Origin of the sequence: Nocardiopsis sp. N85, assembly GCF_028882275.1 — a bacterium.
GTDB classification, from domain to species: Bacteria; Actinomycetota; Actinomycetes; order Streptosporangiales; family Streptosporangiaceae; genus Nocardiopsis; species Nocardiopsis lambiniae.
Genome location: NZ_JARBUT010000022.1, coordinates 55,932 through 110,228 on the forward strand (window position 1 = coordinate 55,932; position 54,297 = coordinate 110,228).

57 protein-coding genes and 1 tRNA gene (1 of these 58 cut by a window edge) are annotated in these 54,297 nt (G+C 69.4%); 39 read left to right on the plus strand and 19 right to left on the minus strand.

Annotated elements, in window-relative coordinates; translation table 11 throughout:
* Positions 1-317: the 3' portion of a tyrosine-type recombinase/integrase gene (locus PWG71_RS28880; protein WP_446725092.1), read on the plus strand. 31 nt of this gene lie to the left of the window's left edge; 317 of the gene's 348 nt are visible here — the last part of the coding sequence; the start codon falls outside the window, past its left edge; the stop codon is at positions 315-317.
* Between the two features lie 11 nt (positions 318-328).
* Here PWG71_RS28880 and PWG71_RS24145 read toward each other — a convergent pair whose 3' ends face one another.
* Both PWG71_RS24145 and PWG71_RS24150 read right to left on the minus strand, forming a co-directional pair.
* On the minus strand, positions 329-577 hold the full coding sequence (locus PWG71_RS24145; protein ID WP_274812271.1) for a hypothetical protein: 249 nt from the start codon (positions 575-577) through the stop codon (positions 329-331).
* Positions 574-1,023 (minus strand): ATP-binding protein, encoded by a 450-nt coding sequence (locus PWG71_RS24150; RefSeq protein ID WP_274812272.1) that lies wholly within the window; start codon positions 1,021-1,023, stop codon positions 574-576. The genes PWG71_RS24145 and PWG71_RS24150 overlap by 4 nt, the downstream gene beginning before the upstream one ends.
* A 113-nt stretch (positions 1,024-1,136) precedes the next feature.
* Here PWG71_RS24150 and PWG71_RS24155 point away from each other — a divergent pair, with 113 nt between their 5' ends.
* The 4 genes from PWG71_RS24155 to PWG71_RS24170 all read left to right on the plus strand — a co-directional run bounded on the left by PWG71_RS24155 (position 1,137) and on the right by PWG71_RS24170 (position 5,078).
* Positions 1,137-2,279 carry a helix-turn-helix domain-containing protein gene (locus tag PWG71_RS24155; protein ID WP_274812273.1) on the plus strand — a complete coding sequence of 381 codons (1,143 nt, stop codon included), beginning with the start codon at positions 1,137-1,139 and terminating at the stop codon, positions 2,277-2,279.
* A gap of 9 nt (positions 2,280-2,288) precedes the next feature.
* Positions 2,289-2,864 (plus strand): HD domain-containing protein, encoded by a 576-nt coding sequence (locus PWG71_RS24160; protein ID WP_274812274.1) that lies wholly within the window; start codon positions 2,289-2,291, stop codon positions 2,862-2,864.
* Positions 2,865-3,263: 399 nt separating this feature from the next.
* The gene (locus PWG71_RS24165) at positions 3,264-3,473 is read left to right on the plus strand and encodes a DNA-binding protein (protein WP_274812275.1); all 210 of its coding nucleotides are present in this window, start codon (positions 3,264-3,266) and stop codon (positions 3,471-3,473) included.
* Positions 3,474-3,962: 489 nt separating this feature from the next.
* The gene (locus tag PWG71_RS24170; protein ID WP_274812276.1) at positions 3,963-5,078 is read left to right on the plus strand and encodes an MrcB family domain-containing protein; all 1,116 of its coding nucleotides are present in this window, start codon (positions 3,963-3,965) and stop codon (positions 5,076-5,078) included.
* 121 nt (positions 5,079-5,199) lie between these two features.
* Here PWG71_RS24170 and PWG71_RS24175 read toward each other — a convergent pair whose 3' ends face one another.
* The 4 genes from PWG71_RS24175 to PWG71_RS24190 all read right to left on the minus strand — a co-directional run bounded on the left by PWG71_RS24175 (position 5,200) and on the right by PWG71_RS24190 (position 9,472).
* Positions 5,200-6,294: a DNA cytosine methyltransferase gene (locus PWG71_RS24175; protein ID WP_274812277.1), complete on the minus strand. Its 1,095-nt coding sequence runs from the start codon at positions 6,292-6,294 to the stop codon at positions 5,200-5,202.
* Between the two features lie 143 nt (positions 6,295-6,437).
* The gene (locus tag PWG71_RS24180) at positions 6,438-7,481 is read right to left on the minus strand and encodes a NaeI family type II restriction endonuclease (RefSeq protein WP_274812278.1); all 1,044 of its coding nucleotides are present in this window, start codon (positions 7,479-7,481) and stop codon (positions 6,438-6,440) included.
* Positions 7,482-8,264: 783 nt separating this feature from the next.
* Positions 8,265-8,705, minus strand: a complete 441-nt coding sequence (locus tag PWG71_RS24185) for an NUDIX hydrolase (RefSeq protein WP_274812279.1) — start codon at positions 8,703-8,705, stop codon at positions 8,265-8,267.
* Positions 8,702-9,472, minus strand: coding sequence for a GntR family transcriptional regulator (locus PWG71_RS24190; RefSeq protein WP_274812280.1), 771 nt, complete (start codon positions 9,470-9,472; stop codon positions 8,702-8,704). Before PWG71_RS24190 ends, PWG71_RS24185 begins: the two co-directional genes overlap by 4 nt.
* Before the next feature lie 207 nt (positions 9,473-9,679).
* Here PWG71_RS24190 and PWG71_RS24195 point away from each other — a divergent pair, with 207 nt between their 5' ends.
* The 13 genes from PWG71_RS24195 to PWG71_RS24255 all read left to right on the plus strand — a co-directional run bounded on the left by PWG71_RS24195 (position 9,680) and on the right by PWG71_RS24255 (position 19,752).
* Positions 9,680-9,973, plus strand: a complete 294-nt coding sequence (locus PWG71_RS24195; RefSeq protein WP_274812281.1) for a WhiB family transcriptional regulator — start codon at positions 9,680-9,682, stop codon at positions 9,971-9,973.
* Between the two features lies 1 nt (position 9,974).
* A complete protein-coding gene (locus PWG71_RS24200; RefSeq protein ID WP_274812282.1) occupies positions 9,975-10,313 on the plus strand; it encodes a hypothetical protein in 339 nt (112 codons plus the stop codon).
* Positions 10,314-10,315: 2 nt separating this feature from the next.
* Positions 10,316-10,453, plus strand: a complete 138-nt coding sequence (locus PWG71_RS24205; RefSeq protein WP_274812283.1) for a hypothetical protein — start codon at positions 10,316-10,318, stop codon at positions 10,451-10,453.
* 202 nt (positions 10,454-10,655) lie between these two features.
* Positions 10,656-11,795 carry a DUF2637 domain-containing protein gene (locus PWG71_RS24210; RefSeq protein ID WP_274812327.1) on the plus strand — a complete coding sequence of 380 codons (1,140 nt, stop codon included), beginning with the start codon at positions 10,656-10,658 and terminating at the stop codon, positions 11,793-11,795.
* The gene (locus PWG71_RS24215; protein ID WP_274812284.1) at positions 11,792-12,061 is read left to right on the plus strand and encodes a hypothetical protein; all 270 of its coding nucleotides are present in this window, start codon (positions 11,792-11,794) and stop codon (positions 12,059-12,061) included. The genes PWG71_RS24210 and PWG71_RS24215 overlap by 4 nt, the downstream gene beginning before the upstream one ends.
* Entirely contained in the window at positions 12,054-12,443 is a 390-nt protein-coding gene (locus tag PWG71_RS24220; protein ID WP_274812285.1) for a hypothetical protein, read from the plus strand. Before PWG71_RS24215 ends, PWG71_RS24220 begins: the two co-directional genes overlap by 8 nt.
* 58 nt (positions 12,444-12,501) lie before the next feature.
* Positions 12,502-14,526: a hypothetical protein gene (locus tag PWG71_RS24225; protein ID WP_274812286.1), complete on the plus strand. Its 2,025-nt coding sequence runs from the start codon at positions 12,502-12,504 to the stop codon at positions 14,524-14,526.
* Between the two features lie 254 nt (positions 14,527-14,780).
* Positions 14,781-15,194, plus strand: a complete 414-nt coding sequence (locus PWG71_RS24230) for an RRQRL motif-containing zinc-binding protein (RefSeq protein WP_274812287.1) — start codon at positions 14,781-14,783, stop codon at positions 15,192-15,194.
* Positions 15,191-15,868, plus strand: a complete 678-nt coding sequence (locus tag PWG71_RS24235) for a DNA cytosine methyltransferase (RefSeq protein WP_274812288.1) — start codon at positions 15,191-15,193, stop codon at positions 15,866-15,868. The genes PWG71_RS24230 and PWG71_RS24235 overlap by 4 nt, the downstream gene beginning before the upstream one ends.
* A complete protein-coding gene (locus PWG71_RS24240; RefSeq protein ID WP_274812289.1) occupies positions 15,865-16,776 on the plus strand; it encodes a bifunctional DNA primase/polymerase in 912 nt (303 codons plus the stop codon). Before PWG71_RS24235 ends, PWG71_RS24240 begins: the two co-directional genes overlap by 4 nt.
* Entirely contained in the window at positions 16,773-18,278 is a 1,506-nt protein-coding gene (locus tag PWG71_RS24245) for a YfjI family protein (protein WP_274812290.1), read from the plus strand. Before PWG71_RS24240 ends, PWG71_RS24245 begins: the two co-directional genes overlap by 4 nt.
* A gap of 47 nt (positions 18,279-18,325) precedes the next feature.
* On the plus strand, positions 18,326-18,526 hold the full coding sequence (locus PWG71_RS24250) for a hypothetical protein (RefSeq protein ID WP_274812291.1): 201 nt from the start codon (positions 18,326-18,328) through the stop codon (positions 18,524-18,526).
* A 71-nt stretch (positions 18,527-18,597) separates the two neighbouring features.
* Complete coding sequence (locus PWG71_RS24255) at positions 18,598-19,752, plus strand: tyrosine-type recombinase/integrase (RefSeq protein ID WP_274812292.1); 1,155 nt, start codon at positions 18,598-18,600, stop codon at positions 19,750-19,752.
* Positions 19,753-20,577: 825 nt separating this feature from the next.
* Here PWG71_RS24255 and PWG71_RS24260 read toward each other — a convergent pair.
* A tRNA-Pro gene (locus PWG71_RS24260) sits at positions 20,578-20,654 on the minus strand.
* A gap of 64 nt (positions 20,655-20,718) precedes the next feature.
* On the minus strand, positions 20,719-21,648 hold the full coding sequence (locus PWG71_RS24265) for a metallophosphoesterase (RefSeq protein ID WP_274812293.1): 930 nt from the start codon (positions 21,646-21,648) through the stop codon (positions 20,719-20,721).
* 178 nt (positions 21,649-21,826) lie between these two features.
* Between PWG71_RS24265 and PWG71_RS24270 the strand changes: the two genes are divergently transcribed.
* On the plus strand, positions 21,827-22,282 hold the full coding sequence (locus PWG71_RS24270; protein WP_274812294.1) for a GatB/YqeY domain-containing protein: 456 nt from the start codon (positions 21,827-21,829) through the stop codon (positions 22,280-22,282).
* A gap of 58 nt (positions 22,283-22,340) precedes the next feature.
* Here PWG71_RS24270 and PWG71_RS24275 read toward each other — a convergent pair whose 3' ends face one another.
* The gene (locus PWG71_RS24275) at positions 22,341-24,725 is read right to left on the minus strand and encodes a penicillin-binding protein (protein WP_274812328.1); all 2,385 of its coding nucleotides are present in this window, start codon (positions 24,723-24,725) and stop codon (positions 22,341-22,343) included.
* Between the two features lie 428 nt (positions 24,726-25,153).
* Between PWG71_RS24275 and PWG71_RS24280 the strand changes: the two genes are divergently transcribed.
* Complete coding sequence (locus PWG71_RS24280) at positions 25,154-25,483, plus strand: WhiB family transcriptional regulator (protein WP_274812295.1); 330 nt, start codon at positions 25,154-25,156, stop codon at positions 25,481-25,483.
* A 55-nt stretch (positions 25,484-25,538) separates the two neighbouring features.
* Here PWG71_RS24280 and PWG71_RS24285 read toward each other — a convergent pair whose 3' ends face one another.
* Positions 25,539-26,666, minus strand: a complete 1,128-nt coding sequence (locus PWG71_RS24285; RefSeq protein ID WP_274812296.1) for an ArsA family ATPase — start codon at positions 26,664-26,666, stop codon at positions 25,539-25,541.
* Positions 26,663-27,694, minus strand: coding sequence for an ArsA-related P-loop ATPase (locus PWG71_RS24290; protein WP_274812297.1), 1,032 nt, complete (start codon positions 27,692-27,694; stop codon positions 26,663-26,665). Before PWG71_RS24290 ends, PWG71_RS24285 begins: the two co-directional genes overlap by 4 nt.
* A gap of 117 nt (positions 27,695-27,811) precedes the next feature.
* Between PWG71_RS24290 and PWG71_RS24295 the strand changes: the two genes are divergently transcribed.
* From PWG71_RS24295 to PWG71_RS24310, 4 genes are read left to right on the plus strand one after another with little or no spacing between them, the layout of a single operon-like run.
* On the plus strand, positions 27,812-27,985 hold the full coding sequence (locus PWG71_RS24295; protein WP_013156298.1) for a DUF4177 domain-containing protein: 174 nt from the start codon (positions 27,812-27,814) through the stop codon (positions 27,983-27,985).
* Complete coding sequence (locus tag PWG71_RS24300) at positions 27,986-28,447, plus strand: RidA family protein (RefSeq protein ID WP_274812298.1); 462 nt, start codon at positions 27,986-27,988, stop codon at positions 28,445-28,447.
* Positions 28,448-28,464: 17 nt separating this feature from the next.
* Entirely contained in the window at positions 28,465-29,265 is an 801-nt protein-coding gene (locus tag PWG71_RS24305; protein WP_274812299.1) for an NUDIX hydrolase, read from the plus strand.
* A gap of 10 nt (positions 29,266-29,275) precedes the next feature.
* A complete protein-coding gene (locus tag PWG71_RS24310) occupies positions 29,276-30,082 on the plus strand; it encodes an MBL fold metallo-hydrolase (RefSeq protein ID WP_274812300.1) in 807 nt (268 codons plus the stop codon).
* Positions 30,083-30,217: 135 nt separating this feature from the next.
* On the opposite strand, the gene PWG71_RS24315 is transcribed toward PWG71_RS24310, so the two are convergent.
* On the minus strand, positions 30,218-30,904 hold the full coding sequence (locus PWG71_RS24315; RefSeq protein WP_274812301.1) for a Crp/Fnr family transcriptional regulator: 687 nt from the start codon (positions 30,902-30,904) through the stop codon (positions 30,218-30,220).
* A gap of 277 nt (positions 30,905-31,181) precedes the next feature.
* On the opposite strand from PWG71_RS24315, the gene nth reads away from it, so the two are divergent.
* The 3 genes from nth to PWG71_RS24330 all read left to right on the plus strand — a co-directional run bounded on the left by nth (position 31,182) and on the right by PWG71_RS24330 (position 34,358).
* A complete protein-coding gene (nth, locus tag PWG71_RS24320; RefSeq protein ID WP_274812302.1) occupies positions 31,182-31,925 on the plus strand; it encodes an endonuclease III in 744 nt (247 codons plus the stop codon).
* 546 nt (positions 31,926-32,471) lie between these two features.
* Positions 32,472-33,125 carry an NUDIX hydrolase gene (locus tag PWG71_RS24325; RefSeq protein ID WP_274812303.1) on the plus strand — a complete coding sequence of 218 codons (654 nt, stop codon included), beginning with the start codon at positions 32,472-32,474 and terminating at the stop codon, positions 33,123-33,125.
* A gap of 54 nt (positions 33,126-33,179) precedes the next feature.
* On the plus strand, positions 33,180-34,358 hold the full coding sequence (locus PWG71_RS24330) for a MarP family serine protease (RefSeq protein WP_274812304.1): 1,179 nt from the start codon (positions 33,180-33,182) through the stop codon (positions 34,356-34,358).
* Between the two features lie 106 nt (positions 34,359-34,464).
* Here the strand turns inward: PWG71_RS24330 and PWG71_RS24335 are convergent, their stop codons facing one another.
* Together PWG71_RS24335 and PWG71_RS24340 are read right to left on the minus strand one after the other, a co-directional pair.
* Complete coding sequence (locus tag PWG71_RS24335; RefSeq protein ID WP_274812305.1) at positions 34,465-35,007, minus strand: ATP-binding protein; 543 nt, start codon at positions 35,005-35,007, stop codon at positions 34,465-34,467.
* Positions 35,008-35,020: 13 nt separating this feature from the next.
* Positions 35,021-35,368: an STAS domain-containing protein gene (locus PWG71_RS24340; protein ID WP_274812306.1), complete on the minus strand. Its 348-nt coding sequence runs from the start codon at positions 35,366-35,368 to the stop codon at positions 35,021-35,023.
* 184 nt (positions 35,369-35,552) lie between these two features.
* Here PWG71_RS24340 and PWG71_RS24345 point away from each other — a divergent pair, with 184 nt between their 5' ends.
* The 6 genes from PWG71_RS24345 to PWG71_RS24370 all read left to right on the plus strand — a co-directional run bounded on the left by PWG71_RS24345 (position 35,553) and on the right by PWG71_RS24370 (position 40,277).
* On the plus strand, positions 35,553-37,826 hold the full coding sequence (locus PWG71_RS24345) for a DEAD/DEAH box helicase (protein ID WP_274812307.1): 2,274 nt from the start codon (positions 35,553-35,555) through the stop codon (positions 37,824-37,826).
* A 392-nt stretch (positions 37,827-38,218) separates the two neighbouring features.
* Positions 38,219-38,455, plus strand: a complete 237-nt coding sequence (locus PWG71_RS24350; RefSeq protein WP_446725093.1) for a DUF4244 domain-containing protein — start codon at positions 38,219-38,221, stop codon at positions 38,453-38,455.
* Entirely contained in the window at positions 38,433-38,795 is a 363-nt protein-coding gene (locus PWG71_RS24355; protein ID WP_274812308.1) for a TadE family type IV pilus minor pilin, read from the plus strand. Before PWG71_RS24350 ends, PWG71_RS24355 begins: the two co-directional genes overlap by 23 nt.
* The gene (locus PWG71_RS24360) at positions 38,792-39,151 is read left to right on the plus strand and encodes an Rv3654c family TadE-like protein (RefSeq protein ID WP_274812309.1); all 360 of its coding nucleotides are present in this window, start codon (positions 38,792-38,794) and stop codon (positions 39,149-39,151) included. Before PWG71_RS24355 ends, PWG71_RS24360 begins: the two co-directional genes overlap by 4 nt.
* The gene (locus tag PWG71_RS24365) at positions 39,148-39,588 is read left to right on the plus strand and encodes a hypothetical protein (protein ID WP_274812310.1); all 441 of its coding nucleotides are present in this window, start codon (positions 39,148-39,150) and stop codon (positions 39,586-39,588) included. Before PWG71_RS24360 ends, PWG71_RS24365 begins: the two co-directional genes overlap by 4 nt.
* Positions 39,589-39,839: 251 nt before the next feature.
* Positions 39,840-40,277, plus strand: a complete 438-nt coding sequence (locus tag PWG71_RS24370) for a hypothetical protein (RefSeq protein WP_274812311.1) — start codon at positions 39,840-39,842, stop codon at positions 40,275-40,277.
* A 3-nt stretch (positions 40,278-40,280) separates the two neighbouring features.
* On the opposite strand, the gene PWG71_RS24375 is transcribed toward PWG71_RS24370, so the two are convergent.
* From PWG71_RS24375 to PWG71_RS24395, 5 genes are all read right to left on the minus strand, one after another.
* Complete coding sequence (locus PWG71_RS24375; RefSeq protein ID WP_274812330.1) at positions 40,281-40,988, minus strand: type II secretion system F family protein; 708 nt, start codon at positions 40,986-40,988, stop codon at positions 40,281-40,283.
* An 8-nt stretch (positions 40,989-40,996) separates the two neighbouring features.
* On the minus strand, positions 40,997-41,671 hold the full coding sequence (locus PWG71_RS24380; RefSeq protein WP_274812312.1) for a type II secretion system F family protein: 675 nt from the start codon (positions 41,669-41,671) through the stop codon (positions 40,997-40,999).
* A gap of 277 nt (positions 41,672-41,948) precedes the next feature.
* Complete coding sequence (locus PWG71_RS24385; RefSeq protein ID WP_274812331.1) at positions 41,949-43,088, minus strand: TadA family conjugal transfer-associated ATPase; 1,140 nt, start codon at positions 43,086-43,088, stop codon at positions 41,949-41,951.
* Positions 43,089-43,180: 92 nt separating this feature from the next.
* Positions 43,181-44,251 (minus strand): septum site-determining protein Ssd, encoded by a 1,071-nt coding sequence (ssd, locus tag PWG71_RS24390; protein ID WP_274812313.1) that lies wholly within the window; start codon positions 44,249-44,251, stop codon positions 43,181-43,183.
* Positions 44,252-45,200: 949 nt separating this feature from the next.
* Positions 45,201-46,025 carry an oxidoreductase gene (locus PWG71_RS24395; protein WP_274812314.1) on the minus strand — a complete coding sequence of 275 codons (825 nt, stop codon included), beginning with the start codon at positions 46,023-46,025 and terminating at the stop codon, positions 45,201-45,203.
* Positions 46,026-46,238: 213 nt separating this feature from the next.
* Between PWG71_RS24395 and acs the strand changes: the two genes are divergently transcribed.
* The 6 genes from acs (at position 46,239) to PWG71_RS24425 (ending at position 53,937) form a co-directional block, all read left to right on the plus strand.
* Complete coding sequence (acs, locus tag PWG71_RS24400) at positions 46,239-48,209, plus strand: acetate--CoA ligase (protein ID WP_274812315.1); 1,971 nt, start codon at positions 46,239-46,241, stop codon at positions 48,207-48,209.
* 195 nt (positions 48,210-48,404) lie between these two features.
* The gene (locus PWG71_RS24405) at positions 48,405-48,893 is read left to right on the plus strand and encodes a phage holin family protein (protein ID WP_274812316.1); all 489 of its coding nucleotides are present in this window, start codon (positions 48,405-48,407) and stop codon (positions 48,891-48,893) included.
* Positions 48,894-48,903: 10 nt separating this feature from the next.
* Positions 48,904-49,809 (plus strand): alpha/beta fold hydrolase, encoded by a 906-nt coding sequence (locus PWG71_RS24410; RefSeq protein ID WP_274812317.1) that lies wholly within the window; start codon positions 48,904-48,906, stop codon positions 49,807-49,809.
* A gap of 21 nt (positions 49,810-49,830) precedes the next feature.
* Complete coding sequence (locus PWG71_RS24415) at positions 49,831-50,325, plus strand: DUF309 domain-containing protein (RefSeq protein ID WP_274812318.1); 495 nt, start codon at positions 49,831-49,833, stop codon at positions 50,323-50,325.
* 498 nt (positions 50,326-50,823) lie between these two features.
* Positions 50,824-53,250, plus strand: coding sequence for a sodium-translocating pyrophosphatase (locus tag PWG71_RS24420; protein WP_274812319.1), 2,427 nt, complete (start codon positions 50,824-50,826; stop codon positions 53,248-53,250).
* A gap of 195 nt (positions 53,251-53,445) precedes the next feature.
* Positions 53,446-53,937, plus strand: coding sequence for a SixA phosphatase family protein (locus PWG71_RS24425; RefSeq protein ID WP_274812320.1), 492 nt, complete (start codon positions 53,446-53,448; stop codon positions 53,935-53,937).
* Positions 53,938-54,297: the final 360 nt, after the last annotated feature.

Consider the following 54,297-nt stretch of genomic DNA (forward strand, 5'->3'; position numbering starts at 1 on the left):
AGGACGATCCCAGGTCTCCTCGGACCCCTGACACCGATGGGCACATCTCGTCAGACTGGTTCCGCCGCCAGATCTGGAAGCCCACCCTGAAGGCGGCCGACATCGGCGTCAGCCTGCGGATGCACGACCTTCGCCACGCGCACGCCTCGTGGCTGCTCGCGCGGGGCGCGGACCTCCAGATCGTGAAGGAACGCCTCGGCCACGCCGACATCGCCACCACGGCCCGCTACCTGCACACCCTCCCCGACGCTGACGAGACCGCCCTCGACGCCCTCTCCCGCATCCGCAACCGTTCCAGTCGTGAAGCGCGGGAGTGACGAGCATTCCGTTACCCTCGCGCCCGGTGCTCGGAACGACGAGGGAGGCGGGGCGGTCCTTGCGCACGAAGGACCGCGCGCAACTCGTCCACGTCACCAGCGCACACCAACACTGCGTGTCCGGTGTGGAGCGCGTTCGGCTTGAGCACGGCGATGTACTCGGGGGAGCCCGAGGAGTCGTGCACCTTCATCAGTTCGTAGTGGGTGAACTCGCGCCGTGCCCGGTACAGGGCGGCGCTGGGGTTGAGTTCGTAGGTCATCGCCGTGAGCCCTCCGTCCACGTGAGCTGGAAGAAGACACCGCATTCGGGCCAGGGCAACGCTCCCCACTCGTCGGCCAACGTGTCCACCAGGGCCAGTCCTCTCCCGGACTCCGCGAGAGGGGACGCCTGGTGTACTACAGGAGCCCGGGTGGGATCACGTGGTTCCCCGGTACGGACGGTGACCCGCACAAGCCCCGGTTCGGCGATGACCACCACGACGAAGCTCTCCCCGTCGTCTCCACTGCACGTGTGCCGGATCGCGTTCGTCGTCAGCTCGGAGACGAGGAGTTCCGCCCGCTCCACCACATCCTCGGGAACGTCGGCCTTCGCTTCTCTCAGGGCCGTGACGGTGAAGCGTCGGGCCTCGGCCACGTTCTCCCCGGTGCCCGGGAGCCGTACGGAGCAAGTGGGTACCAAGGCGGTCTGTCGGGGGTTCTGGGTCATCAACCTCACCCTGTGTCCCAGTCGGCTGTTCTATCGTGGTGGTGACGTTACGGAGCGGTCATGCCTGGTCGAAGTGACTGCCAGTACGAGTCCGAACCCCCTTCGAGGCCCCCATGCCGAAGAACAGCCGACCAACACTGACCACGGGTCAGGGTTTCTCCGCCGCGCCCGACTCCGAACGCGAGGGGCGGGTGTCCGGCCACGTCCTCAAGGCCCTCCGGAGGGCGGTCGGGCACACGCAGGAGTCCCTTGCCGAACGGATCGGCGTGGACGTGAGCACCCTTCAGGGATGGGAGTCCGGACGGCGCCCGCTGATGGCGGTCAGCACTGGCCAGTACTTCCGGCTGCGGCACCTCCTGCACCGGCTCGGGGCCGCTCCCCGCCTGCTCACGCAACTCGACACGGCACTGGAAGCCGACCGCTTCCTGGGATACGTGCTCGGAGCAGGGCGCACGGTCGACCTTGAGAGCCATCCGCTCGCCACGTGGGTGATCACGAGGCCGTTCACCGACCTGGTGGCCTGGCCGTTCATCGGGGTCGCTCCGGCAGTTCTCGCGGAGACGGGTTCATCCGTCAGGCGTGGGCCGACGGGCAGCGGTCCCGAACTGGCGGCGGATGAGCGCCAGCACATAAGCGCGCACTTGAGGGCTGCGGCCGAACAGGCGTCACGCGACACGGTGAAGGGGTCTCTCCTCCGTCGGCAGGCGCACTACGTGACGGGGTTCGACACCTCTGCGGAGACCGCCGAATGGCTAGCTGTGATGCAGGGAGCGGAGAAGCGCCGTCTTCGCGCCGCCGCGGAGTGGTCGCCCTCATGGGCGGTCGTGCGCTCCGGTGCCCACTCACTGGCCCGGAAGGGGGATACGGAGGCGCTTCCCGAGTTCATCGACGCGCACGTGTCCACCGATGCGTGTGAGAACGCCAACCTGAACTACTGGGCGTACTGGCTGGGCGAGGTGGCCGATCCACAGTTGGCCGACACGTTCATGGTCGAGTTGGACGTGGACGCCTGGCGGGGCGATCGCATGCTCAATCACCTCACGGGCAAGCTCGACCCCGCGAATCCCTATGTCGACATCGTCGTCCACAGCCTGTGGGCACTCATCATCCGCAAGCCGGGCCTCCTGGATGACAGGAACGCGGCGAGCACGACCCCGATCGTGCTCCGCCTTCTGGACGAGGGGACGGTTTCACAGCGATCCCGACGCGAACTGGAGGCCGTCCTCTACGCTCTTCGGATGGCACAGCGGAGGTAGAGGAGCCCCATGGCAGACGAGCAGGACACCAGCACCGTCGACTTCCTGTACGAGATCGGCCTGCTGAAGCGCTACAAGCGCACGGGCTGGCAGATCGCCGGGGTGACGGACCCCGAGTCCATCGCGGACCACTCGCACCGCACGGCCGTCGTCGCGGCGGTGATCGCCTCGCTCGAAGGAGCGGACCCGGAGCGCGCGGCGTTCCTTGCGCTGTTCCACGACACCCAGGAAACCCGGGTGATGGACATCCCCTACGTTGGCAAGCGCTACCTCAAGGCCGCACCCAACACCGAGGTGACCGCAGACCAGACGGCCGGTCTTCCGGAACCGCTGGCGGAGGTGATCGGCTCTGTGGTCGGGGAGTACGAGGCCAAGGAGTCGTTGGAGGCCCGCTGCGCACGCGACGCGGACAAGTTCGAATGTCTGTTGCAGGCCGTGGAGTACCGAGAGCAGGGCAACACGCACACGCAGGCGTGGATCGACACGTCCCTGGCCGCTCTCAAGACCGCCTCCGCGAAGCGCCTCGCGGAGGAAGCTCTGGCGCGTGGTCCCCTGGAGTGGATGCACGAGGCCCGAGACCGGTAGCTGGCGTCCGACCCCATCAGCCACACGAAGCTCAGTCGTGCACACGGATGGGTCTTTTCCTGTGCCAGTGAGCCGAGAAGTCCGTCTCGATCGCAACAAGTGGGCAGGAGCGCTCGCACGGGACGGACGGGACGTGATGGCAACGGAGGGCACGGGGCGACACTGCGCATGGCGGTCTCAGCGATTGCCCACCTACGTCAACCGGGTGGCCGTTGAACCGGTCGTTGCCCCCGTCCCTATGAGGGGCTACCCCTGCGTATGTGGCCTCCCAGATCAGTATGGGTGCAGGGGTGGACCATGGGCCCCCGACACGTGTCGCTCGCGACCGCTGTCAAATGTGGGGCGGCGTCGTGGCAGTGAGCTTTCCGAAGTCGACAGATCGACTTCTCTGGAGGCCTTGTGGCTCTGACCCTGGATGAACTCAGACAACTTCCACCCACCATCGACCTGATGACCGCCGCCAGCATCCTCGGCATCGGTCGTACGAAGGCGTACGAGCCGGCGCGCTGCGATGACTTCCCATGCCGGGTAGTCAGGATCGGTGGCCTCTACCGTGTCCCCACGGCGGATCTGCTGCGCGTGATCGGGGCGGCGGACGTCGATCATTGAGGATCGCGCGGTGTCGGGGGTGGCCGGTCGCGGCCATCTCGTGACGTTCAATCTCACGGTCGAACCACGGTCAAACAAGAAGAGGCCCGATCGCGGATGTCCGCGATCAAGCCTCTCGCCTGCTACTTCACAGTCGGGGTGGCGGGATTTGAACCCACGACCTCTTCGTCCCGAACTCGAATCAGTGGGGGAGCTTGCTGTGGGAACCGCTCGTGAGCTGCCCAGAGGGCATCGACAGAGTTCGTCTCGGTCCGTATGCGTACGCTTCCTGTGGCCCCCCATATGGCCCCCTCAGACAGTCCCTGAGCGGGAAGTTCAGGGCCACGATGGATCACCTTCGGCCGGTGGAGTTCGCCCGATGGAAGCGATCTCAGGAGGTCGGTTCTCGGGCCCGCGCGCACGAATTCTCGAGAACCACGCTCCCCGGTATCGGCACATCGAAGTGATCTCCCCTGGCCCGTGTTGGAGGGCTTGCCTAGGCTCGGTCTCGTGGACGAGACCCTGATCAAGATCCTTGACCTTCAGAAGCAGTGGAGCGCGAAGAACACCGAGGCCATGAAGAGCCGCGGGGTTCTGGTCCGCAACACGCTTCCGAATCAACTCCGGCAGCACACGGCGGTCTTGGCAGCAGCCCTGGGTGTGCCCGAGCTCGAGGTAGGGGTGGAAGGACGTGACGGGACGGGACTCAAGACGGAAGTTCCCTGGACCCGTGTCTACCTTCCACAACGTTCCTCCAGCGCGACGGACGGTTGGTACCTGGTCTACCTCTTCAGTGCGCAGGGGGATCGGGTCTATCTCTCCCTGATCCAGGGCACCAGTCGATGGACAGGGGCCGACTTCGCACCGCGAAGCCCGGAGGAGCTCGCTAAACGGGTGGCGTGGGCGCGACCTCTGCTGAAGGAGATGCTCTCCGAACGCAATGACCTCGTCGAGGACATCGACCTCCAAGCCACGAAGTCGAAGGTGGCACGTCGATACGCGGCCGGCAGCGTGGTCGCGATCGATTACGACCGCCACGCCATGCCGGACGAGACCACCCTCGTTGAGGACCTGCTATTCATGGCTCGCCTGCTCTATGCGGTTCACCAGGGCGAGGACACCGCCCCTCACGTCCCGGGTGACGCACCTCCTGAGGTGCTGGACGCCACCGACGCCGCTGCCAAGACGGCTGGACGGCGCACGAAGGCCGCCAAGGGCCAAGGGTTCCGACTGAGCGCACCCGATCGACGCGCGCTGGAACTGCACAGCGTCGGCATGGCCACCGCCTACTTCGAGAACCAGGGGTGGGAGGTCAAGGACGTCGGGGCCACGGAGTCCTACGACCTGCTGCTGAAGCGGGGGGACGAACGCCTGCACGTTGAGGTGAAGGGGACCACCTCCGAGGGCACCCAGGTGATCCTTACACGTGCTGAGGTCGAGAAGCAGCGCGAGCTCGCGCCTGAGAATGCTCTGGTGGTCGTGCACTCGATCCAACTGGATCGGAGCGTGTCACCACCTATGGCGAGTGGAGGCGTCCTGCACTGCACTTCGCCTTGGGTGATTGAGGAGGAAGACCTCACTGTCGTCTCCTACATTTACCGATCCGGAGTTGAACAGGTCATTTAACTACCCCTCTGAGCTTCTAACCTGGCAGGCAGGAGTTCGCCAGTGGCTGGCGCTGTCCTATTAGGTTTAGGCCTGGGTAGGCTGCTTCAAATGGCGATAAATAAAGCTAATTGCCAAGGGTCTAGACGTAGAAGAGTTGAGTGCTTGATTCATTGTGGTCGCTGCTTCTGTGTGCCTTGGTGGAGCCCCACTTTTTAATCCTATCAAGGGTTTCTTCGGAGGGGGTGTTCCAGTCAAGGGCGGCACTAATGATGTGCATTCCAAGTCGTGGGGGCACGGCGTTGCCGATTTGTTGGCTTATGTCGCGCCCTGACCATGGGTAGTCGGATGGAAACGTTTGAAGGCGACCCGCCTCTGAAAATGTGAACCGGGGCATCTCGGATCCATTTTCGGAAACAACACGGTTTCGAGATATTTTTCCAGTGACTGTAGCTGACGGCTCAGAGGAAGACCTCTGTCCGCGGGCTTTGGGGTCTCCTCCAGTTCCATAATTGGAAATCACAAAGAACTTTGAGTCTCGATCAAGGACATCTGCCATGGTCCTCCACGGGGCCAGCCCTGCATCCCCTTCCTCTCGAGGTACACCCTTGCGGTAGGTTCGATGAGTAGGAGAAGGAAGAGAGACTTTCTCGTTTCCGAATCGGGCAATTAGTACAGCCCTTTTTCGCGTCTGAGGGACGCCGTATGCTTCCGTGCGAAGAATGCCACAGGCCACGGAGTATCCTTCGCCTTTTAGTGCTTCGGCGTAGGCTTCCCATACCGGTAGCACTGCGGGGACCTGCTCGAGAACTATCGCTCGATAAGGAATTCCTTGTTCGTCGATTGCTTCGAGCGCCCAGCGGAGGGGTTCTAGTACCAAACCCGTGCGTTCATCTTCCATTGTCGAGAGATCTTTTTTTATCTCTCGGATATTTTCTCGCGCTACCATGCGCTTGACGAAGCTCAGAACATCATCGAGTGCTCTGCGGCCAGCTCCGCTGCCAGCAACAGTAAAGGTCTGGCAGGGGGGCCCTCCGGCAAGGACGTCAGCTCTGGGAAATTGTTTAGGTCCGAAGTCGCGCACATCGCCTTCAACTGTTTCGAGTCCGGCCGCGCGGCGTGTTTCGCAAGCTGAGGTATCCCATTCCACACCTACTGTTGGGATGCCAAGTTTCTCCGCTGCTACGTCTAGGCCGCCAGGGCCAGCGAATAGGTCCACAATCTGGACGGGGCGCACTTGGTCTCCAGGGTTTTTATGGGGTCACTCGTTCCGTGCTTCACGTACTTGGTGACCCTCATCACTATTGGTTGGTGGCGACCACCGAGCTTACCGTGTGCCGGGGGCGTAGGGTGACAATGCCTAAGGTTAAAGGGTTTTGATCAGAGTCCATCTTTGATGATGGGCGCTTCGCCTGGAGTGTCACCATCTCTCCAAAGTCCGTAGCGGATACCGTTGATCAGCGTTGTGGGACGGAGATCGCTGTCGGAGACACGAGCAAGTTTGGCGGAAACCCAGAACCCATTGCTAGGAACAGGTAGTCCTAGGTCCTTGGCAATTTGGGGTGCAGGTTTCATGTGGCCCAAAACTACGATGCCCTCTGGCCTTAGGTGTTTGCGCGCGTCGCGTGCTCGTTTTGGCCCGTCATGCTGTGTTGCCACGGTTACAACCGTTGTTCGATCTACGAGTTGTCCGAGCATTTGCCGGAAGAGCTCATTCACTCGAAGCTGACCCCCGTTTCCTCCTCCTTTGTATCCTTCTGATGCTCGGAAGATTGATTTGACTTTTTCGGGATCGCTTTTCTTTAGGTTGAGTAGGATATTTTCTGGGAGCTCCCCCCTCTCGACGATCCATCTAATTTTCCCTCGCGCCGCTGCCGAGATGGTTCTTTTCTTGTCGCCGTTCAATCCGCTGTTTAGGTTGTCCTCTGATATGCGAATTAGGCCTACCTGGAAGGTGCCTTGTTGGTCGTTGGCGCGCATTAGTAGGCAGATGTGCCCCATTGCCTCTCGTGGGATTGTCCATGTGCTTCCGATGGTAAACTTTGCGTCAACCTGGTGGCCATCGATATTGTAGTCCATGGGGTGGCCGTAGCCTAGGTCAAATTCTGCTCGAGCTACGATTTCAACCTTTGTTCCCAGGTATGTCTTTTCTGTTTTCTCTACCCGCTCTTTGCCTTTTTGTATATAGAGGTCGTATCGTCCTGTTCGTTGTCCGTCTAGTACTTCGTCGATGGATTTTCTGAATACTTGGGCGAAGCGTTCGATATAACCCTTCTGGTTTATAAACCAGGTGTGAACACTATCGATGCCTGCATCGTGCTCTGGGTTGGATGAGGGAGAAGTGGGGTGTTCTTCATCTATTTTTGAGGGGGATACGCTTGGTTGAAGGGATTCCACAGAGAAGAGGGAAGGGTCTTGAGTCACGGTCTGACTCTACGACCGGGCGCCGGCCTGCCGCTAGAGGAACCTCGACGCTGTGGATGACACCGGTCCTGTTCCGCGGCATGGCCGTCTAGAGCGCTCTGCGGAGCCGGACCGCGATATCAAGGGAAGGCGAGGTGTAGCAGTCGCCTGGCAGCTCGTCAGTGGCGTGTGAGGAGCAGCTGCGTATCCGCCGCCCTGTGAGTCTGGAGCGGGCTTCACCGGAGTAGAGTCCTCATCCGCCTTCAGGCGAGCGGTGACCGCTCCGGTGGTCAGCCGCAGGGCGTAGGAGCTTTCCAGCAGCATGGCCGGCTACCACGTTCACCAGCGCCAACGGCTTGAACGAGAGGCTCATCCGACTGGATTCCCCAGGTTCACCATGGTCGGTCGCTCATTGGGCGCCCCAGGTCGCCTGTGAGAGCCCGGTTTTCGGCCACGATGGATCACCCCAGGGTGAGCGAGTTCGCGTCGCTGCGCTGATCTCAGACGGCCGGATTTCGACCGCACACATGCAAGTTCTGGCCTGCCCCTCTGGGGAGCCCTACGGCACCCGCCGCAGAACCCGCACAACCCACAGAACCCCCGTATGTGCGGGTCAGCGCCCCGCGCCCCGGGGTCGCATTACCTCGCAGAACCTCCGCAGAACCGCAGAACCCCCTTGCGCGTAGGCTTCTGCGGTTCTGCGGAGGTATCGCGGCGTTCTGCGGTTCCGCTCTCCTGCATCCTGGCCTCGCACAACCCTGGTTTTGGAGGTTCTGTGAGTTCTGTGGCGCTCCCCAGGGGGAGTCAGCTCCCGGGAAGCAGGGACGTGCCGTCGTGCGCTCGAACATGGGGGCCGTCGTCGGCCAGAGCATCCCTGATGCGCACCCCTCGCGCTTCGGGGCAGCGCTCGATCGCTTCCTCCGGTGTGAGCCAGGTGGCCACGCTCGATTCGTCGCTGGTGCGCAGTTCACCGCCCACCGGTTCGCAGAGGAAAGCCAGGGAGACCACGGCGAGATCCATGTTCTTGTACACGCCGACCAGGCGGACCGGCTTGGCCTCGATCCCGGTCTCCTCGCGGACTTCCCGCACCACGCACTGTTCCGGGGTCTCGTTCAACTCCAAGACGCCGCCGGGCGGGACCCAGCGGCCGTCATCCGCGCGCTTGATCACGAGGACTTTGCTGTCCGTCTGTCGTACGACCACGCCGGTGACGCTGACGCTGTGTCGGGGTGTCTTGCCGGTCATGACCTCACGTCCTGTTCCCATGCGTAGGTGAGCTTCCATTGGAGAGCCGCCAGGACGTTCAGGCAGGTCTCTACCGGGCGGTTGTCCTTGTCGAAGGCGGTTCGGAGGATGGCGAACACCGGCTGTCCGGGTGAGATGTTCAGGAAGACCGCTTCATCCTCTTGGGCGCCGCGGACCTCGATGTCCTCGGTGAACCTCACCGGACCGAAGCCCCGTTCCGCGATACGGGCGTACATGCCGCTGGGACCGGTGTCCGGCATGGCGATGTCGACGCTCCCGGCCACGCTCATAGGGATGTACGAGGCCGCGATCTGTACCGGCTTGTCCTCTGCGTACATGTGGCGCTTGCGCAGCAGGGCCTGTTCGGACTCACCCAGCCGGAGGACTTCCGCGATGTCGGCCGGCGCATCCACGGAATCGCAGACGACCAGCTCCGTGCGGGAGGTGCGCCCGGCCTTGTTCAGCTCCTCTGCGAAGCTGCTGCCCGTCGGGCGGGTGCGGTAGTCCCGGTCAATGCGCCGGACCCGCTTGACCGTGGGCACTTCCAGGACGACGGAGCCCTTCCCGTGCTCCGTCCGGATCAGCCCTTCGGCTCGGAGCATGGCCATGGCCCGACTGATCGAGCTCTGGTTCAGGTCGTACTCCCGGGCAAGCTCCGGCTGGCTGGGCAGCGACGAACCTGCCGGGTACTCACCACGCTTGATGGCATCCCGCAACAGGTCCGCCACCTGCTTGTATCTGGCCTTCGGCGCTTCGAGGCTGCCCATCGGACCTCCGTCTTCTGACATATGTGGGGTGTTATTAAAGTAAGCGATCGGCCCCTCGGTCTCATCCCACGGCGATCCCCACAAGAACTTATTGCATATGTCTTGACGCCTATGACATAAGTCCGTACCGTCGAAGACACAGCAGCCCGAGGCCCTGCTTCATAGCCGCCAGCAGGGACCGGGCTTCCCACTCACACAGGAGGTTCCGTGAGCCCCGACCCCAAGGGCCTGACCACGGCGCAGCTCCGCGCCGAACTGGCCGACAACCGTCTCCCCTGCACCGCGCAGCCGGAGCTGTTCTTCGAGCCCGACACCAGTGACCGCTTCGGTGAGACGCCCGCCGCCCGCACCCTGCGCGAGCGCGCCGCCAAGGTCCTGTGCGACACCTGCCCCGTCCGCGCGATCTGCCTGGAGCTGGCCACGCGCGACCTGCCGCCTGCGGGCATCTGGGGTGGCCTCACCCACGATGAGATCCGCCGACTTTCCCGAGAGGCCGCCTGACATGGTCGACCGCATCCAGACCCCCGACACCCGCCCCATGTCCGCCCCGGAGCTGTTGGTTCTCGCTTCGGTCGTCGTCGGACAGCTCTCCGGCGACTACCCCGAACTGATGGTCAAGGTTGACCACCACGACGGCCCCCACGTCGACCTGTGGCTCTGCCCCAGCAGGAGCACCGTCAAGGAGCGCCGTCAGCTCGTCACCGACATTTCCCGCACCTTCGACGCCCCGGTCAACGGGTGGGAGACGCCCGTCGCGTCGGTCTACGCCCGGGACTGGAACGGGACCGGTGTCCGGGTCTCCTGCCTCTGCAAGATCGCTGACGACCTGACGGAGGAGTAGCCATGGCCACCCTGATCTCCCTGTTCGCGCTGTTCGCCGTCGTCGGCCTCACCTGGTGGCTCACCGGCAAGCAGCTGCCCAGCCCGCGCGCCGACCGCGACACCATCCGTCGCCTGTCCAAGCTGGGGGACCGTCGATGAACACCGCTCCCTGGCTGGACACGGTGACGGCCTGGGCCGTGACCCGCCCTGGTGGCTGGTCACGGCCCTGACCCTCGCCCTGGTCGTTCTCGCGGTCCGCTGGATCAAGCGGCGCCTGCCCCAGGTCGCCGCCGACCGCGCGAGCATCACGTCGACCCACCTGGTCATCACGGCCCTGGTCGGCACCGCCGCGACCGTCCTCATCGGGTTCGCGTTCGCCATGAGCTACGCCTCCCTGTACGAGGCCGCGACCTGGCTGGAGGACACCCCCTTCGGGGACCTGCGGTGGATGTTCCCCATCGGTATCGACGCCGTGATCGTGTTCTTCCTGGTCTTGGACCTGGTCATGGAATGGCAGGGCCGACGTCACCCTCTGGCGCGGTGGGCGGCCTACACCCTGTCCGCTGCCACCGTCGCGCTGAACATCGGGCAGACCGGCTCTGGTGAGGGTCTGGTCGGTCTGCTCGGTCACGCCGGACCGCCGGTGGTGATCATCCTGATCTCCGAAGCCGTCGCCGCGTGGGTGCGCCACATGGCCGGAATGATCCACGGGGAGCTGCCTGACCGTATCCCCGCCGGGCGGTGGATCGCACAGCCCTGGTCGACCTTCTTGGTCGCGCGGCTCATGCTCGGATGGGGCATCACCTCCTACGAGGCCGCCTTGCGGCTGGAGTCGGCACGCCAGTACGCCCGCAGCGTGCTGCGGCAGGAGTACGGCCGTGCCTGGCGCAAGCACACTCCCCGCCACGTGGTGTGGATGCTGGCGAACGGGCGCGACCTGCCCCAGGCCCTGCGGCTGGTGGACGCGCTCACCCCGTCCGTCCCCAAGACCCCGGAGCAGGCGGCGCGGATGCGCGCGTCCCAAGGGGCTGTCCCCTCCCCTGGGGAGGGTGTCCCCTCGACTGTTCGGGAAGGCGGGAGCGCCGCCCCAGAGCAGTCCGAGGAGACGCCTTTCGCGGACGCGATCGAGGCGTTCATGCGCGACAGGGGGGACGGTGACGGGACGGGTGTCCCCTCGGGGGACGGACCGGTCCCGACGCTGGACTCCGGCACCGGCCTCGGGCACTCGAACGGTCTGTCCCTGCCGGGTTGGGGTGACCTTCCCAGGGGGGATGAGACGGCCCCTGAGCAGGGACACGACGGCGGTGGGACGGTCGATGAGACCGAGCGGGACGGTGGGGACACCCTGATGGGACAGGCCCGCCGCGCCCTGTCCCGCCACCCCCGGATGAGTGCTCGCAAGCTCGCTGCGGAGCTGGGGTGCTCGAAGTCGCACGCCGCCCGTCTGCTCCAGCGCTACCGCGGTGAGACCCGCCAGAGCACGGAGGGGGACAGCGCATGAGACCCCCCACGTGGCGCACCCGGTTGCAGGCGGCACTGACCTTCGCCGACCACCTCCTGTTGCAGGCAGACACGCTGATCTCCGCCTGCCTGGACATCCGCCCCCTGCACAGGTCCGGAACCGAGTTCCTGCGCTGGCTGGGGCAGACCTGGCGCACCCATCTGGCCACCGCCCACGCCCGCCGCTACGGCCCCGGCCGCGGCGTGATCGCCGTGATCATCACCCGCCCGACCCAGAGCACCGAGGAGGACGAAACCCATGGCTGACGACGCCCCCAAGCCCCCGACCGAACGCTCCGAGCTCAAGCGCATCATGGCCGACCTGGAGATGATCCAGTTCGAGACCGGCTCGGACATCCGCCGCTACACCGAGACCGTCCGCAAGCTCTCCCGCGCGCTCGCTGTCGAGCTGGAGTTCTCCGCCCAGGAGCTGGAAGGCGCCCTGCGAGAGCTGCCGCCCGGCGACGGTGGTTCCCGCCTGGCGACCCGGCGCAAGGCCCGGTCCGTGGCCCGTCACCTGCGCCGTGCCGCCGAAGGACAGCGGGTCGTGGGGGTGGAGGCCGTGCGGACGTGGGGGTCGATGCTCAAGCACTTCGACTACCTGGTCAAGCGCAAGAAGGCCCGCAAGCCCATCGACCTGTCCGCCTGACCCACCCCAGCGGGGGCCGCACGGTGCGGCCCCCGCCCACCACACGGAGGAGAAGCTGATGGCTCGCACTGAGCTGGTCTACCGGGGTCGGGACGAGGACCCCGAGAAGAAGCGCCGCCCTCGCGCGACCTGGGGCGATTACGTTCGCCCCTGGTTGGCCGCCCCCGCTCTGATCCCGGGCGGGTACTTCACGCACTGGATGTGGGGCGACGCCGGCGTCTACACCGGCCTGGCCGCCGCCGCGATCGCCGCGGCCGGCGGGGTCGTCACCTACGCCGCCCACCGGCTCACTGGGGCGCGCACCTGGTACGCCCACCACATCGCCACCGCCATGACCGGCGGCGCCGGAGCCTGGCTCGCACTGGCCACCGTGTTCGGGCCGGAGCGTCCTCTCATGGACGCGCTGTTGATCGGCGGGGCGGCTGCGGCCGCGGTGTCCAACGTCCACCTGTGGGCGCGCGGGCAGGGCACCAACGAGGCAGCCCCGGCCAAGGGGCGGGTGCTGCCCTCCTTCGAGGAGATCGCTGCCAAGCTCCGGCTGCGCGACGTGCGCGCCCGCCTGGTCTCGGACACCGACATGCAGCAGCGCCACGAACTGACCTTGGAGAACGGGGAGACCGCCGAGTCGATCCAGGGCCGGGCGAAGGAGCTGGCGTCGGCCTACGGGGTGGCGCCGGGGGCAATCCGGGTGATCGAGGACCAGTCCCGCGCGGACCGGGCGGAGCTGGTCATCACCAAGAAGGACGTGATGGGCAAGCTCATCCCCTGGCAGGGGCTTCCCCCCGCGCACGTCGGGGCGGGCATCGCGGACCACCCCTTGCACCTGGGGACCTACGAGGACGGGGAGCCTTTCTTCAACCAGATCACCAACCGGCACAGCCTCACGGTCGGCATGGCGGGTGCTGGGAAGTCGGTGTACGGCAAGGTCAAGATGGTGCAGGTCGCCGCCCGAGCCGACACGTTCACTCTCGCGATCGACCTGGCGAAGGGTCGGCAGACCCTCGGGCCGATCGAGGGCGCGATCGGGTGGCCCGCCTACACCAAGGCCGCCGCGCGCGCCCAGCTCGCCGCCGTCAAGCGCGCGATCAAGGCCCGCGCCAACCACCTCGCGGACCAGGGCCACGCCCAGTGGGTGCCCGGGTGCGGGCTGACCTTCCTTCACCTGCTGGTGGAAGAGGCCGCCGAAGTCGTCGACTTCGAGGAGATCGTGGAGGTCGCCCGGGTGGCCCGGTCCACCGGCATCCACCTCGACCTGTCCTTGCAGCGGGCGACGTGGGGCAACCTCGACACTGACACCCGCGCCAACCTCGGTGACGGCATCTGCTTCGGCGTGCGCGACTTCGCCGACGCCTCCTTCGTCCTGCCCGACTACGTGACCGAAGCGGGCTGCGACCCGTCCCGGTGGCGCAAGTCCAAGCCGGGCGCCGCCTACGCCGCGATCGAGCACACCGACCCCGACCGGCACGTGGTCGCGGTCAAGATGTTCGGCCCGCCCACCACCGACCCCAAGGACGAGAACCGCGACCTGAAGGCCGCCGCAGACGCGCTCCCGAACCAGGACGAGAAGCTCGACCCCGTCACCCGCGCCGCCTTCGGCAAGGAGTACGCCGACTTCTTGGAGAGCCGCGGCCGCACCGCCACCGCCGCTCCGGTTCTCTCGGTGCCCGTCGTGGAGACCGGCCCGGCCGACGACGTGGACGACGAGGAGCTGATCGTGGACGCCGACATGGAGCCCATCGTGTTGACAACCCCCGACGACGACCCCGAGATCAGTGGCGACCTGGACACCTCGATACCCGACGACCTTGAGCAGGACTTCACGCTCCCGGTCCGCAAGAAGGGCACCAAGGCCAGTGCCGAAGAGGCTCGCGCCGCAGTCGACGCCCTCTTGGAGGACTGGGGCGCCGGCCACCAGTTCAAGGCCACCGACTTCAAGTCCGCTCTGGCGGACCTGGGAGTCGAGCGCGGCCGGAGCTGGTTCTACACCCAGCTCTCCGCTCTGGCCGACGACGGACGGGTCCGCTACGACGACGCCAGCGGCGTGTGGACCGTCCAGGAAGCACACGCGCTCGCTGCGGCCTGACACCCCCGGAACGGTCGTCCAAACCCTGTCCAAACCGCCGTCCAAACCGGGTGTCCAGACCCCGTCCAAACCCGGTTTGGACACCCGCTGACCTGTAACACCGCGCCGGGGCGTCCAACCCGGCCCCACACACGAAAGCGGCTCCGGTGCATAGCCGCCAAGCAACCACCGGAGCCGCGCTCCCAAAGAAGCACTCCTGACATCACTGCGAGGAGCACTCCCATGATGCAGCACCCCGGGGCGGGGGTCACGCCGTGACCGCCAACACCCGCTTCCTTGACACGACCGGCGGCCGGTACGGGATGCCGACCTACTCATGGGGCTACGCCTGGGTCTCCGCCCCGGGACTGGCCACCCGCAAACAGTTGGACGCCATGGGCCTGCGACCCGCCACCTCCCACGCCGACGCACAGCTCATGTGGCGCTCCCGCCGCGCCAAGAAGGGCCGGGTGCGCACCGCCGCCCTGTACCGGATCGACCAGGCCCGCCCCAAGCAGGAGTTCACCCCGGCCCGCCGCAAGGCGCTCGAAGCCGCGATGCGCGCCCGCCGCACCTGCCCGACCTGCCGTCAGGTGTTCGTCTACGTCATCCCCACCTCCCTCGGGCAGTGCCCTGCCTGCCACGAAGGCGGCACCCCGCAGGCGTGGGAACTGGAGGCCGCGGCATGAAGCGACAACTGCGCATCCTGGACCTGTTCTCCTGCGCCGGCGGGGCCGCGATGGGCTACCACCAGGCCGGGTTTGAGGTCGTCGGGGTCGACATCAACCCTCAGCCCCGATACCCGTTCGAGCACCACGTGGGCGACGCGATCGCCTTCGCTCTCGCGCACGGCAGCGAGTTCGACGCCATCCACGCCTCCCCGCCCTGCCAGGGAGAGGGCGCACCGGCCAAGGGCACCAACCCCGCCCGCGGACACGTCCACCCGCGGCTGATCACCCCGACCCGCACCGCCCTGGACAGCCTCGGTGTGCCGTACGTGATCGAGAACGTCGCCGGGTCCACGGTCCGCAAGGACCTGATGCTGTGCGGCGAAATGTTCGGCCTCGGAGTCCTCCAACACCGCTACTTCGAACTCTCCGGCACCCACATCCCCCAGCCCGTCCACCCGCGCCACCGGGGGCGGGTCCGCGGCTGGCGACACGGGGTGTTCTACGACGGCCCCTATGTGGCCGCCTACGGCAACGGCGGTGGCAAGGCCACCATCGCTGAGATGCAGCAGGCCAAGGGCATCACGTGGACCGACGACCACCGGGAACTTCGTGAAGCGATCCCGCCGGCCTGCACCGAGTGGATCGGAACCCACCTGGTGGCCGCCCTGACCGGACGGGAGGCCGCAGCATGAGTGCCCCGACCAGTGTCCTGCCCTACGCGATCGCCGCCGTCCGTCGCGGCTGGTACGTGTTCCCGCTGCGCACCCGCTCCAAGAAGCCCATCCGCGGGTTCACCGACTGGGAGCGGTACGCCACCCGCGAGGAGTCCGCCGTGGCCACCCACTGGGGAGCCCACCCCACCCACAACGTGGCCGTCGCGTGCGGCCCCTCCGGCCTGGTCGTGATCGACCTGGACACCCCCAAGGACGGCGAGACCCCGCCGCCGGAATGGGCGCGCCCCCGGATCACCAACGGCGCCGATGTGCTGGCCGCCCTCGCAGAGGAGCACGCCGACGGCGACACCCGTTGGATGGAGACGTTCACCGTGACCACGCGCCGGGGCGGCACCCACCTCTACTACGCCGCCCCCGCCAACGCCGCCTACCGCAACACCGCCGGGCGGCTCGGATGGCTCATCGACACCCGCGCGACCGGTGGATACGTCGTCGGCCCCGGCTCGTTCGTGGCCGACCCGGACGGTCGCGGACCCTACACCGTGGCCGACCCCTCTCCCGTGGCGCCGCTCCCCGGATGGTTGGCCACCCTGCTGGAGCCCGCCCGCCGGCGGCCGGTCACCGGAGGGCAGGTCTACCAGGCGCTCGCGAACAGCCCCGGCCTGGCCACCTACGTGACCCGCGCCCTGCGCGGGGAGGTCGACCGGGTGCTGGCCGCCAAGGAGGGCCGCCGCAACCACACCCTGAACACAGCCGCGTTCGCCGTGGGCACCCTCGTGGGCGCCGGGATGCTCCCCAAGCACTTGGCCGAAGACCAGCTCACCGAAGCCGCCCTTCGCATCGGGCTGGGAGACGACGAAGCCGAGGCCACCGTGCGCAGCGGCATGCAGGCCGGAATCCGCCGCCCCCGAGGAGCCGCCGCGTGAACCCCGAAACTGGGGCACCGGAAGCCGGGCAGGGGTGGGAGCACCCCACCCCGCTCGGTTCCCGCGGCGCGCTCCCCGCCTTCCCGGCCGACCGCCTGCCCGACTGGGTAGGAGCCTTCGTCACCGCCGTGGCGGAGGAGACACAGACGCCGGTGGACGCCGCCGGGTGCATCGCTCTGGCCGCCCTGTCCACCGCCGCCGGGGGCCGCGCCATCGTGCGGGTGCGCGGCACCTACACCGAGCCCGTGAACCTGTTCACCGTCGTAGCCCTGCCCCCGGGCTCGCGCAAGTCCGCGGTGTTCCGCGCTCTCACCTCGCCGATCCTCAAAGTCGAGAAGGAGCTTGCCGACCGCATCCGACCGCAGATCGTGGAAGCCGAACTCGCCCGGGAGATCGCCTCCGGGGTGGCGGAGAAGGCCAAGTCCAAGGCCGTCACCTCCAAGGGCGCACCCGACGCGCTCGCGGACGCCTCGGATGCCGCCGCCGCGATCGAAGAGATCAAGGTCCCGGTGCTGCCCCAACTGGTCGCCGACGACGTCACCCCGGAAGAAGCCGCCTCGATCCTGTCCGACCAGGGAGGACGCCTGTCCGTGCTGTCGGCCGAAGGCGGCATCTTCCAGATTCTCGCGGGCCGCTACTCCGGCGCGCCCAACTTCGACCTGTTCCTGAAAGGGCATGCGGGGGACATGCTCCGAGTCAACCGGCGCGGCCGTTACGAACACGTCGACTCCGCAGTCCTCACCCTGGGTCTGTCCGTACAGCCCGAGGTCATCCGAGAGATCGCCACCGGCCCCGGGTTCCGCGGCAAGGGCCTGCTCGGGCGGTTCCTGTACGCCCTGCCGGAGTCCAACATCGGCACCCGCGACGTCGACCCCGACACGGTCCCGCCCGAGGTGGCCGCCACCTATGAGGAGCGGCTGATGCGGATGGTGACGCACCTGTTCGACTGGACCGATCCGCAGGTGCTCCAGCTCTCCCCAGAGGCCGACGTCCTCCGGCTCGACTACGCGCGCGCCTTGGAGCCGCGGTTGCACCCCAAGCTCGGAGACCTCGGGCACATGTCCGATTGGGCGGGCAAGTCCGTGGGCGCGATCATCCGTATCGCCGCCCTGCTGCACCTGGCTGCGAACCCCGTCGACGGCTACCGGACGCCGATCGGTGCCGACACCATGGCCGACGCGATCGAGATCGGCCGGTACTTCACCCGCCACGCCGAAGCCGCCTTCGACCACATGGGCGCCGATCCCGAGACCGAGCGCGCCCGCCTGGTCCTGGAATGGATCGAGCGCAAGAAGCCCGCCCGGTTCACCGTCCGGGAGGCGTTCTCCGGCCTGCCGCGCGGCACCTTCCCCAAGGTCGCCGACGTCCTCCCCGCCTTGGAACTGCTGGAGGGTTACGGCTGGATCGCCGCAGAGCCCCCACCCCCGCGCAACCCGAAGGGAGGACGATCGCCCTCACCCGCCTACCAGGTTCACCCGCAGATCAGCGGCCCCGGCGCATAGCCGCCAAGCAACCGCCGGAGCCGTTCTCCCAGGAAGGAAGCACGATTATGACCGTTCACGAACTGCCCAAGCGGCTGTTCACCCTCACCGAGGCCGCGCACGTCCTGTCGATGGGACGCACCCGCCTGTTCGCCGAGATCCGCGCCGGCCGACTCGCCACCGTCGGCACCGGCAAGAACCGGCGCGTGACCGCCGACGCCATCGACGCCTATGTCGACCTGCTCAAGTCCGAGGCCACCGCCGCCTGACGACTCCCCGGCCGCTCCCCGCGGGGAGCGGCCGCCCCACCCTCTGACACAGAACAGGAGCGCTACAGCACATGGGGAGCAAGGAACCCGCGCCGAAGAAGCCTCGGGCGCACGCCGGGCAGGGCACGGTCTACTGGGACGAACAGAAGGGCTGCTACCGGGGAGAGATCTCGCTCGGCTTCACCCCGGCGGGCAAGCGCCGCCGCCCCAAGGTCTACGGCCGCACCAAGACCGAGGTCCGGGAAAAGCTCAAGGCGCTGGCGCAGGAAGCCAAGACCGGTGTGAAGTCTTCGGCGTCCTACACGGTCGCCGACTGCGTGGACGACTTCCTCAAGCGCGGGCTCAAGGGCCGCGCCCAAGGGACTGTCGACAAGTGCCGCATCCTGGCGAACAAGCACATCGTTCCGGAGCTGGGCAAGGCCAAGCTCAAGGACTTGACCGCCGACGACGTTGACGACTGGCTCGATTCCAAGGCGGGCGAACTCGCTACGCGAACGCTTCGTGAACTTCACGCTGTGCTGCGCAGGGCTATCCAGTTCGCCCAACGCCGGGACAAGGTGCTCCGCAACGTCGCCGAACTGGTCACCACTCCGGAAGGGAAAGAAGGGCGTCCGAGCAAGGCCCTCACGCTCTCTCAAGCCCGGGACGTACTCGCCGCGGCCAAGGGAACCCGGCTGTTCGCCTACGTGGTGCTGTCACTGATGATCGGAGTCCGGACCGAGGAAGCCCGCGCGCTCCGCTGGGAGCACGTCCACCTCGCCCCGCCCGGTGACATCCCTCCCCATGTGGAGGTCTGGCGTTCGGTGCGCGAGGACGGCGACACCAAGACGAAGAAGAGCCGTCGTACTCTGGCCCTGCCCGTCCCGGTAGTCGATGCTCTGAGGGCGCACCAGGCCGCACAGGAGGACGACCGGAAGGTCGCGGGCAAGGCATGGCAGGACAACCGCCTCGTGTTCGCCACGACGGTCGGGACCGAGTTGGACGCGGCCAACGTCCGGCGTGCCTTCCGAGCGATCGTGAAGGAGTCCGGGATCGGTGGGAGCTGGACACCGCGCGAGCTGCGGCACAGCTTCGTCTCCCTGATGTCGGAGAAGGGCGTGCCCCTCGAAGCCATCGCGCGCCTGGTGGGCCACAGCAGCACCGCCACGACGGAGACGGTCTACCGGAAGGAGCTCCGGCCGGTCATCACCGAGGGGGCCGAAGTGATGGAAGATCTCTTCCGCTGAGAGTCACTAGCCGAAAGCTGGCAAAGAAACGGTCTTTTAGGAACATAATGGTCTTGCCTTAGTGTGACCTGCATCACTTCTGATCTCCAGGTCCGTGGCTCCATGTAAGCGCAGTGGAAAATAACCGCAGGTCATGGGTATGTCGAAATTCTACATAGGGGGTGTTGCGATCCTTTGACCTGCGAGTTTCTGTTTCAGAAATTCCAAGCTGCCGCTGGAGGCGATAAGTTTGGGTGTGCAGACGCTCTGGGTCTCTCCTTGCTGTGACCGGCGGGGGCTAGCGCCGACGGTCACAGCAGATCGCTGCAAGTCACAGTAGGCGTGCTAGGAGGAACTGTGGAGCCGATGCGCAGGTACCGCAACTGGGAGAGTCCGAACTTCTGGCGCTTCCTTGAGGTCCTGTTCCGTCTTTTGGTGGAGATCACCAAGGGCAGCTAGGCTAGCCCCCTTTTGGGGGCCAGCCTTTGGTTGGGTGGGGCCCTGGCGTTGCTTTGCGGGCGGTGTCGGGGCTCCCACTCATCTCTTACTGCGTGATTCTGTATATACACTTTACCCCATGTTCCGCATGTGCGGAATCAGGCGCGCGATGTGGGATGGCGAGTCTTGCCTGCTGGTCAAGTAGCGGATCTCAGTAGAAGATCGGGATAATTCGCATGTGCGGAAACCTGAGTGTTTCGTATATACGAAACCGGGTCCAGAGGCAGGCCAGGTGATCCTGGAGCGGGGCTTAGAAGCTCTCTGCGGGGAGGCTGCAGGCGATGCCGCTGGCCCCCTATTTGGCCCCCAGCACGACGAAGGCCGGTCCCGTAGGACCGGCCTTCGTGCTGGTCGGGGTGGCGGGATTTGAACCCACGACCTCTTCGTCCCGAACGAAGCGCGCTGCCAAGCTGCGCTACACCCCGAAGCAACGAGCCCAAGTCTAGCGGACATGGGGAGTGCTCGGGTAATCGATATCGGTGACGTCGCTCAACCGCCCCCGGGGCAGGCCACGAGGTCCAGCAGTGATGCCTCCGGGCGGCAGCAGAACCGCACCGGCGCGTACGGCGAGGTGCCCAGGCCGCCGGACACGTGCAACCACGCCCCCGCGTACTCGTTCAGCCCCCACGCCCGCGGTCGGTCGATCCCGCAGTTGGTGACCAGTGTCCCGTAGAACGGCAGGCACAGCTGGCCGCCGTGGGTGTGACCCGCGAGCATCAGCTGGTATCCGTCGGCCGCGAACCGGTCCAGGTTGGCCGGCTCCGGCGAGTGCAGCACGCCCAGCCGCAGGTCCGCGGTCGGGTCGGCCGCTCCCGCGATCTCGTCGTAGCGGTCCAGCTTGATGTGCGAGTCGTGCACACCCGCCAGCGCCACACCGAGTCCGCCGGCCTTCAGCGACCCCTTCCGGTTGTTCAGGTCCAGCCACCCCGACCCGGACATCGCCGCGCCCAGTTCGCGCCAGGGCAGGTCCGGCACCCGGCGCTTGCGGTAGTCGTCCTTGCTGGTCCGCCACAGGTAGCGGGCCGGGTTCTTGAACTGGGGGGAGAACAGGTCGTTGGACCCGTACACGAACGCGCCCGGCCGGTCCAGGAGCGGCCCCAGGGCGTCGATGAACGGCTCCACCGCCTCCGGGTGCGCCAGCGAGTCGCCGGTGTTGATCACCAGGTCCGGTTCGTACCTCTCCAGGCCCCGGATCCAGTCGATGAGCATCCGGCGTCCCGGCGTCAGGTGCGCGTCCGACAGGTGCAGGACGCGCAGTCGCGGGCTGCCCGGGGGCAGCAGGGGAAGCTCGTACCGGCGCAACCGGAACCAGTTGCGCTCGATGACCGAGGCGTAGGTCAGCCCCGCCACCCCGACGGCCCCCGTGATCGCCGCCGTACGGCCCACGTCGCGCAGGAGTCGTCCCTTGTCGATGCCCATGCCGCCTTCTTCCTCATCGGGCCCGGCTCAGGGATGCGGTGCCATCCGTCGGCGTGCCCCGTGCGGGACGGAGCGGTCGCGGATCGGCGTCCCCGCACCCCCGCTGATCGTCTCAGATCCGCGTCGCCCGTGCACAAAACGTTGGTGGGTCCGCCCGCCGCCACCGTAGGATCGGCCCATGTCCGAACTCAAAGACCGTCTCAAGAGCGACCTGACCACCGCCATCAAGGCGCGTGACAAGGTGCGCACCGGCACCCTTCGCATGGTCCTGGCCGCGATCTCCACCGAGGAGGCCGCCGGTTCCACTCAGCGCGTCCTCGGTGACGACGAGGTCGTCACGCTGCTGACCCGCGAGGCCAAGAAGCGCCGGGAGGCCGCCGAGGCGTTCGAGAAGGGCGGTCGTCCGGAGCAGGCGCAGGCCGAGCGGGCCGAGAGCGCGGTCATCTCCGACTACCTGCCGGCGCAGCTCACCGACGAGGAGCTGGCCACCATGATCTCCGACGCGATCCGGGAGACGGGCGCGGAGGGACCCAGGGGCATGGGCCAGGTCATGAAGGTCGTCAACCCGAAGATCGCCGGCCGGGCCGAGGGCTCCCGGGTGGCCGCCGAGGTCAAGCGGCAGCTGGCGGGCTGACACCCCGCGCACACGAGGGGGCCGCGGCGTGCGCCGCGGCCCCCTCGTCGTGCTCCGGTCAGTCCCGTGGTCCGGTCGTCGGCGTGTGCGCCGGTCGCACCCGGAACCATCCGTCGTCGTCATCGGTGGTTCCCGCGGTCCCGCCGCCCTGGCTCAGGAACACGTTGACCGTGGCCCCGCGCGGCAGGCGCGTTCCGGGATCGGGGTTGACCGCGGCCACCGCGCCCTCGGGCTCGGACGAGTTGAGGCGGGTGGCGGACACGTTCACCTCGTAGCCGGCCGCCTCCAGGAGCCTCACGGCCTCGGACTCGGTCTGGCCGACCACGTCGGGCACACCGCCGTCGTCGGACGCCGGGCTGGGGTCGTCGTCCGGCTCGGGCGAGGCAGGCCTGGGCACCGACGTCGAACCGAACCGGCCCGGCGCGGACGGCAGCTGCTTCACCTCCAGTCCCTCGTGCGCGCCCTGGAAGGTCTCCTTCCAGATCTGCCCGGAGATCGTCGCCCCGTACACCACCGGGAAGTAGCGATCGCCGATGGTGACGTTGGTCAGCGGGTACTGCTGCGGACCGCGCGGGTCGGCGACGAACACCGCCGCCGCCATCTGAGGCGTGAACCCGGCGAACCAGGCCGCCGCGGAACCGTCGGTGGTACCGGTCTTGCCCGCCGCCGGGCGGCCGATGCCCAGGGCGCTCGCGGTACCGCCGTTGAACGTCTGCGACAGCAGGTAGGAGACGCCGTGGGCGACGTCCTCGTCCAGCGCCCGCTCGCACTCGGGCTCGATCTCGATCGTGGTGTCGGACTGCTTGTCCTCGATCGTGGTGATGGCCTGCGGCTCGCAGTACATGCCACCCGAGGCGAACGTGGCGTAGGCGTTGGCGACCCGCAGCGGGGACACCTCCTCGCTGCCCAGGGTGAAGCTGCTGTTGGCCAGCGAGTTCTCGTTCTCGGTGAACAGGGTGCCGTCGGCGCGCTTGAGGCCCAGCTTCTCGGCCATCTCCATGACGTCGCAGATGCCGACCTTGGCCTGCAACTGCGCGAAGTAGGTGTTGGACGACGCCTTGGTGCCCGACACCATGTTGTGCGTGGTGCCCGAGGCGGTGTCACCGGCGTTGCTCGGTTCCCAGGTGGACAGGGATCCGCCGTTGCAGCTGCGCTGCCCCGACACGGACACCTTGGTGGGCGAGTTGAACGCCGTGCTGAACGGCATCCCCTCCTCCAGCGCCGCGGCCAGGGTGATCGCCTTGAAGGTCGACCCTGCCTGGAACCCGCTGCTGCCGCCCCGGTCGGCGTCGGTGGCGAAGTTGATGGAGGTCTCGCCGAGCTTGCTCTCGTCGGGGCCGTAGTTGCGCCCCTGCGCCATGCCGAGGATGCGGCCGGTCCCCGGTTGGATGACGACCTCGGCCGCGACCTTGCGGGACTCGTTCTTGCGCGGCACCCACTTGTCCACCGCCTCCTGCGCGGACTTCTGGGTCTGCGGCACCAGGGTGGTGTGGATCTCCAGGCCGGCGGTGCGCAGCCAGCGCGCCCGCTCGGTCTCGTTGGGGCCGAAGCGATCGTCCTTCTCGATCTCCTGGACCACGTAGTCGCAGAAGAACGGCTGCTTGCTGGGCACGCACCCGTTGGGCGGGGTGTCCAGGTCCACTTCCAGCGGCTCGGCCTTGGCCTCCTCGGCCTCGGCCTCGGTGATGGCCCCGGAGGCGACCATGCGGTCGAGCACCACGTTGCGGCGTTCGACGGTCTGCTCGGGGAAGAACCGCGGGTTGTACAGGTACGGGTAGCGGACCAGACCGGCGATGGTCGCGGCCTGGTGCAGCTCCAGCTCGCTGGCGGGGACCTTGAAGTAGTGCTGTGCGGCCGACTCGACGCCGTAGGCGCCATCGCTGAAGTAGGCGATGTTGAGGTAGCCCTCAAGGATCTCGTCCTTGGTCATCCGCTTCTCCAGGGCGATGGCGTAGCGCAGCTCCCGGATCTTGCGGGCGATCGTCTCCTCGCGGGCGGTCTCCAGCTCCTCCTGGGAGGTGGCCGCCTCGATCTGGACGTTCTTGACGTACTGCTGGGTGATGGACGAGGCGCCCTCGGTGTTGCCGCCGAGGGTGCGCAGGGCCGCGCGCAGCGTGCCCGACACGTCCAGACCGCCGTGCTCGTAGAAGCGGGCGTCCTCGATGGAGAGGATGGCGTCGACCATCACCGGGGAGACGTCGTCGAGGGAGATGAGCTCGCGGTTCTGATCGAAGATCTCCGCGATGACACCGCCCTCGCTGTCATAGATGGTGGAGCGCTGCGGGGGAGGCGGCGTCTCCAGATTGCCGGGCATGTCGAGGAAGCCGGCGGCGACGTTGCGGGCTGTGATGCCGACGCCACCGACGGCGGGCAGTGCCAACGCGGCGACCAGGAGTCCGGCGATGGCACTGACGACGACCAGTTGGCTGATTCTCTGAAGCAATGTCCCCTGACCCACCCCATCAGATTAGGTGACCACATGAGCGCCGAGAGGTGCGCTGTGGAACGGATGGTGCTCGGGCGTACCGAAACGCCCACGGCACCGCGCGGGCTCTGCCCCCAAAACATCTTTTCACGTGTTATCGCAGCCTCTACACCCTTCGGTTCGGTCACGAAGGGGCACCGGGTCATCACAGGTGGAGGGTCGACACCGTCCGCGCAATGGCCCGAGCGGACCATATTCGGTGGGATGGAAAGTGGGTCGAGTGGGTTCTGTCGCGACGGCCCCGGAGTCCGTAACTTTTTGCACAACGGGGCGGATCTCCGTCCGTCCCACTCGTCAGCCGGAGCCTACCCTTTCCCGGCAACCGCTCGGAGCACACGGATCGCCGGGCTCCCGCGGCCGCGGCTCACCACGGGGGAACAGCGCACATGTGGATTGACCAGTGGACGACCCGGGCACGTTGCCGCAGGATCGACCCCGACGCACTGTTCGTCCAGGGGTCGGCGCAGAACCGCGCCAAACTCATCTGCCATGACTGCCCCGTGCGCACCGAATGCCTGGTGGACGCGTTGGACAACCGGGTGGAGTTCGGTGTCTGGGGCGGCATGACCGAACGCGAACGCCGCGCCCTGTTGCGCAAGCACCCCCAGGTCACCGATTGGGCGCCGGTCCTGGACGAGGTCCGGCGCGAGGGTGACGAGGACCTCGTCCGTGATCTGGTCCGCTACGCCGAGACCCACGCGGCCTCCGCGGACTGAGGTCGCCGCGTCGGACGGTGCGGTACGGCCGAGACGCGGCCGCGCCGGCCGGGGTTCACCCGCCGGCCAGGGCCCTCCCGATACCCCGCAGGCCGTCCAGGTCGTGCACGTCCTCGGGCAGCGCGGGCACCTCCACCACCGGGACCTCCCGATGGTCGGCCGTCGACCGGTCCCGCAGTTCCCGCTCGCGCAGGTGGGTGCGGACCAGGTCGGCGTGCAACCGCAGTGCCGCCACGGTCTCCGGGTGCTCTCCGGCGGCGGCCAACGCGTCCGCCGACGCCGACGCCGTGTCCGCGTCCAAAGCGGAGCCCGCCCCCTCCGGTAGCGGATGGGTGCGGTTGATCACCAACCCCGCCAGCGGCATCGCGTCGGTGGCCAGCCGTCGCATGAAGTAGGAGGCCTCCCGCAGTGCGTCGGTCTCGGGCGCCGCCACCACCACGAACGCCGTCCCCGGCGCCTGGAGCAAACGGTAGGTGCGCTCCGCGCGCTCCTGGAACCCCCCGAACACCGTGTCGAACGCCGTCACGAACGCTCGCAGGTCGTTCAACAGCTGCGTCCCCAGGACCTTGCCCAGGATCGACGTCACCAGCCCGACACCGGCGCCCAACAACCGGAAGGCGCCACTGGGCGCGGGGGCGCTCAGGAACCTGACCAGTCGTCCGTCCAGGAACCGTCCCAACCGTTTCGGGGCGTCCAGGAAGTCCAACGCGGACCGGCTGGGCGGGGTGTCCACCACGATCAGGTCCCACTCCCCGGACTGGCGCAGCTGCCCGAGCTTCTCCATCGCCATGTACTCCTGCGTGCCGGAGAAGCTCGTGGAGAGGGTCTGGTAGAAGGGGTTGGCCAGGATCTGCCGGGCCCGCTCCGGATCGGCGTGCTCCTCGACGACCTGGTCGAAGGTCCGCTTCATGTCCAGCATCATCGCGTGCATGCTCCCGGTGGCCCCCTCCGGCAGCGGCACCGGACGCGGGGTGTCGTCCAGCGACGCCAACCCCATCGACTGCGCCAGTCGCCGGGCGGGGTCCACGGTGATGACCACCGTGCGCCGGCCGCGTTCGGCCGCCCGCAGGCCCAGGGCCGCCGCCGTGGTGGTCTTGCCGACCCCGCCCGCGCCGCAGCACACCACGATCCGCGTCGAGGGATCGTCGAGCAGCGCGTCCACGTCCAGACGTTCGGCGCTCACAGGCGCACCCCCTGTTCGATCATGCGGCGGGTCAGCGCCTCCAGCGCGGCCCGTCCCACTCCGCCCTCCACCAGGGGCAGGTCCAGCATCGGCGCGCCCGTGTCCGCGAGTTCCCCGCGCACCCGCCGTTCCAGGCGCACCCGCAGGGCGTGCGCGGTCACCTCACGCGCCAGAGAGACGGAGAGCGCGTCGGCGTCGTCGAGGCGGGCCGCCTTCAACCCGGTGGCCAACGCCTCCAGGTCGATCTCGCCCGCGGCGGCCGCGGCCAGCCCGGCCTCCGAGAGCAGTGACGGGCGCACCATGTTCACGACGACCATGCCGACGCGCAACCCCAGGTCGGAGATCTCGGCGATACCGTCGCGGGTCTCCTGGGCGGGCATCTCCTCCAGCAACGACACGAAGTGCACCCGGGTCCGCTCCGAACGGATCACCTCCATCACCCGGTCGGCGTGATTGCGGATCGGACCGACCCGGGCCAGCCCGGCCACCTCGGAGTTGACGTTGAGGAACCGGCCGATCCGACCGGTGGGCGGCGCGTCCATGACGACCGCGTCGTAACGGAAGGGGCCCTCCGGGCGACGCCGGCCACCCTCCCGGCGGCGCACCGCCTCGGTGGCCTTGCCGGTCAGGAGCACGTCCCGCAGCCCGGGGGCGATGGTGGTGGCGAAGTCGACGGCGCCCAGTCTCGTCAGCGCCTGCCCGGCCCGGCGTATCCCGTAGAACATCTCCAGGTACTCCATGAGCGCGGCCTCGGCGTCCGCGGCCAGCGCGAAGACGCTGCCGCCGCCCGGCACGGAGTCGATCTCGCGCTCCTCGTAGGGCAACGGCGGAACCCCGAACAGCGTCGAGACGCCCTGCCGTCCCTCCACCTCGACCAACAGCACCCGGCCACCGTCGGAGGCCAGGGCCCTGGCCAGCGCCGCCGCCACCGTCGTCTTCCCGGTCCCGCCCTTGCCGGTGACGATGTGCAGTCGGGCCCCGGCGCACGTCCGACCGGGCTCCCGTGGTCCGTGTTCGTGCTCGCTCACCCCACGGAGTCTATGCGGGTGTCCTCGCCTCGCACGGTGGGCGGCCGGGGTGAGTAATGTGGCGGCGTCGACGTGCCCGGACCAGCCGGGCGCACCGCACAGGGGGTAAGTGACCACATGAGCAAGTGGGAGTACCAGACGGTGGCATTGCTGTCGCACGCCACCAAGCAGATCCTCGACAACTGGGGTGCCGACGGCTGGGAACTCGTCTCCGTCGTTCCCGCGCCCCTGCCCGAGGGCACCGACCCGCGCAACCAGCAGTACGTCGCCTACATGAAGCGGGAACTCTAGATGGCCACCCCGGAAGAGCGGATCACCGAACTCGGACTGACCCTGCCGCGGGTGGCGGCCCCCGTGGCCTCCTACGTTCCGGCCGTGCGCAGCGGATCCCACGTGTACGTCTCGGGCCAGCTGCCGTTCGTGGACGGGAAGCTGCCCGCCACCGGCAAGGTCGGCGCGGAGGTCACCCCGGAGACCGCGCGGGAGCTGGCGGCGCTGTGCGCGCTCAACGCGATCGCCGCGGTGCGCGCCGAGGTCGGTGAACTGTCCAACGTCGTCCGCGTCGTCAAGGTGGGGGGCTTCGTGGCGAGCGCACCCGATTTCACCGGACACCCCGGCGTCATCAACGGGGCCAGCGACCTCCTCGCCCAGGTGTTCGGCGAGGCCGGCGTGCACGCCCGCGCGGCGGTCGGTGTGGCGGCCCTGCCGTTGGACTCGCCGGTCGAGGTCGACATGATCGTCGAAGTCGTCTGAGGAGCGAGGAGAGAACGATGTCGAGCGGTTCGGAGCAGGGCGGGGCCCCGGCGCCCCGTCCGGCCGCCACGGTGGTGCTGCTGCGCCGGGCGGGCGAGGGCATGGAGGTCCTGCTCATGCGCAGGGTCCGCTCCATGGGCTTCGCCCCCGGCGCCTACGTCTTCCCCGGTGGCGGGGTGGACGAGCGCGACGCGGCCGGTGACCTGCCCTGGACGGGGCCGTCCCCCGAGGAGTGGGCGGCCGTGCTCGGCGTCGACGTGCCCCGGGCACGGGCCCTGGTCTGCGCGGCGGTCCGCGAGACCTTCGAGGAGACCGGCGTGCTCCTGGCCGGTGGGCCGGGGAGCGACGGCCTCGTCCTCGACACGACGTCGGAGGAGTGGGAACGGGACCGGTTGGGGTTGATCGACCGTTCCCGTTCCTTCACCGAGGTGCTGTCCCGTCGCGGTCTGGTGCTGCGCTCGGAGTGGCTGCGCGCCTGGTCGCGGTGGATCACCCCGATCGGGGAGAAGCGCCGGTTCGACACCTGGTTCTTCGCCGCCGAACTGCCGCGGGGCCAGCTCTCCCGGGACGTCGGCGGGGAGGCCGACCTGACCCGGTGGATCGACCCGGCGCTCGTGGAGGAGGAGTGGTCGCGGGGGCGGATGCCGATGCTGCCGCCGACCCTGGTCACCTGTGGTCAGGTGGCCGAGTGCGGCACCCTGGCCGGGGTGAGGAGCGCGAAACGGGATATCGTCGCCATTGAGCCCGAAGTGCGCGTGGTCGACGGTCGGCTCCGTGTCTTCGCCCCCGACGGGATCGACTATCCCCTTCCCAGTTGAGTGAGGTGCGATGAGGATCGACGGTTCAGGCACACTGCGCGCCGGCTGCGTCCTGTGCCCCAACCCGGGGCCGATGACCCTGGAGGGGACCAACACCTGGATCCTGCGCGAGCCCGGTGCCCGCGGGGTCGTGGTGGTCGATCCGGGCCCGCACGACGAGCGGCACCTCGAACGGGTGGCGCGCACCGTGCAGGAACAGGGCGCCCAGGTGCTCATGGCGATCCTCACCCACCGGCACCCCGATCACTCCGAGGGCGCGCGCTACTTCTCCGAACTCACCGGGGCCCCGGTGCACGCCGTCGACCCGGACCTGCGGGTGGGCGGCCGAGGCCTGACCGACGGTGAGGTGCTGGACGTCGACGGTCTGCGGCTGCGGGTGCTGGCCACCCCCGGGCACACCGACGACTCGATCTGCCTGCTGGTGGAGGCGGACGGCGCGATCCTCACCGGCGACACGGTCCTGGGGCACGGGAGCACCGTCATCGACGGCGACGACGGTCTGGGGCCCTACATGGAGTCGCTGTACCGGCTGCGCGACCTGGTCCGCGAGGAGCAGGTGCGCACCCTGCTGCCGGGGCACGGGCCGATCATCACCACGCCCGCCGCGGCGCTGGACTCCTACATCGACCACCGCGAGTCCCGGCTCGGCCAGGTGTTGGAGGCGGTGGTCGCGGGCGCCGTGCGGGTGGAGGAGATCGTCGACCGGGTGTACCCGGACATCACCGAGCAGATCCGGTTCGCGGCGATGTCGTCGGTCCGCGCTCAGTTGCGCTACCTGGCCGTGAACGGACGCCTGCCCGACGGCGTCGAGGTCTGAGCCGCACCCTCTCGAACCTCCGCCGCGGAAACGGCGACGGGCTCCGGTCCGCGCGATTCCCGACGAGGGGATTCGACGCGGGCCGGAGCCCGCCGGCCCGGGGCTCCCGCCGTGCGGGGCCGGGGTGTCGCCGACCTAACGGGCGCGGCGGCGCATGCGCTCGACGTCCAGCAGGACGACGGCCTTGGCCTCGATCCGCAGCCAGCCGCGCAGCGCGAACTCGGCGAGGGCCTTGTTGACCGTCTCACGGGAGGCGCCGACCAGCTGGGCGAGCTCCTCCTGGGTGAGGTCGTGGTGGACGTGCAGGCCGTCGTCGCCCTCCTTGCCGAACTTCTCGGCGAGTTCGAGCAGGGCCTTGGCCACACGGCCGGGCACGTCGGTGAAGACCAGGTCGGCCATCACGTCGTTGGTCCGGCGCAGACGCTCGGCGAGGGCCTTGAGCAGCTGGAGCGAGACCTGGGAGCGGATGGACAGGAACGGGCGCAGGTCGTCGTGGCCCAGCCCGGCCAGGACGGAGTCGGTCACCGCGACGGCGCTCGCCGTGCGCGGGCGCGGGTCGAACAGCGACAGTTCGCCGAACATCTCGCCGGGGCCGAGCACCCCGAGCAGGTTCTCGCGGCCGTCCACGGCCGTGCGGGTCAGCTTCACCTTCCCGCTGAGGATGACGTACAGGCGGTCGCCCTCGTCGCCCTCGTTGAACAGGGTCTGCCCACGACCCAGGCGCACCTCGTTGACCGAGGAGCGCAGCGCAGCCGTGTCCTCCTCGTCCAAGGCCTCGAACAAGGGGGCCTTGCGCAGAACCTCGTTGATGTCGTCCACCACACGTCCTCCTACTAAAACCTGACCGCCAACAGTGTGACGTATATCGCATCCGGGTGTGAAACCAGGTCGTTACCTCGGCTTGTCCGCCGGGAGACCCGCGCCCACGACTGGCAGACGTCAGCCTCTGCGATCTTAGTCGTGATCGGCTTCCAGCAGGGATCTCCGCGCCGTGCCACCGGGACATTGGTTACATAATCCCGCCGGTCGTCCTCCGTCCCGCGAGCGGGTGGGGTCCCACGGATCCGCGCGGATCCCCACGGCCCCCTACCCTGTGACGATGCCCCGTGACACGACGAACGCGAACATTCCAGAGCGCACCCCCACGGGCGAGAGCCGTCTCGCGCTGGTCCGTCGCGCCCGCAGGACGTACCGGGAACTCACCGAGCTCTACCCGGACGCCCACTGCGAGCTGAACTTCACGACCCCGTTGGAGTTGTTGGTCGCGACGATCCTGTCCGCCCAGTGCACGGACAAGCGGGTCAACCAGGTGACCCCCACCCTGTTCGCGCACTACCCCGACGCCGAGGCCTACGCGTCCGCCGACCGTGACGAACTTGAGGGGATCATCCGACCTCTTGGCTTCTTCAGGGCCAAGGCGAACAGCCTCATGGGCCTCGGGTCCGCGTTGTGCGAGCAGCACGGCGGCGAGGTCCCTGGGAACCTCGCCGACCTGGTCAAACTACCGGGTGTGGGGCGGAAAACCGCAAACGTACTCCTCGGTAACGCCTTCGATGTGCCCGGAATCACCGTCGATACCCACTTCGGGCGTCTCGTCCGTCGATTCGGGTGGACCGACGAAGAGGACCCGGTCAAGGTCGAGCACGCCATCGGCGGCCTGTTCCCGCCCAAGGACTGGACCATGCTCTCCCACCGCGTCGTCTGGCACGGGCGCCGCGTCTGCCACGCCCGCAGACCCGCCTGTGGGGCGTGCGGACTGGCCCGCTGGTGCCCTTCCTTCGGTGAGGGCCCCACCGACCCGGAGACCGCCGCCAAGCTGTTGCGCATGCGCTCCTTCGCCTGACGTCCGCCGCGTCGCCGCCCCGTCGGCATCCGGACGGGTCGACCGGGTGAACGGAGAGCGCGTCCACCGGACAGCCGGTCCCCCATGGCGTCCGCTCGGCGGGCTCCGCCCCGGCCTCGCCGTGCCCCGCACGAGTCCGACTCCGACGGGAGCCGGTCGCCGTACAACGAGATGACCGAGCACCGCACCGCACCCGCCCGGGCCCGACCGCCCCCTCCGACGGGCGGCCCGTCCGCGCACCGTCGAGAACGGGCGGTCGCGCTTTGTACTCTGATGGTGTGAGCGTTGACACCGGAGAGCCGACCCGACCCCTCCAAGAGCGCGATCCGGGCCCGGCCGCGCGCCCTCTGCGTACCGAGGGCGTTCGCGTGGGGCGACGCGGGTCCGCACCCGCCTCGCCCGATGTCGCGATCGGCGATCCGCACGCCCGCCGAGGTCCCATCACATGACGACCGACGGGAACGGCGCGGGGGATCCGCGTCGCGGGCGGGTGTACGCCCGCCCGTGTCCACCGGTCCGCCCCCTCATCGAAGGCAGGTGCCGCCCATGAACCCCGTGCCGCCCTGGCTCGCCGCGCTCGCCGACTCCGCGTCCGGCATGACCGTGCCGCCGCAGATGCGCCCGCCGCGCGACGGCGGCCGCGAGTCCGCCGTCCTCATCCTCTTCGGTGAGGGCCCCCACGGCCCCGACCTGCTGCTCATCCAGCGCAACGCCGGTCTGCGCCGGCACCCGGGACAGCCCGCCTTCCCCGGCGGCCGCATCGAACCCACCGACCCCTCCCCGGAGGCCGCGGCGCTGCGCGAGGCCGCCGAGGAGACCGGTCTGGTGCCCGCCGGGGTGGACGTCCTCGGCCGCCTCCCGGAGCTCTACCTCAGTTTCAGCGACTTCCGGGTGGCCCCCGTGCTCGGTTGGTGGCGCGACCCCAGCGAGGTGCGCCCCACCGACCTGCACGAGGTCGCCGCGGTCTCCCGGGTCCCCGTCTCCGACCTCGCCGACCCCGCGAACCGGGTCATGGTGCGCTACGGGGACGGCCCCCGGTGGGGTCCCGGATTCCGTGTGGACGGCATGCTCGTGTGGGGGTTCACCGGTGCGATCGTCGACCGGCTGCTCGCCCTGGGCGAATGGGAACTTCCCTGGCGTCGTGAGGGTCTCACCGATGTGTTCGAGGCGACACCGAACGGACTGCGCCCCGTCGGCTGAGGCCGGCACCGCTCACCTCGCTTCCGTGGGTAGCGCTCACCTTTGGAGGGCAATGTGCTCGACGTGATCCTGATCGTCCTGTTGCTGCTGTTCGCGGTGACCGGGTACCGACAGGGTTTCATCGTCGGTGTCTTCAGCTTCGCGGGGTTCATCGGCGGCGGCGTGCTCGCCGCCCTGACCGCCCCCGGGTACATCCAGCAGTGGGTGGCCGACCCCGGACGGCAGGCCCTCATAGCCATCGCCGTGGTGTTCCTGTCCGCCGCACTCGGCCAGTTCCTGCTCTCCTACCTGGGCACGATGGTGCGCAACAAGGTGACGTGGGACTCGGCCCGGGTCGTGGACGCCATGGGCGGCGCCGTCGTCAGCGGCTTCTCGGTGCTGCTGGTGGCCTGGTTCATCGGCAGCACGGTCGCCAACTCCGCGCTGCCCTTCGTCGCCGAACAGGTGCGGGGCTCCCGCATCCTCCAATCGGTCGACACGCTCATGCCCGAGTCGGCGCACAGCGGCTTCTCGACCTTCCGTCGTGTGGTCGACCAGAGTGCCTTCCCGCAGGTGTTCAGCGGTCTGGGCACCGGGGAACTGGCCGAGGTCGAACCGCCGGACCCCGACGTGCTCACCACCCCCGAACTCATCGAGGCCAGCCGCAGCGTCGTCAAGGTGCTGGGTACCGCGCCCTCGTGCCAGCGCCGGGTGGAGGGCACCGGGTTCGTCTACTCCGACGGCCGCATCATGACCAACGCGCACGTGGTCGCCGGGGTCACCGACGATCTGCGGGTGGTCACCCGGGAAGGACACCAGCTCGACGCCACCCTGGTGCTGTTCGACGCCCAACAGGACCTGGCCGTGCTGCACGTCCCCGACCTGGAGCTGGCACCCCTGGAGTTCACCCACGACGCGCCCCAGGGAGGGGACGCCGTCGTCGCCGGCTTCCCGCGCAACAGCGGGTTCACCGCGGTCCCGGCCCGGGTGCGGGCCCGCCAGACCGCCCAGGGGCCGGACTTCTACCACTCCCAGCAGGTGAGCCGGGAGATCTACCAGGTGCGCGCCGTGGTGCGGCCGGGCAACTCCGGTGGGCCGCTGCTGGCCCCCGACGGCACCGTCTACGGGGTGGTGTTCGCCGCCGCCACCAACGAGCCCGAGACCGGGTACGTGCTCACCGCCGACGAGGTCGCCGCCAACGCCGAGAGCGGACTCACCGCCACCGCGGAGGTCTCCTCGCGGAACTGCGACTGAACGGGGCCCGGCCGGGTCGGAGAGCGGCCGGCCCGCGAGGCTCGGAGAACGGCGAAGGGCGCCTCCCCCGCGGGGAAGGCACCCTCATCGCACCGTGTCCGGAACCCTAGTTGGCACTCGGGTCCGGCGTGATCGGCCAGCTCATGCGCACGATGGTGCCGTGCTCGCCGGGATCGATCTTCACCTCGTCGGCCAAGCCGGTGATGACCGCCAGCCCCAGCCCCGGGGAGAACCCCGAGATCCCGCCGGGAGGGGTGTCCTCACCGTCGAGGAAGAGCCCGTCGAGGAGGGGCTCGGTGTGGTCGGTCGGCTCCAAGGCCTCCTGGGCGGGAGCCCTGTCGGAGACGACCACCTCGAAGCGTCGCGTCGCGCTCCCGTTGGCGCGCAGGATACGGCTCGCGGTGTCGGTTCGGGAGTCCGACACCGGCTCGGGCCCGCCGTCGTCGATCAGCTGCAACAGGATCGGCTGTGTCGGACAGTGCAGCTTGTGCGCCGCCACCGCCCGGGAGCACGCCTCACCGACCGCCAACCGGATCTCGTCGATCGTGGAGGCGGGGATTCCGGCACGCCGGGCCACGGTCGCGGCCATGAGCCGGGCCGTGCGCACGTGTGCCGGAAGCGCGCTGATCGTGAGCGTGATGGTCGCCATCGCTCGCTCTGTACTACTTCGCGGCACGCTTGTCGATGGCTTCCTGCACGGTGTTGTGGATACCGAAGACCTTGGTCAGACCGGTGATCCGGAAGATCTTGAGGATGCGCTCCTGGGTGCACACCAGATCGAGGGTGCCGTCGTGCGCGCGAACGCGCTTGAGCCCGCCCACGAGCACACCCAGACCCGTCGAGTCCAGGAACTCCACCTTCTCCATGTTGACCACGAGGTGGAAGTTGCCCTTGTTGACCAGGTCGATCAGCAGCTCGCGGAGCCGGGGTGCGGTGTAGACGTCGATCTCACCCTCAACGACGACGATCTCCGTGTCGCCCTCGGTGTAATGATCAAGTTTCAAATCCACTAGTCCTCCAGCGCCGATGATCTCTGCCGGGCGTTACCCCACCAGCACGCATTCAACCACGGGTGTCGTGTTCGTCCTCCCGTGATGCACGGAAAAACCGTGACACCGCGCGACCGTTCCCCCGGATGGCACACTGAAACCAATGTCCATCAGGAAGAACACGCCCGGTGAGGAGGGGTCTCGGATGAGGCGATCGGAGCCCGTGCTCCCCGGTGTGTGGCGTGACGAAACCCGGTACCCGCAGGTGACCCACGTCGAACACGTGGCCCGACATGACGGGGTGAGCGAGCGGTGGCCTGAGTGGGCCCCACCCCACCTGGTCGAACGTCTGGCCGCTCGGGGGATCACGGAGCCGTGGTCCCACCAGGTGGCCGCCGCCGACCTCGCACGCTCGGGCCGTGATGTGATCATAGCCACGGGTACCGCCTCGGGAAAGTCACTTGCCTTCCTTATGCCCGCGGTGGAGGCGGTTGACTCGGGTGGAACGGTGCTCTATCTCTCGCCGACCAAGGCGCTGTCCCGAGATCAGCTCCGCGCCATCGAGGAACTGGGGCTTCCCGGGATGCGGGCGGCCGTCTACGACGGGGACACCCCACCGGAGGAACGCTCCTGGGTGCGCGAGCACGGTGACTATGTGCTCACCAATCCGGACATGCTCCATCACGGCCTGCTGCCCCGCCACGAGGGGTGGCGACGCTTCCTGCGCCGGCTGCGCTACGTCATCGTGGACGAGGCGCACCTGTACCGCGGGGTGTTCGGATCGCACGTCGCGCAGATCCTGCGCCGGCTCCGCCGGGTGTGCGCCCGCCACCGCGCCGAACCGGTGTTCGTGCTCGCCTCCGCGACCTCCGGCAGCCCCGGTGAGAGCGCCACCCGATTGACCGGGATCCCGGTCACCGCCGTCACCGAGGACGGTTCGCCGCGCCCGGGGATGTCGGTGGCGCTGGTGGAGCCCGAACTCACCGACCTGACCGGCGAACACGGTGCGCCGGTGCGCCGGACCGCGCCCTCCCAGGCCGCCGAGATGCTCGCCGACCTGGTACGGCAGGGGGTGCGCACGCTCGTGTTCGTGCGTTCGCGCCAAGGGGCCGAACTGGTGTCGCTCACCGCTCAGCGGATGCTGGAACCGGATCTGGCCCGGCGTGTGGCCGCCTACCGCGGCGGCTACACGCCCTCGGAGCGGCGCAGGCTGGAAGAGGCGTTGCGCTCCGGGGAACTGCTCGGGCTGGCCAGTACGAACGCCCTCGAACTGGGGGTGGACATCACCGGATTGGACGCGGTGATCATCGCCGGTTGGCCGGGGACCCGCGCCTCCCTGTGGCAACAGGCGGGGCGCGCGGGGAGGGGCGACGAGGACGCGCTGGCGGTGTTCGTGGCCCGTGACGACCCGTTGGACACCTATCTGGTGCACCACCCGGAGGCCATTTTCGGTCAGTCCGTGGAAACGGCCGTGCTCGATCCGGAAAACCCGCACATCCTGGGTCCGCACCTGTGCGCGGCCGCTCAGGAGTTCCCGATCACGGAGAGCGACTTCGGCGTCTTCGGGCCGACCATCGAGGAACGGCTGGCCGAACTCGTCGAACGGAAACTTCTCAGGAAACGCCCCAGAGGCTGGTTCTGGACAAGCAATGAAAGGGCAAGTGACCTGGCCGATATCAGGGGATCAGGCGGTTCACCGGTCCAGATCGTCGACGTTTCCACCGGTGGTCTGCTCGGCGAGATCGACGAGGCGGCCGCCCACGGGACCGTGCACCCCGGAGCGGTCTACCTCCACCAGGGGGATACCTACCTGGTCGACGGGTTGGACCTGGACGAGGGGGTGGCGCTGGTCCACCCCGCCGAACCGCCGTACGGCACGTGGGCGCGCGACACCACCGACATCACCGTCCGGTCGGTCATCCGCGAGGAGGAGTGGCCGAGCGGGATCACCCTTCGCTTCGGTGAGGTCGAGGTGACCCGGCAGGTGATCGGCTACCTCAAACGGGATGTGCGCACCGGTTCGGTCCTCGGGGAGCAGTCCCTCGACCTGCCCGCGCGCACCCTCCACACCCGGGCCGTGTGGTGGACGCTGCCGCCCGAGGCCGAACAGCGCCTGCGCAAGGAGGAGGTCGGCCTGCTCGGCGCCGCCCACGCCGCCGAGCACGCCGCGATCGGCATGCTGCCGCTGCTGGCCACCTGCGACCGCTGGGACATCGGCGGGGTGTCCACGGCGACCGGCCGGGTGGAGGTGTACGTCTACGACGGGCACGAAGGCGGAGCGGGGTTCGCCGAACGCGGCTACGCCGCGGCCCGGGAGTGGCTCACCGCGACCCGCGCGGCCATCGCCGACTGCGAGTGCGAGGAGGGGTGCCCGTCCTGCATCCAGTCCCCCAAGTGCGGCAACGGCAACGAACCCCTGAGCAAGTCGGGTGCCCTGCGCCTTCTCGACGAGGTGCTCGCCACACCCTCCTGCCGGTGAGGGCGGTGGCGATCTCCTCCCGGTCGGCGCCGATCGCGGCCTCGGCGGCCACGACCTCCTCCGAGCGGCCGCCCCAGAAGCTGCGGCTCATCGCCAGGACCGTGATGTGGAAGTCCGTGCCACCGGAGGGCGGTGGGATGGAGGAGGTCTCCCGGGTGAAGGGGCGGGTGAGGTCCGCGTCGATCAGGCGGAGGCGTTCGCGCGCGTCGGCGGGTACGGGAGGGAGCGCCATCCCGGCACCCCGGCCGCCTTCGCGGACGCCGCGAGAGGCGGTGTCGGGGCGGCGGGAAAGTTATCCACAGGCTGGGGAAAGCCCTTTCGCTCCGACCCCCAGCGACCGAACCTGGAATCGGGACCGACACCTCTGTCGGTCCTCCTACCAGGGAGGTCCCGTGTTCTCTTCGGCATGCCTTGCCACCCTCGCCCGCTGTCCGTTCCCCCTCCTGCCGGCGGTGTCGCACCGTGCCGCGCCCCCGGAGGCCGAACGGGGGATCACCACCACCGAGTACGCGCTGTGCATCATCACCGCCGTCGCGTTCGCGGGGGTCCTCTACGCGATCGTCAAGAGCCCGGCCGTCAACGACGCCCTCACCGGCATCGTCGTCAATGCGCTCGGCACGGGCTTCTGACCGGGGCGCCGTCACCGTCGAGGCCGCCCTCACCCTGCCCGCCCTCCTCATCGTCCTGGCGGTCGCGGTCGGCGCCGTCACCGCGGCCGACGCCCGGCTCGCGTGCGCCGACGCCGCCCGCGTGGGCGCCCGGGCCCTGGCCCGGGGGGAGAGCGGGGATCTGGCCCGGGAGGCGGCCCTCGACGCGGCTCCCGTGGGGGCCGAGGTCCACCTCGCCCGAGACGGGGGAACGGCCCGCGTCACCGTCACCGCCGAACTCCGCTTCGGCCGTGTCCACGTCCACCCCGTGAGGGTGCGCGGCACGGCCGCCGTCCTCCTCGAACCCGGGATCCCACCATGACCGCGGACTCCGGTGGGGCCACCGTCCACTGGATCACCATGAGCACCCTGTTGTGGACCGTCGCGCTCGCCGCCGTCCTGGCGGCGACCGCCCGGCTCGACCGGGACCGTGCCGGCACCGCCGCCGACCTCGCCGCCCTCGCGGCGGCCTCCGTCGCCGTCCACGGAACGGACGCCGCCTGCGAGCGCGCCCGTCTGACCGCCGAGGCCAACGGGGCCTCCCTCGACACCTGTGAGATCGCCGGCCACACCGCCGAGGTGGTGGTCGCGGTCCCCACCGTCCTGGACCTGACCGTCAACGCGCACTCACGCGCGGGGCCGGTCCACGGAACCGTCCCACACGAGGAAGAACCATGACCCTCACCGTCGTGATGTGCGCCCTGCTCCTGTGCGTCCCACCCCACCCCGAACCCGCGCCGTCCATCTGCCCGCCGCCGTCGGTGGCCCCCGACCGTCCTCACCCGGACCCGGCGAGGACGGCCTGCCCGTCACCACGGGTGGTGCCGGTCGCCGAGCCGGGACCGGAGACCGTCCGGGGAACGGCGGAACGGGGATCCGAGTCCGCGCCCGTCCCACCCGCGGAGCCGACCACGGTCCAGATGGTCCACTACGTCTCCACCACCCCCGCTCCGGCCGAGACCGTCGCCCGCTTCGTCGGCAACGTCTCCACCGTGTTCCTGTTCCTGCTCGCCGCGACGGTGCTCGTCCTGCGCCTCACGGTCGGCTGGCCCCGGTTCCCCACGCCCTACCTCGGGCGCCGCCGCGCCGGCTCCGCTCCGGACGACCCCTGGTGACCTCGGCCTCCGAACGTCCCCGCCCCGGACGGGGAGCGCCCCGGGCCGGATCCGTGTTCCCTCTCCCGGAGGTATGACCGGGCCGTGGACGACTCCGTCCTACGGGCATCCCGGCCATGGGCGGGAACGCGCCGCCCGACGGGGCCTTTCGTCCGGGGCGCGGTCGTGCGACGAGCCCCATGAGGCGGTGCGGGGCGGCGATGCGCGCGGGTCGCGCACACCAGGGCCGCCACGGCCTTACCCTCCGATGTATGGGACACCGACACCCGAGCAAACTCAAGAACACCGAGGTGGGACACGCGCGGGCGCGGTGGTTGTTGCGGGCCGAGCTGGCGGGGTGCGCGGAATGCCGAACCGAGGGCGATCGCGAGGCCTTGGGAGACCTCGCCGAGGAGGGTGTGTTCGACTCCTTCATCACCGGGTTCGTCCTCGCCCGGGTCCCCCAGTGGCGACCCCCGGGCCGCACGCCCCGCTACCCGGCGACGGTGTACCGCCTCGCCCCGGTCGACGAACGCGACTTCTGGCGGGCGCCCACCCAGCACTGCATGCGCCTGTGCACGGTCGAGGGCCCGCGCGGCACCCGGGTGGACACCCTGCCCGCGCTCAAGGAACTGCGCCTGATGTCCCTGCGGGACCGCTCCCTGGTCCTGGGCGACCTCATCGACGGCTTGAGCGAGGACGAGGCCTGACCCTCACCGGCCCAGGGCCCGTGACAACAGGTCCACCACCATCGGCACCACCCCCACCAGCACGAACGCGGGCAGGAAGCACAACCCCAACGGCATCACCACGAGCACGCCCAACCGTTCGATCCGCGCGGCCGCCCGCGCCCGCACATCCCGGCGCAGGTCGGACACGTGCCGGTCCAACAGGTCGGCCACCGGTGCCCCGGTGTCGGCGGCCCGGGCCAGATCGCGACCGGCGGCCGCCAACGGTTCGGGCAGCACCCCGGGCTCGTCGGCCCAGGCCAGGGCCGGGTCGGCGCCGAGCCGCAGCCGTTCGGCCACCCGCGCCAGTTCCCCGCCCAACCGCCCGGGCGCGGCCCGGGCCACCGCCGTCAGGCAGGCGGGCAGGGGCGCCCCGGCCCGCATCCCGGCCGAGATGAGACCGATCACCACGGGGACGTCCCCGGTGACCTCGATCCGATCCCCGGCCGTCGTGGAGCGCCCGCGCGCCCACCAGACGGCGCCGCCGACCACCGCCGCGCCCACCCCGAGCGGTCCGAACAGTGTCCCGAGCAACGTCACCGCGCCCGCCCCGGCCAAGGACATGAGCAAGGGGCGCCCGGGGAGGGATCGCCGTGGTGCGGGTGGTGGCCGCAGTCGGCCGCCGGGGCCACCGCCCAACGCGACCCATACCCCCGCGACCCCGCACACCACGGTGATGACGGCGAACACGATCCCCCCTCTCATCCGACCGCCGCGCGCACCAGCCGCAGCGTCCACCACAGACCCAGCAGGTTCAGCAGCACCCCGGAGACCAGGCAGAGCACCCCCAACGGGGTGGTGAACAGGAACGTCAACGGCGCGCCGCCCAACCCGGCCGACATCAGCAACCCGACCAGCGGGAGCACACCGAGGATGACCGCGGTGGTCCGAGGTCCACTGGTGCGCGCGGCGATCTCGGCCCGTAGCTCCTCCTGTTCGGTGAGCTCGGCGGCGAGCGCGTCCACGACCTCCGCCAGTCCGGCCCCGGTGTCCGCGGCCACCTCCCAGCACACCGCCAGGTAGGCCAGGGCGCGCAGATCCGGATCCGCCTCGGCGGCCTCGCGCAGCGCCTCGGCCCCGGGTTCTCCGCCGATCGCCCCGAACATGCCGGGTCCGGCCGCCGCGAGACCGGCCCGCAACGCGTCCTCCGGTGGCCGTCCGGCCCGGAGTTCGGCGGCGAACACCCGGCACAGCGTGATCACCTCGCGCCGCTGTTCCCGTCCCCGTGTCGATCCGGTCCGCAGGGCTCGCGCCCGGGTCACCGCCCGCGCCACCGACGGACCCCGGTCCATCACCGGCACCCATCCGCCGGGCCCGGAGTCGGCCAGCACTCCCAACGCCACCAGCCCCACGGCGCACACCCACACCACCGTCATCGCACGGCCCCGTTTCTCGCGCTTCCGCGCTCCCGTTCACACCGGCCCCGTATCCGGCGCTTCCGCGTTCGCGTCCGCCGGTTTCCCTTCGCTCCCGCGCTTCCGCTCACACCGGCCCCGTTGCCCGCGTTCGCGGTCGCTGCGGCCACGGCCGGAGAAGCCATCCGTCGAACCGACGCCCGCCACCCTCGGCGGCCCGGCCCGGTTCCGGGTCCCGGTGGTAGCGGGCGCGCGTCTGGAGGTGGATCGGCGGGCCACCTTCCGGAGCGGGCCGGATTCACCGGCGCAGGCCTTCGCCGACCCGCGCGATCAGCTCGCCCATGCCCGGATGCTCCCGGTGGGCGCCGTCGGCGGCGAACGACACCGCGGGCACCGTGTGCACCAGGCCCTGACGGTCGTGCCCCAGCACCCGCACCTCCGACAACCGGCGCCCCCCGGCGTCCCGGACCAGGTGCACCACCAGCACCCGCGTGGCCGCCAACTGACTGTGCACCGCCTCGCGGCCGAGACCGGCCGCGCAGCCGAGCGCCTCCACCCGGGCCGGCACGTCCCCCGCGCCGTTGGCGTGCAGGGTCCCGGAACCGCCTTCGTGTCCGGTGTTGAGCGCCCCCAACAGGGACACGATCTCCGGTCCCCGGGCCTCGCCGACCACCAACCGGTCCGGGCGCATCCGCAGCGCCTGACGGACCAGTACCTCCAAGGTCACCTCGCCGCTGCCCTCGATGTTGGCCGGGCGGGTCTGTAGACGCACCACGTGCGGGTGATCCGGGCGCAGTTCGGGGGAGTCCTCCGCCAGCACGATCCGCTCCCGTGGATCGACCAACGACAGCAGCGTCGACAACAGGGTCGTCTTGCCCGTGCCGGTGCCACCGCTCACCAGGAACGCCGCCCGTGACACGACCATCGCGCGCAACAGCGCGGCCCCGTGGGGTGTCAGGGTTCCGCAGGCCACCAACTCGTCCAGGGTGAAGGCCCGTCGGGGCGGCATCCGCAGGGACACGCACGCCCCCGTCGGCGAGATCGGCGGCAGTACCGCGTGGAGACGCGCGTTGTTCGGTAGACGGGCGTCCACATAGGGCACCGCCGCGTCCAGCCGCCGTCCCGCCTGCGCCGCCAGTCGCTGGGCCAACCGCCGCACCGCGTCGGCCGACTCGAACCGCACCGCCACCCGGCGCAGCCCGCCACCGTCGTCCACCCACACCTCGTCGGGTCCGTTGACCAGGATGTCGGTGACCCCGGAGGTCATCAGCTCCTCCAACGGCCCCGCCCCGGCCAGGTCCGCGGCCAACCGCCGGGTCAGGGACAGCACCTCGGTGTCGCCCAGCACCCCGCCCTCGGCCCGCAACGCCGCCGCCACGTTGCCCGGGCTGACCGGCGTCCCCGACGCCACCAACCGGTTGCGCACCGCCTCCACCAGCTCCGGGCCTTCGGCGTGCCGGCCGGGTGGGGCGTCCGTGCTCAGGGGACCGGCCTTCGAAGGGCGCCACGGGGCCCCTTCGGCCGGCGCGTTCACCGGGGCACCCCCGTCAGGTCGGCGACGAGCCGGTCGGCGAACCCGGCCAGCGGCGAACGCGGATGGTCGGCCGGCCGCCGCCCCGCCGTGAGCGTCCGCTCCAGCCCCGGTTCCGGCGGCAGATCGGCCCCCAACGGCAGCCCCAGCCCTCGGGCCACCACGTCGGCGGTCAACCCGCCCGAGGCCCCGCGCACCACGGCGCGCACTTCACGGGACTCCTCCCGTAACCGCGGCACCATCGCCGACGCCGCCACCACGGCGGCCACCTCGGCCGGGACGACCAGCAGTACCAGGTCGGACCGGTTGAGGAACGCCGTGACCGCCGATCCGAACGAACGCGGCAGGTCGACGACCACCAGATCGCACCCCTGTCGGGCCGAGTCCAGCATCGCCCGGGCCGCGTCGGCGGGCAGGGGACCACGACGCGGGTCGGGCCCGTGCATCCAGGTCAGCACCGAGATCCCGGTCGGGCCGGGCAGCCGCGGGGCCACATCGGACCACCGCAGGCGTCCGCGCCGCCCCACCAGGTCGTCCCAGCCGATGCGCCGCTCCACCGGATCACGTTCGCAGCCCAGGAGGATGTCGGGCCCGCACCCCAGCGGGTCGGCGTCGAGCAGTGCCGTGCCGTGCCCGCCCCGGGCGCCGGCCAACGCCAGGGCGACGGCAAGCAGACTCGCTCCGGCCCCGCCGCGTCCGCCGACCACCGCCACGGTCGGTGCCCGACGCCCGGGTGTCCCCCCGGCGGCGAGCAGCCCGGTCAGGACGTTCTCATCACGGGGCAGCAGCAGGGGGCGACCCGCGCCGAGGAGACCCGGTACCCGCTCCTCCCCGACGACCCCCTCGCGGGCGACGACCACGAAGCGGGCGTGCGGTGGCCGCTCGCCGGAGCGCAGTGTCGGGTACAGGTCGGCGCCCAGTACGACCATCGGGGAGCGCGGCCACGACAGCAGCGCGCGGTCGACGCTGTCGGCGGTGGCCACCCGGACCGAGGCGGCGGCCGACAACCTCAGCAGGTCGTCGAGCAGTCCGGTGTCGGCGGTGGCGATGAGGGGAGGTGCGGCGTCCATGGGGCCTCCGGGAACGGGAGGGTTACCCTTCGACCTTCGCCGATGCGGGGGACGCGGGAAAGCCCCGATCGCGCACCTGTGGACAACTCACCGGGTCGAGGAAGGGGCGAGGAGGGTGCCGGACCGGAGGGGTTCCGAAGACCTGCGGGCGGGATGCGCACACGGGGGCGGATGCACATCCCGCCCGACAGGCTCGGCGAGCGGGCCTCGTGCGACGTCCCGCGATAGGGGGGAGCGCGGGTGGGTCGCCGTCTCGGCCCTGGGGGGAGGGCCGGGCCCGCCCTTCGGAAGGGTCGACGAGGGGAGGGGATCCCCCGGACCACCGAAAAGCGCGTCGGCACGTGCGTTCCACGCGGGGCCGGTGCCGTCGGGCCGCGTAGGGAATACGCGCACGCCGAGGCTTTTACCGAAGTGGTGGGAACCGGTTCCCGTCGGAACGACGGGAACGACGTTACCACGTGACGCTGTGTATCGGTTCGGGAATCCAGGATGAAAAGTTGGGTCAACCACCTTTTCGGATCCCGGCTCCTGTCGTACAAAGAAAGTGATCGGTGGCTGAGATCCACCCTGACAGGTGAACCGGGAACCCACGCGCCAGCAGGCCTCGTTAGGCCCGCCTCGATCGAGGTGCTCTGCGAAGCACCAGGTCAGGCTATATGAATGGACGCTTGCTAACCCGGTGCAACGTGTCGGAGACGGCGCCCGGCGGATTCTCCGCGGGGCGTCGTTCGTCGTGTTCGACAGGAGTGCGAAGCAACTCCGAAACATTCGGTAACGGGTGAGCGTGACCGAACCGGTATCCTTCGTGCCTCGACCGGACCGTAAATGGACGAGTGATGGGCGTTGTTTCCCGTTCACCGTCCCGACGGCCCCTGTTCGGAGGTCCACCCGGACCGGCCGGCGGAGATCGAGGATCCGCACCCGGTGGCTCCGGGGCCCCGGTCCGGTCTCACCCGCGCTTGAGCGCCTCGCACGTGGCCAGCGAGTCCTGGGCCCCGGCCCGCACCGCACGGCAGCAGTAGGCGACCCACGCGGCCACACCCTCGGGCGTTCCGCCCATGTACCCGCGCAGCGCAGGCGCGTACTCCTCTGACAGCGTCCGATGACCCAGTTCGGAGGGCACCAACGACTTGGGGTCCAGCCCGCGCTCCACCAGCGTCAACCGCTCGGCGGCGCGCGCCACGATCCCGTCGCCCCAACCGAAGGGGCGGATCGCCATCAGTTCGCCGTGCACCACCGCCGAGGTGACCAGCGCCGGCACCGAGGTGCGCGCGGCCAGCAGCGCGTAGAGGCCCTCCATCCGGGCGTGCGCGGCCTCGGGGGACAACGGTGCGCCCACCCCCAGCGGGTCCTCGACCCGCTCTCCGGCCAGCCGCGGTCGCCCCAGGGCGTCGGCGGACACCGCGTCCGCCGCGGCGAGCGTGTGCAGGCGGGCCAGCACCTGGCGGGGCGCCTTCGGCCAGGTCTCCACCAGGGTCCCCAGCTCACCACCGACCCGCAGCGCGCCCTTGATCCGGGTGTCGTACACGTGCCCGGCGCGGATCTCGTCCATCGACACCTCGGCGCCCTCCAGGGCGGCCGACGCGCACGCTCCGCGCAGGGAGGACTCCATGGACACGTCGCTGCTGCGACGGCGCAGGATCCGGTGACCCAGCAGCCGGTCCACCAGGGTCCGGGTCTCCTCCACGGCCTCGGCCACGCCGGGGAGCGCGGCGATCCGGGCCAGCGGATCGGTCTGGGCGGCAGAAGTCGTTTCGCTCACGCGCTCCAACATACGCGCCGGTAACACCGGCCACCGACGTCCGACGCGTCCCCGCCCGTCCCTTTCCGCCCTGTCGCGCGACCGCTCGTCGTCCCCCGGTGACCGTTCACCGACCGTTCGTCGCGTGCCGGGTCGTCCCCGGCGCTGGACCCGACCCTGGATGTTCCACAGGTACAGACCACATGATTAATTTGGTGTGAACCAGCCAACGTAAGGAGAATCACAGTGGCCGACAGCACTCCTCCGAGCCAGGAGACACTGTCCAACCTTCTCCACGAGACGCGCAGCTTCCCTCCGCCGGCCGAGCTGGCCGCGAGCGCCAACGTCAAGGCCGAGGTCTACGACGAGGCCGCCGAGGACCGCCTGGGTTTCTGGGAGGAGCAGGCTCGCAGGCTCCAGTGGGACCAGCCCTGGGACAGCGTCCTCGACTGGCAGCCGCCCTTCGCCAAGTGGTTCGTCAACGGCAGGCTCAACGCCTCCGTCAACTGCGTGGACCGCCACGTCGCCAACGGCCTCGGCGACCGTGTCGCCTACCACTGGGAGGGTGAGCCGGGCGACACCCGCAGCATCACCTACGCCGAACTCAAGGACATGGTCTCCCAGGCCGCCAACGCCCTCACCGGGCTCGGCGTCACCAAGGGCGACCGCGTCGCCATCTACATGCCGATGATCCCCGAGACGATCGTCGCGATGCTGGCCTGCGCCCGCCTCGGCGCCGTCCACATGGTCGTCTTCGGCGGCTTCTCCGTCGACGCGCTCGGCCAGCGCCTGGACGACAGCCAGGCCAAGCTCGTCATCACCGCGGACGGCGGCTACCGGCGCGGCAAGCCCAGCGCGCTCAAGCCCGCCGTGGACGGCGCGGTCGCCGACCGCCCCGCCGTGGAGAACGTCCTCGTCGTCCGCCGCACCGGCCAGGACGTCGAGTGGACCGACCGCGACGTGTGGTGGCACGACCTCGTCGACTCCCAGAGCACCGAGCACACCCCCGAGGCGCACGACGCCGAGACGCCGCTGTACATCATGTACACCAGCGGCACCACGGCCAAGCCCAAGGGCATCCTGCACACCACCGGCGGTTACCTCACCCAGGCGTCGTACACCCACTGGGCGGTCTTCGACCTCAAGCCCGAGACCGACGTCTACTGGTGCGCCGCCGACATCGGCTGGGTCACCGGCCACTCCTACATCGTCTACGGCCCGCTCTCCAACGCCGCGACGACCGTCCTCTACGAGGGCACCCCGGACACCCCGCACCGCGGCCGGTTCTGGGAGATCATCGAGAAGTACAAGGTCACCATCGCCTACATGGCCCCGACGGCGATCCGCACCTTCATGAAGTGGGGGGACGACATCCCCGCCAAGTTCGACCTGTCGAGCCTGCGCGTCATCGGCTCGGTCGGCGAACCCATCAACCCCGAGGCCTACATCTGGTACCGCAAGCACATCGGCGGTGACCGCACCCCCGTCGTGGACACCTGGTGGCAGACCGAGACCGGCGCCATCATGGTGAGCCCCCTCCCGGGCGTCACCTCCGGCAAGCCCGGGGCGGCCATGCGCGGCCTGCCCGGCATCGCCGCCGACGTCGTGGACGAGAACGGCAACTCGGTGCCCGACGGCGAAGGCGGCTTCATCGTCATCCGCGAGCCGTGGCCCTCCATGCTCCGCGGCATCTGGGGCGACCCCGAGCGCTACAAGGACACCTACTGGTCGCGCTTCGAGGGCCTGTACTTCCCGGGCGACGGTGCCAAGAAGGACGAGGACGGCGACCTGTGGCTGCTCGGCCGCGTCGACGACGTCATGCTCGTCTCCGGCCACAACATCTCCACCACCGAGGTCGAGTCCGCCCTGGTCTCGCACCCCACGGTGGCGGAGGCCGCCGTGGTCGGCGCCGCCGACAAGGTGACCGGTCAGGCCATCGTCGGCTTCGTGATCCTGCGCAGCGGCGCCGAGGAGGTCTCCGAGGAGACGCTCAAGGCCCTGCGCGACCACGTCGGCACCTCCCTGGGCCCGATCGCCAAGCCGGCCCGCCTGCTGGCCGTGCCCGAACTGCCCAAGACCCGTTCGGGCAAGATCATGCGCCGCCTGCTGCGCGACATCGCCGAGCACCGAGCGGTCGGTGACACCTCCACGCTCACCGACTCCTCGATCATGGAGGTCATCGCCAAGCAGCTGCCGCCCGCCCCGCAGGACGACTGACACGCGCACCGACACACGGGGCGCCCCGGACCCTTCACCGTTCCGGGGCGCCCCTTCCCAGCAGGGAACGCTCACCCCGATGAACAAACCGGGGCCTCCCTTTGTGCGTGCCGTGAAGGACACCGATGGCGGTGCATGTGCGAGGATGCGGAGGATCATCCGCATGTTCGGACCGACAAGAAGGGAAACCCCGCGATGGTGGACAAGCCGGGTGCCGGTGGACCTGGCACATCCAGTGACGGCGACCGCTCCGTCGGCGAACTCGTCTCCGACGTCACCGACAACCTCTCCCGTCTGGTGCGTCTGGAACTCCAGCTCGCCAAGGTGGAGGCCAAGGCCGAAGCGGCCAAGGTCGGCAAGGGCATCGCCGGTTTCGCGGTGTTCGCCGTGCTGGCGCACATCTTCGTGATCCTCCTTTCGGTGACCATCGCCTTCGTCCTGTACGAGGTGGCGGGTCTGCCGGGGTGGGCCTCCTTCGCCATCGTCACGGGCTTCTATCTGCTCATCGCGCTCGTGTCGGCGCTGTTCGGCCTGCTCAGCTTCCGCAAGCTCAGGGGCTTGGAGCGCACCCAGGTGACCGGGGCGCGCCTGGGCCAGATCCTGCGCCGTGAGGTCGTCCCCCCGGGCGCGCGCGACATCGCCACCACCGACCAGGCCGGCGCCACCGCCACCTCCGGACGCTAGCCGCGCCACCGTGCTGGACGACTCGGCCGCCTACGTCGACGGCCCGTGGGACCACCGGACCGTCGGGGCCGCGGGCACCCGCTTCCACGTCGCCGAACTCGGTGAGGGGCCGCTGGTGCTGTTCCTGCACGGGTTCCCCCAGTTCTGGTGGGCGTGGCGGCACCAGATGACCGCACTCGCCGACGCCGGGTACCGGGCGGTCGCCGTCGACCTGCGCGGATACGGGGGCAGCGACAAGACCCCTCGCGGATACGACCTGGTCACACTGGCCCAGGACGCCGCCTGCCTGGTCCGCGCGCTGGGTGCGCGCGAGGCAGCGGTGGCCGGCCACGGGGTCGGCGGTCTGATCGGTTGGACCATGACCGCCTACCACCCGGGCACGGTCCGCGCCCTGGCGGCGGTCTCGGCCCCGCACCCGCGCCGGGCCGCCCGGGTCCTGCTCGCCGGCGGCCTCGGGACACGCCACATGCTCCGGGCCCAACTGCCGATCCTGCCCGAGCACCGCCTCCTCGCCGACGGCTGCGCCCGGGTCGGCGACCTGCTGCGGGAGTGGTCCGGTCCCGACTGGCCCGACGCCGAGGCCGAGATGCTCTACCGGACCGCGTTCTCCATCCCCAAGGTGTCCCACTGCTCTTTGGAGTACCACCGGTGGATCGCCCGTTCCCGGCTGCGCCCCGACGGGCTGCGCTACCACGCGCGCATGGGCGCCCCGGTGCGGGTCCCGGTGCTCCAGCTCCACGGCTCCCTCGATCCGGTGTGTCCGCCCGGGACGGCTCGCGCCTCACAGGGCTCGGTGACGGGGGCCTACCGTTGGAGGGGGATCCCCGGCGCCGGGCACTTCCCCCACGAGGAACGCCCGGACGCGGTCTCGGGCGCGCTCGTGGAGTGGCTCGGCGACCTCCCCGACGGTGACTGAGCGAGAAAGGCGGGACGTTCGATGTACACGGCGAACGACGACCGGGACCGGGCCTCCGACGGCCGGGCGCAGAACCAGCGACCCCGCGACCGCTACGGCCGACCGATGCCGCACGGCGCAGTCGGGGAGGTGGAGCGGGTTCCCGACGACGCCGAGTTCTCCGCGGAGGAAGGTCTGGAAACCGCCCAACGTCTGCTCGACGAGGGGTACGCTTTCACCGCCCACGAAGTCCTCGAAGCCGTGTGGAAGTCCTCCCCCGAGTCCGAGCGCGAACTGTGGCGCGGACTCGCGCAGACGGCGGTGGGCGTCACCCACGCCCAGCGCGGCAACCTCGCCGGGGCCGCGCGCCTCCTGCGTCGTGGCGCCGACCGCGTCGAGCCGTTCGGTCCCGACGCGCCGCACGGTGTGGACACCGACGGGGTGGCGGCCTTCGCCCGCGGGTTGGCCGACGGCCTGGACGCGGGTCGTGTGACTCCCGGAGACGGGGTCGACCCGTCCGGTCTGCGCCTGCGCTGAGGCCCGAGGGGACGATGCGGTCCCTGAGGTCCACGAACCCCCTGATGCCTTTGCGGTCCCTCGGGTGTGTGAGGCCCCTGGGATCCGTGGGTCTCCCGAGGCCTCCGGGGCTCGGTTCCCTTTTTCTGGGCTTATGCGTACTTTAACGTTAACACTGCATTACGTCATTATGCAAGGCAAATATCGCAGATAAAGGCATTTATGCGTTTTTCGAGATCACCGATGGATCACATCTTTGATCATTCTCGAAAAAGTCGCCAATCCGCACTCTTCTTTTTTCTTCGGGCTGCGTAGAATTCCCGGATCACCGCCCGCGAGCGCGTGGCGCGGGCAGTGGGCACCACAACCGAAGGTGGCACCGCTTCGACCCCCGACCACGTGCCGTCGGGCCAGCTCAGGCCCCTTCCGGACGACGGTACGCGCACGACCCGGCGAGGGATTCCCCTCGCCTCGCGTGTACGGGGGAGAAAAGGTCGTGCCCGTCTCAAGGAGGACGGATTGTCTGGGCTCAACCTCGCCGCTCAAAGCGGCACGGCCCTAGCACTGGAAGGCGTCGACTTCACACTCGTCATCATCGTCATGGCGGTGGCGCTTCTCGCCCTCGCCGTCGCGGGGGTGCTGGTACGTGAGGTCCTCGCCGCCGGACAGGGCACCGAGCGAATGCGCAACATCGCCGTCGCGGTCCAGGAGGGAGCGGGTGCCTACCTCAGGCGACAGTTCCGCACCCTCGCGGTCTTCGTCGTGGTCATTCCACTCCTGCTGCTCCTGCTGCCGGCCGACTCGTGGGCCATCGCCATCGGCCGCTCCCTCTTCTTCGCCCTCGGCGCGCTGCTCTCCGCCGCCACCGGCTTCATCGGCATGTGGCTGGCGGTCCGGGGCAACGTCCGCGTCGCCGCCGCCGCTCGCGGAGGCGGCGAGAACGACAGCCGCACCGCCATGCGGATCGCCTTCCGCACCGGCGGCGTCGCCGGCATGATCACCGTCGGCCTCGGCCTGTTCGGCGCGGCCCTCGTGGTGCTCCTCTACCGGGGCGACGCGCCCATCGTCCTGGAGGGCTTCGGCTTCGGTGCCGCCCTCCTGGCCATGTTCATGCGCGTCGGCGGCGGCATCTTCACCAAGGCCGCCGACGTCGGCGCCGACCTCGTCGGCAAGGTCGAGCAGGGCATCCCCGAGGACGACCCCCGCAACGCCGCCACCATCGCCGACAACGTCGGCGACAACGTGGGCGACTGCGCGGGCATGGCCGCCGACCTGTTCGAGTCCTACGCCGTCGTGCTCGTCGCCTCCCTCATCCTGGGCCGCGTCGCGTTCGGCACCGAAGGCCTGGTCTTCCCGCTGTTGGTCCCGATGATCGGTGTCATCACCGCCATCATCGGCATCTTCCTCGTCGCCCCCCGCGCCCGCGACAAGTCGGCGATGTCGGCGATCAACCGCGGTTTCTTCATCTCCGCGGCGATCTCCGCCCTGCTGGTCACCGCCACCGCCTTCTGGTACCTGCCCGGGAGCTTCGAGGAGCTGTCCGGCGTCAGCCAGGGCGTCCTCGACGAGATCGCCGCGGCCGGCACCGACCCCGACCCGCGCGTCATCGCGGTCGCCGCGGTCCTCATCGGCCTCGTCCTCGCGGGCGCCATCCAACTGCTCACCGGCTACTTCACCGAGACCGACCGGCGACCCGTCCGGGACATCGGCAACAGCTCCGAGACCGGGGCCGCCACCGTCATCCTCTCTGGCATCTCCGTGGGCCTGGAGTCGGCGGTCTACTCCGCGCTGCTCATCGCCGGCGCCGTCTACGCGGCGTTCCTCCTGGGCGGCGGTTCCATCACCCTGAGCCTGTTCGCCGTCGCCCTCGCCGGCACCGGCCTGCTCACCACCGTCGGCATCATCGTCGCGATGGACACCTTCGGCCCCGTCTCCGACAACGCCCAGGGCATCGCCGAGATGTCCGGCGACGTCCAGGGCAAGGGCGCCGAGATCCTCACGAGCCTGGACGCCGTCGGCAACACCACCAAGGCGATCACCAAGGGCATCGCCATCGCCACGGCGGTCCTGGCCGCCACCGCGCTCTTCGGCGCCTTCCGCACCTCCGTGCAGGAACAGCTCGGCGACACGGAGGTGTTCTCGCTGTCCCTGGACCACCCCGACGTCCTGGTCGGGGTGATCATCGGCGCCAGCGTGGTGTTCTTCTTCTCCGGTCTGGCGATCACCGCCGTCGGCCGCGCCGCCGGCCGGGTGGTCCTGGAGGTGCGCGAACAGTTCCGCACCCGCCCGGGGATCATGGACGGCACGGAGAAGCCCGACTACGCCCGGGTCGTGGACATCTGCACCCGTGACTCGCTGCGCGAGCTCATCACCCCGGGTCTGCTCGCGGTCCTGGCGCCCATCGCGGTCGGCTTCGCCCTGGGCTACGCCCCGCTCGGCGCCTTCCTCGGCGGAGCCATCGCCGCCGGTGTCCTCATGGCGGTGTTCCTGGCCAACTCCGGTGGCGCCTGGGACAACGCCAAGAAGCTGGTCGAGGACGGCCACCACGGCGGTAAGGGCTCGGAGGCCCACGCCGCGACCGTCATCGGCGACACCGTCGGAGACCCGTTCAAGGACACGGCGGGCCCGGCCATCAACCCGCTGCTCAAGGTGATGAACCTGGTCGCGCTGATCGTCGCGCCCAGTGTCGTGATCTACGCGGACAACGTCGTGCTCCGGGTCGGCGTCAGCGTTCTCGCGGTGGCCGTCCTGGTCGGCGCGGTCCTGTGGTCCAAGCGTCTGGGCTCGGGCACCGAGACCGAACCGGCCGAACTCGAACGCGACGCTCCCAAGGCCGACGACGACCACGGCGCGCCCACGGACGACGTTCCGGCGGTGGAGGCGGACTCCACCGTCACCGACGAGAGCACGGAGCGGGACAACAAAGAGGAGGCCCGCACCCAGTGACCCGCTGATCCCCGGGTGACGCCGGGTAAGGGGCCGTCGGAGGAGCGCCTTCGACGGCCCCTTCTACCCTGGGGGTAACACAACGTATTCAGGGGGGTGGTTCCCGGTGTCGGGAATGAAGGGTCTGCTCGTCATCGTGGGGGTCATGGTGGGCTTCATCGCCGTTCTCGCCATCATCGCGTCGGTGATCGCGTCGTGAACGGTCGTACGCTCCTCCTGCTCCGTCATGCCAAGGCCGAGGCGGGATACGGGGTCATCGATCACGACCGTTCCCTCACCGACCGGGGAAGGAGCCAGGCCGAGGCGGTCGGGCGCCTCCTCGCCGAGCAGGGGTACGCCCCGGACCACGTGATCTGTTCGTCGGCGAAGCGCACCCGCCAGACCTTGGACGGTGTCCTGGGGGTACTGGGGGGACAGGAGACGTTCACCGCCCCGGAGATCGACTACTCGGAGCCGGCGTACACGGCGGGCGTGGACTCCCTGGTCGAGCTGATCACCTACGTCGACCCGCGAGTGCGCACCCTCCTGGTGGTGGGGCACAACCCGACCATCGCCCAACTGGCCGCCTCGTTCGTGGGCAACGAGGCCCTGGTGTCGTACTCCCCGGCCACCGTCTCCGCGGTGGAACTGGAGGTCGAGTGGCTCTACGCGGCCCCGGGCACGGGGACGGGGCGCCTGCTCAACTGAATGTGACCCAGGGCACGCACGGGATCGTTTGCGTCGAACCGGAGCGAGGGGTAACGTTCTCCGAGTCGCCTCCGACGGGCCCAAGGCTCCGAGGGGCACGACCGAGCGAGACGAACGCGAAAGCGGGCGAGTCGGTCGATCTTCTCCTCTCCGAAATCCAACGGTCCGAAGCAGTGCTGCGGACATGTAAAATCGGAGAGCGCTTCCAAAGGAAACAGAGGAAGCGAGTCCTTCACTTCAGAAGGTTCCGGAAAGCGCCGATTTGGCGGGACACGGAAACGCTGATAAAGTGAGGGCACAACAAAGCGGAAACGCAAACGTCTTCCACGGAAGAGCACGAGCGGACCTTCGAGGTCCGGG

Coding starts and splice junctions, on each gene's coding strand:
- PWG71_RS24185 (WP_274812279.1), bottom strand. CDS start 8,705: ATGACCGGCAAGACACCCCGACACAGCGTCAGCGTCACCGGCGTGGTC.
- ssd (WP_274812313.1), bottom strand. CDS start 44,251: ATGGACGCCGCACCTCCCCTCATCGCCACCGCCGACACCGGACTGCTC.
- PWG71_RS24155 (WP_274812273.1), top strand. CDS start 1,137: ATGCCGAAGAACAGCCGACCAACACTGACCACGGGTCAGGGTTTCTCC.
- PWG71_RS24415 (WP_274812318.1), top strand. CDS start 49,831: ATGTACACGGCGAACGACGACCGGGACCGGGCCTCCGACGGCCGGGCG.
- PWG71_RS24270 (WP_274812294.1), top strand. CDS start 21,827: ATGTCCGAACTCAAAGACCGTCTCAAGAGCGACCTGACCACCGCCATC.
- PWG71_RS24335 (WP_274812305.1), bottom strand. CDS start 35,007: ATGGCGACCATCACGCTCACGATCAGCGCGCTTCCGGCACACGTGCGC.
- PWG71_RS24380 (WP_274812312.1), bottom strand. CDS start 41,671: ATGACGGTGGTGTGGGTGTGCGCCGTGGGGCTGGTGGCGTTGGGAGTG.
- PWG71_RS24160 (WP_274812274.1), top strand. CDS start 2,289: ATGGCAGACGAGCAGGACACCAGCACCGTCGACTTCCTGTACGAGATC.
- PWG71_RS24360 (WP_274812309.1), top strand. CDS start 38,792: ATGACCGCGGACTCCGGTGGGGCCACCGTCCACTGGATCACCATGAGC.
- PWG71_RS24240 (WP_274812289.1), top strand. CDS start 15,865: ATGAGTGCCCCGACCAGTGTCCTGCCCTACGCGATCGCCGCCGTCCGT.
- PWG71_RS24220 (WP_274812285.1), top strand. CDS start 12,054: ATGGCTGACGACGCCCCCAAGCCCCCGACCGAACGCTCCGAGCTCAAG.
- PWG71_RS24205 (WP_274812283.1), top strand. CDS start 10,316: ATGGCCACCCTGATCTCCCTGTTCGCGCTGTTCGCCGTCGTCGGCCTC.
- PWG71_RS24355 (WP_274812308.1), top strand. CDS start 38,433: ATGCGCTCGGCACGGGCTTCTGACCGGGGCGCCGTCACCGTCGAGGCC.
- PWG71_RS24265 (WP_274812293.1), bottom strand. CDS start 21,648: ATGGGCATCGACAAGGGACGACTCCTGCGCGACGTGGGCCGTACGGCG.
- PWG71_RS24235 (WP_274812288.1), top strand. CDS start 15,191: ATGAAGCGACAACTGCGCATCCTGGACCTGTTCTCCTGCGCCGGCGGG.
- nth (WP_274812302.1), top strand. CDS start 31,182: ATGCCCCGTGACACGACGAACGCGAACATTCCAGAGCGCACCCCCACG.
- PWG71_RS24280 (WP_274812295.1), top strand. CDS start 25,154: ATGTGGATTGACCAGTGGACGACCCGGGCACGTTGCCGCAGGATCGAC.
- PWG71_RS24250 (WP_274812291.1), top strand. CDS start 18,326: ATGACCGTTCACGAACTGCCCAAGCGGCTGTTCACCCTCACCGAGGCC.
- PWG71_RS24310 (WP_274812300.1), top strand. CDS start 29,276: ATGAGGATCGACGGTTCAGGCACACTGCGCGCCGGCTGCGTCCTGTGC.
- PWG71_RS24305 (WP_274812299.1), top strand. CDS start 28,465: ATGTCGAGCGGTTCGGAGCAGGGCGGGGCCCCGGCGCCCCGTCCGGCC.
- PWG71_RS24225 (WP_274812286.1), top strand. CDS start 12,502: ATGGCTCGCACTGAGCTGGTCTACCGGGGTCGGGACGAGGACCCCGAG.
- PWG71_RS24395 (WP_274812314.1), bottom strand. CDS start 46,025: ATGTTGGAGCGCGTGAGCGAAACGACTTCTGCCGCCCAGACCGATCCG.
- PWG71_RS24255 (WP_274812292.1), top strand. CDS start 18,598: ATGGGGAGCAAGGAACCCGCGCCGAAGAAGCCTCGGGCGCACGCCGGG.
- PWG71_RS24150 (WP_274812272.1), bottom strand. CDS start 1,023: ATGACCCAGAACCCCCGACAGACCGCCTTGGTACCCACTTGCTCCGTA.
- PWG71_RS24365 (WP_274812310.1), top strand. CDS start 39,148: ATGACCCTCACCGTCGTGATGTGCGCCCTGCTCCTGTGCGTCCCACCC.
- PWG71_RS24345 (WP_274812307.1), top strand. CDS start 35,553: ATGAGGCGATCGGAGCCCGTGCTCCCCGGTGTGTGGCGTGACGAAACC.
- PWG71_RS24300 (WP_274812298.1), top strand. CDS start 27,986: ATGGCCACCCCGGAAGAGCGGATCACCGAACTCGGACTGACCCTGCCG.
- PWG71_RS24215 (WP_274812284.1), top strand. CDS start 11,792: ATGAGACCCCCCACGTGGCGCACCCGGTTGCAGGCGGCACTGACCTTC.
- PWG71_RS24405 (WP_274812316.1), top strand. CDS start 48,405: ATGGTGGACAAGCCGGGTGCCGGTGGACCTGGCACATCCAGTGACGGC.
- PWG71_RS24200 (WP_274812282.1), top strand. CDS start 9,975: ATGGTCGACCGCATCCAGACCCCCGACACCCGCCCCATGTCCGCCCCG.
- PWG71_RS24295 (WP_013156298.1), top strand. CDS start 27,812: ATGAGCAAGTGGGAGTACCAGACGGTGGCATTGCTGTCGCACGCCACC.
- PWG71_RS24370 (WP_274812311.1), top strand. CDS start 39,840: ATGGGACACCGACACCCGAGCAAACTCAAGAACACCGAGGTGGGACAC.
- PWG71_RS24145 (WP_274812271.1), bottom strand. CDS start 577: ATGACCTACGAACTCAACCCCAGCGCCGCCCTGTACCGGGCACGGCGC.
- PWG71_RS24325 (WP_274812303.1), top strand. CDS start 32,472: ATGAACCCCGTGCCGCCCTGGCTCGCCGCGCTCGCCGACTCCGCGTCC.
- PWG71_RS24190 (WP_274812280.1), bottom strand. CDS start 9,472: ATGGGCAGCCTCGAAGCGCCGAAGGCCAGATACAAGCAGGTGGCGGAC.